Origin of the sequence: Lysinibacter sp. HNR (genome assembly GCF_029760935.1) — a bacterium.
Classification (GTDB): Bacteria; Actinomycetota; Actinomycetes; order Actinomycetales; family Microbacteriaceae; genus HNR.
Map to the genome: position 1 here is coordinate 172,555 of NZ_CP121684.1, position 57,067 is coordinate 229,621.

Genomic DNA, 57,067 nt, shown 5'->3' on the forward strand with positions numbered 1-57,067 from the left:
TCGGGGGTGCCTCCCGTGACCACGAGGGAACCGTTTTCGGCAACCGAGAGGTCGAGGTTATTAAAGAGGACGGGTGCCCCGATTGAGGTGGTGCCGGTGTCTCCCTGAGCATTGAGGCTGAGGTGGCTGGCGGTGATTGCCGCGGTGGAGTTTGCCGACGGCCAAGCCGCAAGTGCTAGCTCGTGCTGTACGCCCTCGCCCTCAATATCGAAGGAGGGCAGGAGCCGGTCGAGCCAGCGGGGAATCCACCAGGCGCGATCACCGAGCAGCGCCAGGACGGCGGGAACCAGGGTCATTCGCACGATAAACGCGTCAACAAAGACACCCACCGCGAGGCCCAGCGCGATCGGTTTGAGCGAGGAGTCACCCTCGGGAACAAACGCGGCAAAAATCGCAAACATGATGACGGCCGCGGCCGTTACCACCCGGGCCGACCCCAGGAAACCCTTGTGGATCGCCTTTTGTGCGTCGCCGCCGTGGACGTATTCTTCGCGGATGCGGGACACCAGGAAAACTTCGTAGTCCATGGCCAGTCCAAAGAGAACTCCCATCAGGATGATGGGCATAAAGCTGATGACGGGCCCGGTGCTTGTCAGGTGCAGCGGTTCCGCAAACCAGCCCCACCCGAACACGGCGGAGACCACCCCGAAGGAGGCTCCCACCGAGAGGAGGTAGCCGAGCGTAGCCTTAATGGGCACCCAGATTGATCGGAACACCATGGTGAGCAGCACGAGGGATAGCCCAACAACCAGGATGCCAAAGGGAAGCAGTGCCCCACCGAGGCGGTCGGAGATGTCGATGCCCACGGCGGTGAATCCCGTGACCGAAAGGTCGACCCCGTATTCGTCGAGGAAGTGGTCGTGCAGCGAGCGGATCTCCTGTACCAGGGCTTTTGTCTCCTCGGACTCGGGAGATCCCTCGGGCACCACCTGAACAATGCCGGTATCGGCGGTTTGGTTGGGTGTGGCCAGGGGAACCGCGGCAACACCGTCGAGTTCGCGGAGCTCGTTGCCGATGTCTTGCATGAGGCCAACCGGGTCGGTGCTCGACACGATCGAGCCCGTCACGATGAGGGGGCCGTTAAATCCGGGGCCAAAGTTTTCGGAGAGGAGGTCGTAGGTGACGCGGGCCTGGTTGTCCTCGGGAAGGGTTCCGGCGTCGGGCAGCGCCAGTCGCAGGTCGAGAGCCGGAATGGTTGCCACCCCGAGGGCGGCGACCACGGCGAGGATTGTGACGAGCGGGAACCGGGTGACCGCGCGAACCCAGCCGCTAAAGAAGCCGCGCTTGGCGGGTTGCTCATGTGAGGGTGTGGTAGGGGTCGGGCTCTGAGTCGGATTGGTATGGGTAACTGCGGCGTCCTCGATTGATGAGGATGCTGTTGTGTGCTCGGATGCTGTGCGCGCGGTTGCTGCGGATGTTGCTCCGAATGCTTCTGTGCGTGCGGATGCCGTTGCGCTCGCGGTTGTTACGGTGTCGGTTTGGATGCGGTTCCGTGTTCCGCCCGTGTCCGTGCCCGCACTCGCGGTTGCGATGTCGGGCGAGACCTCGGAACTGAGGGCGGCGGCCTCGTCCTCGATTGATCCCGCAGCGGCCGCGGCGCGGGCGGCGAGCGCCTTACGTTTCCTGCGGGGCAGGATCTTGAGCCCGGCAAAGCCGAGTAGGGCGGGAGTGAGGGTGATGGAGATGAGCACCGCGATGGCGACCGCCCCGGCGGCCGCCACACCCATCACGGTGAGGAAAGGGATGTTGGCGACCGCGAGTCCGAGCAGCGAAATGATCACGGTGAGCCCGGCAAAGATAACGGCGGAACCCGCGGTGGCCACGGCCTTTGCGGCGGACTCCTCCGGGGTAAGCCCGTCGATCAGTTGTTCTTGGTGCCGGGAGAGCACAAAGAGTGCATAGTCGATTCCCACCGCAAGACCCAGCATAAGCGCGAGCATCGGAGTGGTGGAGGAGACGGGACCAAATACTGTGGCGAGGAAGATGAGAGCCACCGAGACTGCTACCCCCAGAAGCGCGTTGAGCAGGGGCATTCCCGCCGCAACAAACGCCCCGAGCGTGAGCAGGAGCACAACCAGGGCAATGAGCACGCCCAGGAGTTCAACAATGCTGAGTGAGGGGAACGACTGCGAGAATATCTCGCCCCCCACGGAAACCTCAAAGCTGCTGGGTAGGTCGGCGCGGAGATCATCTCCGGCCTGGTTGAGGGCGTCCTTGGTGTCTTGGGTGATGTCGGGGAGGGATCCATCGAGCTGAACCGTGATCACGGCCGCTCGCTGGTCGTCCGAGATGGTACCGCTGATGTTTTCATTAAATGGCGAGACGGCGGCGCTTACCTGGGTGATGTTGTCGATGCGCTCGATGGCATCTTTAACGCTACCTTCGACTGCGCCGTTATCAACTGTGCTGCCTTCGGGGGCAACAATCACAATCTGGGCGGAGGTGCCCGATACCTCGGGGAAGGTGTTTCGTAGCGAGGTGAGAGCTTCCTGTGACTCTGTGCCGGGGATGGAGAAGGTGTTGTCGGTTCCCTGGTTGAAGAAGAAGGCACCGCCACCAACCGCGGCAAGAACCGCTATCCAGAGAGCAACAACGAGGCGTCGGCTACGAAATGACCAACGGCCGAGGGAGTAAAGCAGCGATGACACGCGGTCTCCTTGTAACTGGTGGGGGTGCGATGCGGAGATGGCTCCGCGCCGGATAATTTGGATACACTACTGAATCCGATACACAAGTGTATCCATATGCGCTAGGCTGTTACAACACAGAACTTAAATTGACGGGAAGGTTTCAGGTATGGAAGGGGTAAACCCTAGGGATACCACCCCCACCGCTGATCTTAGGGCTCGTACGGAGAGCGCGCGCCGCCAAAAAACACGCGATCGTCTTATCGATGCTGCCTTTGAAGAATTCGCAGAGAGGGGCATCTCCGCGGCGTCTGTCGAGAGTATTTCCGAGCGCGCTGGTTTCACTCGTGGTGCGTTTTACTCAAACTTCTCCAGCAAAGAAGAGCTTTTTTTCGCGCTGATGGAGAGAGAAAACACCAAAAAGATTGAGGCTCTCGACGCCGATATCGCGGCGGTTCTTCCCCAGCTGGCGGCAGACCCTCTTTCGCTCACCGAAGAGCTTGTGGCGCGTGTGGCGCAGCAGGCGCTTCAGGGACAGGTGTTTGATCGTCGCTGGTGCCTTGTGCAGGAAGAGTTTGCGCTACTCGCCCTGCGTAGCGAAGAGGTTGCGGCGGAGTACCGGGTGTTTCGCGAGAAACTCTACGAGGGAATGGCTGAGGTCGTGCAGTATGCCCTCGCCACCGCGGGCCTCACCTTTAAGGGCGACCCGATCGACGTGATCAAACTTTTGAGCGGAATGCACGAGTTTGCCATCAGGGGGGTGCTTCTCGACCCGGAGTCCGAGGAATCCATCGACCGTATGCTCAGCCTCCTACCGCAGATCATTCTGGGCTTGGTGAAACCCGTGGACGCGGGGTCGACGATTTCGGCGGGGTTGGCCGAGGGCGGTTTGGGGTCCAATCCGTAAAGCGACTGTTGGTTCACGGCGTGAACCGCTAAAATTATCGCCGCTATAGCCGTGGCAAGGTCGTGTGTTCGCGGCTTTTTGGAAGCTTGCCATACTTCATGAGGATAGCGTCAATCGATTTAAAAATAGTAAGGACGATGACAAGAGCTCCCTATTCGGCATCGCTAACAAATCTGCTCATTCGCCTCCGAGCGCCAATAATCTCGAGAAGCTATGATGCAAACTATTTGTCCTTCTATCTTAGCCTCGGGTGGCCTCGCAACCATCCTGATGGGCGCGACTGAAGTTGTCGGGTTCTGCCGGCATTCCTATTGCCGCTACTCCGGCTTGTCTCTATCGCAGGCGCACCTCGTCTGGCCCCGGAACGTACCAGAAGGCTCCGTAGAGGACTTCCCCAGCGCCTGTCGCCCGGGTTGACGGCCTACATATCTTCCCGGATTTTTCCGATGAAGCAGCAAGTTTCCACTCCCGGGGGTCACGACACAATAATCTATTTCTAAAAATACTATTTGCTAAATTGAGGCTTATATACTAATACTCAAAATTAAGGCTTATACACCATTTACATATTTAATATTACTCTTGTAAATTAACCAATAACGCTTTGAGCTCCGAATAAAGCACAGGGCTCCATAACTGTAAGGATGCAATTATGCTGGCAAAAATAATGAACTACGACACACGCAAATTCATGGTTTTGGGAACGCCCTCTCAATAATTTTCGATACTTCTCACAAATAACACCCTCTGTAAAACAGCAATAATTCTGCACGCTGTGTGCCGCCACAAGACACAACATGTCTAGATTCTTCATCCGCAACCGATGTCTATACCCCTTATGTATTCACGACCCCCTCCCAACCCATGTCACATTAATCACGAAAGGATAATGGCATGACCTCCATATCCAGCACCATTAACGCACGCGCTCACGCACCCCTGCGTGCCGACACTCTAGAGATCAATCGCGCCGCACCAGTCACGGCATCCCCCGTAATCGCCATCGCCGTAGCCTATGTCGGAGGAGCCTTGGCCGCCGGCCTAACTGTCGGCATGAACTATGGCTAAAACCCTTATCGCCACAATCAAATATCACAACAATCAAAGGACGTATAATGCAAACTGTTTATCTTTCCCCGTCAACTTCGGGTAGTTTCGCGGCTACGCCGATCCGTTCGACTGAGTTGCGCGTCTCGGTTAGTAGCCCTGTGACTGCTACTCCGGCGGTTGTCGCAGCGGCTGCTGCGGTTGCCACGGTCTTCGCGACGTGTGTTTGGGCAGGAAAAGCTCTTGTCGGTTAAATTCTTGAAGGGTGTCTTTGCGCCGGTCAACATCGGTCGTGAAGATACCCTTCGCGCTATGGAACGTCTCAGTGCTAGTACTCATCTGGTCTCTAGCGCGGAACATCTCGTTCGGCCCCAGAACCTCCAAGAAGGCTCTTTAGGCGACTGGAAAATCATTCGTGATCGTTATCAATTCATGCCTGCTTGGCGCCGGAAAATTCTTGATCTAGTATCACAGCCTCTTATGACACGGGCGCTTCACGCGGGAAGAATCTTTGCCTCTGCCTCTCTTCTGCTTCCTACAGGCGCACGGACCCGTACGGTCGCTAACGCATACCTGGCAACGTCATCCGCGTTACTTTACCCACGACATAATTTCGGTAGTGATGGTTCCGATCAAGTATCCTTTCAAACCTCTGCGGTTGCTTTTGTCGCGAGAGCGACTAAGAACGAACGTGTCCAAGACAACGCGATCTGGTACCTCGCACTACAGGACGCGTTGTCCTACGCTGTTTCTGGTTGGGTCAAACTCTTTGGCGCTTCCTGGCGCAGCGGCACAGCAGTTCCCGGGGTGATGCGCACGATCGGTTATGGGAACAAGTACCTGTGGAAACTCTTCAAAGACCGCCCTAAGTTTGCGCAGTTTGCAGCACACGGTATGCTCGCTTTCGAAGGACTTTTCCCCCTTGTGCTTTTCGCTCGAGGCCGCCTCACCCGCCCTTTCATCGCGGCATCTATCGGGTTCCATACCTTTATCGCGGGTTCCATGGGGCTGGGTCGCTTCTTCACCGCGTTTGGTTCCATGCTCCCCGCCATCGCCTACGTCACAAACCGCCGTGCAAAGTCACACCTGGTCCCCACTGTAACCGCGGCAAGCGTCGGCGCTACCCTTTTCGGGGGTGTCCTCTCTGGGATCTTACGTAGTGCACGCATCCGAAAGCTCCGTACCGAGAACCATTGCGTCACTACCCAAAATGGCAACACCCTCTACTACGACTGGAGGCGTGGTACCGCCGGTGCTCCCGTGCTTATCCTGGACCACGGCCTGTTCTCCACCCCACAACATTTTGCGTGGATCATCAAGCATCTAACCGCAGACATCGACATCATTACGTATTGGCGTGCCGGTTACGGTCCGAGCATCAACACCACTGGTGATTACAGTGTTGAAGAAGTCGCACACGACCTAACCGACCTCATTGCTGATCTCCCACCAGACATCGGACCGGTCTTCCTCGGCGGTCACTCTCTCGGCGGGCTGGTCGCACGCCGCGCCTCTGAGCTCACCACACGACCAATCACCGGTGTGATCTATCTGGATTCCTCCCACCCCGGACAGCTTGCGATCTCCGCTCATCAACGACGTGGCGCTGAGGGATTTGCTCAGGCTCTTACCGGGGTTTCCTCTAGCCTTGTCCTGGGGTTGGGGTGGATACTTCAACGCCCCGAATGGCTCTCTAAACTACCTCGGGCAGTTCAACCGTCAATACTCGACCAGTACAGAAACTCTCGAATGTGGGCCGCGGGAGTGCGGGAGTGGAAATGGGCGAACAGGATGTTCCGGCGTAGCAGTAACACTCGTCTTGCCCTTCTTGACACACCCACCCTGGTGATCACTGCTGAGGCCACGCTTCGTGTCGATGACGCGCAGGATCGCCTTCACCAAGAACTTGCTGATAGTCATACCGGTGGGAGTCAACGAGTAGTGATTCGTGAGGCCGATCACGACTCAATACTCACGAACCAAAATCATGCCGCAGCCACAGCCGACGCGGTCAACAACTTTATCAAGCAGGTGGTGCACTCGTGAAACAACCATTCAACGCCGCAAACCTCACCGCTATCGCCGCGGCTACCGTATTGGGTATCACCTTTTTCTCGCAGCATCCTAACCGTTCCTTTGACCGGTTTAGAGCAGCTGACAAGCTAGGATTTTGGCTCCCTAACTGGAGATTCTTCGCTCCCGAACCCGCGCAAAATGATTACCATCTCCTCCACCGTACCCTGGACAGGGAAGAGAAAGAATCTCCCTGGCAAGACACCTACAGTGTCACTCCCCGTAAGGTCCGTCATATTGCCTGGTTTCCTGATCGTAGAACGGATAAAGGACTCTTTGACGTTATCTCGGAAATCATCCCCACGCTGCAAAAAAGCCAAGACTTCATCACCACACGCCCCGCGTACCGAATACTTGAAAACTTCATCCGTCATCGCCTGAACGCAACAACAGGAGCAGCACTTGTCGGATTCCAATTCATGATTGTGTCTTCGACCGGGTATGAGTACTTACTTGCTGCTGAGTCTGCTGACCTTGCTGATGTGCCCGCGCCTGAAGAAATCCTTATCTCGCCTTTTATTTCTCTCGAAGAATCGGAAGTCTCATGACACACACCACTCCCTACACCGACTATGGAACTCAGTTTGCGGAAATCTATGATGATCTCTTTCCCCGTGAGCACATCACTGACGCTGATACCTCCTGGCTTGCGGAGCATATCCCGCCCGGGTCACCACACATTCTTGAACTCGGTGTTGGTACCGGGCGGGTTGCTCTTCCTCTCTGGGAAACACTCACCAGGCGAGGGGATACACCTATGTTTGTGGGTATTGATATCTCTCGCGAGATGCTGAATCAACTTGCTACTAAGGATCCTCATGCCCACATCGACAGACGTCAGGGCGATATCGCGCACGAGGACCTCGGCTCAAACGGCTACGACACCATTCTCTGCCTGTGCGCTACTATCTCAATGCTCACCGATCACACTGCACAGCAAGATACCTTTCGGGCGGCGGCAAAAGCTCTCAAGCCCGGAGGACACCTCATTGTTGAAACGCATAACAGTGCACTTATTCAAGCATTGAATCCCTCAGGAGCCGGAGCCTATGCTGTCCCCTACCCCGGTGGACAGAGAATGCTCGTTACCTTCTCCGAGCTCAATGGAAACCAATGGACCGTGAACCACTGCTGGATTAACAACGGAGTTGCCACTTTTGGTAACGAGTCCAGCAGCGTGACCACACTTGCTGAGCTTGATACCTACGCTACAGAAGCAGGTCTCACACCCGTCACGCATACCTCAGGTCTGAGTGGTAATCCGCTGCAAGACCACGACGCGACAGTCTGCGCAACCTACATAAAACCACACAACAGTTAGTAACATTCACGACTCCAAGATCAAGACGCGATATCGGGTATTTGTCCACCGGACTTGTCGACTCTGTCGCTTCGCGGACGACCTATTCACTTGGATTACGTATTGTCCTTGCGACGTTTCCTAAACTCCGTTGCGTATGAGGGAACGGAGAGCATCGGAGAGACTCAGCCCGCGAGCCGAGGCCAGTTCGGAAAGGCGTAACATCTCGACATCGTTCAACTCGATAGTGAGGTGATACACCTCCTGTGGCCTGTCATCTTCGAAGGAGAATAGAGAGGGCTGCTCACTGTGGGATGCGGGGCCGAATAATGCCCTGTCGGCGGCTGTGTCGTGCGTTGCGTCATGTGTGGGGTCGTCGAATACCGTGTTGTGTTCCGTGCCACCTGGAGGCTCGGGTGCCGTGTTGTACGCCGAACCCTGCGTGAACTCTGTTACCGGGACGCATGAACCGTTGCGGTTCCAGCCCGGACCGCTCGGGACGGCTTGGCCGCGCTGATACGCCTCCGCGACCGCGCGGGCGCGGGTATCTGCCGCCTCATTGAGAGGGTGATTGGCGTGGCCCTTGACCCACTCAAAACGGTAGTTGCGGCCCTGGAGTTCCGCGTCGAGTTCCTGAAGGATGCCAACGTTGAGCACCGGTTTGCCATCGGCCTTGCGCCATCCTTTACGTTTCCAGCCCGGCATCCACTGGGTGAGGCAGTTAATAACGTATTGACTGTCGCAGAGGATGAGAAGCTCGTCATCCACGTGTTTTGTTGCGCGCAAAAGCTCCAGTACCGCCGTGAGTTCTGCCTGATTGTTGGTGGCGTGTTTCCATCCACCAGCGCCCCAACGCTCGTCGTTAACGTACCAGGCCCAGCCCGCGGGCCCCGGGTTTCCAAGCGCAGATCCGTCTGCCGCAACACGAATTGTCATGCACATAGTTTATGGGGACGTAGTTGTGAGGCAGATTTCTGCAGTGAGTCAGTCAGCTTGCTGCACCTCATGAAAGGTGTATTGAGACAGCTTGGTGCATGCTCTTATCACAGGTATATGCTGCTTGAGTTTGTTGATGGACTATTAGGACTCCGAACCGTTTCTCATCCTTAGTCTCAACGGTTTCCTTACTAATACGTATCGATCATAGTCCTCGTTTTTGGAGCCACATTCACTGTCAGCAGGTTCACATGAGGGGTTGTGGTGGCTGTGTCGAATGTTTTTCCGGTACCGATCGAGGTGTTTCGCGCTGGAGGTCAGGTGAGTGCTAACTCTGTGAGAAGTTCCATTGTGTGAAGGGGGCCTTCGCGACGGATGTTGATCGGCGCGAAGGCCCCCTTCAGGAACTTAGCCGCCAATAAGGTTTCCTATCTGGACGCCGGCTACGAAGACTGCGGCGACTGCTGCCACAGCGGTAAAAACTGCCGGAGTGGCGGTAACCGGGGTTCCGGCGTTTGAGGCGCGTAGCTTAGTCGAGCGGATTGGTGTGGCCGCGAGGCTACCCGAGGTAGATGCGGAAAGGTAAATAGTTTGCATTATGTGTCCTTGATTGTGATGATACGGATTTTTAGGAAACGGTCGCGCCAATCGCTATCCCAATGCCCAGTGCGGCGATGACAGCGGTAACGCTAGCAATAACTGTGGGGGTTGCCGTGACTGGTGTGGTGTGGTTGATCTCTAGAGTGCCGGTACGCAGGGGTGGGTGAGTGTGTGTGTTCATAGCGCGGGATATGGACGTCATGTCCTTGTCCTTTCGTGATTAATGTGACATGGGTTGGGAGGGGGTCGTGAATACATAAGGGGGCGTAGACCTCGGTTGCGGATGGAGAATCTAGACATGTTGTGTCTTGTGGCGGTACGCAGCGTGCAGAATCATTGCTGTTTTACAGCGGGTGTTGTTTGTGAGGAGTATTGAAATATTGTTGGGAGGGCCAGGGCCGTTTTTAAAACTGTGAGTTCGCGCGGGGTGATAGATCCGCTGGTGTATGTGTCGTTGGGCGGTTGTTTGTTGTATTTTTCAACATAATTGCATCCTTACAGTTATGAGGCTTTGTGCTTCGTTGAGGCATCAAAGCGTTGCGGATTATTTTACATGAAGAATATTGAACATGTAAACAGTAAATGGGCTTTAAATTTGATGTCTATTATATAAACCTCAATTTTGTAAATAGTGTTTTTAGAAATAGATCATTGATGTTTGTGAGTATTTCTCCGAGTGTCCGGGTGTTGATGAAGCGGGTCGGTCCGGGATGGGGCTCATTGCTTGTTTTGGTGGCGATAAGGAGTTTTGCCCGATGCGGCGCACGTCAGTGGACAGAACACCAGCTTCAATGGGCGGGGACGGAGGATAGGGTTCCACGGGGTGATGCTGGGGCAACCATGCCCGCTCGACCGCGGTTGTTTCTGTCTCCTCATTTTTGTTTGAGTGCAGACTAGCCTGCCGCGGCACGAATTGCTTACAGACAGGCGAGAGGTGGCCTGGAAATCTAACCTTCGGGCCCTGGTGTAAGCATTCCAATTTTGCTAAACTTGAGTCTACTTGGCTCAAGTTTAAATGCGAGCCTTCCCAAGGATTTCAGAAGAAGAGAGGACAACCGTGCAGCCAGGAATGCAGCCACCACAGGAAGAGCAGAAGAGTGCCCTTGAGCAGTTTGGTATAAATCTCACGGAGGTTGCGCGTAGCGGCAAGCTTGACCCGGTGGTTGGGCGAGACGCCGAGATTCGTCGTGTAAGCCAGGTGCTCACTCGGCGCACCAAAAACAATCCCGTGCTAATCGGTGCTCCCGGCGTGGGTAAAACGGCTGTGGTTGAGGGGCTTGCTCAGCGAATCATTGCTGGAGACGTGGCGGAGTCACTGAAAGATAAAGAATTGATCTCGCTCGATATCTCCGCCCTCATTGCGGGGGCTAAGTATCGCGGTGACTTTGAAGAGCGCATGAAGGCCGTGCTACAGGAGATCAAAGAGTCTGATGGTAGGGTCATCACCTTTATTGATGAGCTTCACGTGCTCATGGGAGCGGGTGGCGGCGAAAGCTCGGTTGCGGCCTCCAACATGCTTAAGCCGCTGCTCGCGCGCGGTGAGCTACGCATGATTGGTGCAACAACGCTCGACGAGTATCGCGAGTTCATCGAAAAAGACGCGGCCCTGGAGCGCCGTTTTCAGCAGGTTTATGTGGGTGAACCATCGGTTGAAGACACCGTTGCTATTCTGCGCGGTCTCAAAGAACGCTATGAGGCCCACCACAAGGTGTCCATCGCCGACAGCGCCCTGGTTGCTGCCGCGGCCCTTTCGAATCGATATATTCCGTCGCGTCAGCTTCCTGATAAGGCCATCGACCTGATCGATGAGGCGGCCAGTCGGTTGCGTATGGAGATTGATTCCGCCCCCATGGAGATCGATGAGCTTCGGCGCTCCGTAGATCGTCTCAAGCTTGAAGAACTCGCGCTAAAAAAAGAAAAAGACGATGCCTCAAAGGAGCGTCTGGTTAAGCTTCGCGAAGACCTCAAGGTGCGTGAGGACGATCTGAGGGTGCTTGAGGAACGGTGGGAAAAAGAACGCAGCAGCCTCAACGCGGTTGGTGAACTCAAGGAGAAACTGGATGCCGCCCGCATCAGCGCGGACCGCGCCCAACGTGAGGGCAACCTAGAAAAAGCGTCGCGACTGCTTTATGGCGAGATTCCGGTGATTCAGCGTCAACTACAAGAAGCCGAAAACGCTGAACAGAGTGATGAGCCTCGCATGGTGAGTGACCAGGTTACCGACGAGGACATCGCCGCCGTGATTGCCGTGTGGACGGGCATCCCCGTGGGGCGTCTCCTCCAGGGCGAAACCGAAAAGCTATTGCGGCTCGAAACCGAATTGGGCAAGCGCCTGATCGGACAGAAGGCAGCTGTTGAGGCCGTGTCGGATGCCGTGCGTCGCACCCGTGCCGGCATTTCAGATCCGGACCGACCCACGGGTTCCTTCCTCTTCCTCGGACCAACCGGTGTGGGTAAGACCGAGCTGGCCAAAGCCCTGGCGGAGTTTCTTTTTGACGACGAAAAAGCCATGATTCGCATCGACATGTCGGAGTACGGCGAAAAGCACACCGTGTCCCGGCTGGTAGGTGCCCCTCCCGGATACGTCGGTTACGAATCCGGCGGTCAACTCACCGAGGCTGTGCGCCGCCGCCCCTATTCGGTGGTTCTGCTCGACGAGATCGAGAAAGCTCACCCCGAGGTGTTCGACGTGCTGTTGCAGGTGCTTGACGACGGTCGCCTCACGGATGGCCAGGGCCGCACGGTGGATTTCCGCAACGTTATCCTCATTCTCACCTCCAACTTGGGAAGCCAGTACCTGGTCGACCCCAACCTGGGAGACGAGGACAAAGAGCGTGCGGTGCGCGAGATGGTGCGCCAGGCCTTTAAGCCTGAATTTGTGAACCGTCTTGATGACATCGTGATTTTCCAGTCGCTCACCCGCGGTGATCTTGCACAGATCGTTGAGCTCTACATCGATCGCCTGCAGGAGCGGCTCGCTGAGCGTCGCCTCAATCTCGCGGTAACCCCGGATGCCCGGGCCTGGCTCGCCGAGCGAGGCTACGACCCGATCTATGGCGCCCGCCCGCTGCGCAGGCTCATGCAAACCGAGATTGATGACCGCCTAGCGCGGTCCATCCTTTCGGGTGAGGTGCACGATGGTGATGTGGTTCGTGTGGACGTTGATCGTGACGAAGACGTTCTTACGGTGAACTCTGCAACGTCGTTGTAGGTTCTCTAGTGAGTAGCGAAGCCTGATTATCGTGCTCTATCTTCTACCGTCCGGAACAGGAAAGTAGGTTTTATGAAACGACTACAACGTGCATTTCACGCTTCTTTACCCCACCGGTGCCGTAGCGAAGTGATGCTAAACAGCCTTGTGATGGAGTAAAATACCTGATGATGAAGTAAGCTCCCCGCGTAGCGGGGATGATCCCTCCTGGCCTCCATGCCAGAATTCAAGGACTCGAAGCTCCCCGCGTAGCGGGGATGATCCGTCAGGAAGCCAATACCCCGATGGCGTGTGATTAAGCTCCCCGCGTAGCGGGGATGATCCCGTCCCCGGGGTGCAGACTGGGAGCGTAACGCCAAGCTCCCCGCGTAGCGGGGATGATCCCACAGCCTTTTCAGAAACCTTCATGATCACTCCAAGCTCCCCGCGTAGCGGGGATGATCCCGGGATTAGGTCAAATCATTTTTCTCTTGGGCGAAGCTCCCCGCGTAGCGGGGATGATCCCAACCAGCCCTGGAATTCCATCTATCCGAGCTACAAGCTCCCCGCGTAGCGGGGATGATCCGGTCATGATTGATATTGCCAGCAGCGTCGATAAAAGCTCCCCGCGTAGCGGGGATGATCCTCGTCACGAATAGGGACGGCAGTGTCTCGGATGAAGCTCCCCGCGTAGCGGGGATGATCCCAACGTGGCGGGGCCAGCGGAGGACAAGGGCTGAAGCTCCCCGCGTAGCGGGGGAGCTTAGTGGTTTCTTGCTAGCGTTTGGTGGATGCTTGAGTGTTGTATGTTTCTTACGAAAATTTATTAGAAAAGCTTATGTAATACAAAACAAAAACATTCTTCACTAAATTTAAGTACAAGTATATAATCTGAATGTATTCACAATGGGTAGCGCTTCTAATCAGGGAAATTATTTACAATGAAACGATCGTTCATCACGCTGTTTTCTTTATTGGTACTTATTCTGCAAGTTATTGTTCCTAGTGCGGCTTTAGCAAATACCACTGTGGGTAGTCTCGGGGGCGCGTTAAGAGATAATTCTCACTGTACTGATACCGCTGCTGAGGCTTTGATTAAGTTGCAGCGGCTCGAGGGTAAGCAAGAGTTTATGACGGTTCGTCATCGGGGAGATTTTGATGCTGTGACGCCGGAGAATAGTCTTCAGGCGTTTAGGAATTCATATTCGTATTGTCGTCCTGGTGTGGAGACAGATGTGCGACGCACTGCCGATGGTCAGTTGGTGATGTTTCACGATACGAATATTGGAAAAATGATGGAGCCTACCTATAATCCGGAGGCGGGCACGGGTCCGAATGCGGCGTTGAATAGTTTGACTCTTGGTCAGCTTAAACAGAAGAACCTGGTTACTATTGACCGTCAGCCTACGAACTATAAGATTCTTACTCTTCAGGAATTTCTTCAGGATGCTGTTGATCAGGAGGCTGAGTCTCTTCTTTTTATAGAGATCAAGTCAGATGATGATGTTGCTCAGGCTGTGCGGGAGGTGCTCGCGTTTCATCAGGCTGCTCCACGAGCAAAGATATTTGATCGGGTGGTGTTTAAGTTTAGGCTTAGTGCTTATCCCACCTTTGAGCTGTGGCAAGACTCTCTGAAAGACTTGCCGGAGTTGCCTCGTATCCCGCTGACTCAGGTGGCGGTGAGTCGTGTTATTGCGGATAATGTTGATCGTCGCACTGATATTCCTGTTCCCTCGGGGATGACGCCGAGTTATTATGGTACGAAGACTTGGGCAGAGTCTGATGCGACAGCTGATGGTGTTCTCAGTGTAGAAGTCACCATGAAAGACTCCACCGGATTTTACGAGACTACTGCGCGAAGCGGTTATGGTGATCGTGCGCCGTTCGCAAAAATTGAACAGTATTATGCCCCGCAAGACCTATCTGAAAGAAACACGCGGGAGGGAACGATGGCGCAGTTGACTGCTCTTGTTCGTGCGTCGAATAAGCCGTTGGGGCAGTTTGTTCCTATTCCTGATTGGGTTATGTGGCGGAAGAACTTTACCGAGTGGGATAAGCCGCTTCCCAGTGTGGCTGGTAATGCTACTGCTATTACTCCTAAGGATGCGTATTTTCAGAATGATTCACGGTGTTGTTACGCGCTCCAGTTCCGTATTGCGGATCAGGGTAATGATCCGGAACAGAATGATCTTCGTATACTTTTGCCGTGGATGGAAGATATTGGAGCAACTGTTTTGACTTCGGATGACACCGATAGTATCGATTATTACTTCGAGGGTCGAGACAAGCTGTATAACATAGGTCAGGTTTGGGATGGGGGGCCTCTAGAGCCGGCGCCGGCTGCAATGAACTCCCTGATCAGTTCTAATACTAATCAGCGCTTTACCTCGCCCCTGATGATGGTCTCTATAAGTTCTATCCAGGTGAATGATATTGATGGGGAGAGCCCGGGCGATATTTACGGAAACGTATCTATCCGAGACGAAAGTTCTTATGGAACTGTGCTGTTTGATCAATCCCAGGGAAACAACATACCCATTTACCCCCACGACTATATACCCCTCACAGGGCCTCCAGGAACAGAAAATTCAAATGCCTTTAACGGGCAAGCTTTACTTCACGGTGGAAGCATTTCCGTTGAACTCTGGGATCATGATACTTTTTCTCCCGATGACCTTATCGCTTATGCCCAGATCGAAATACCAGAGAACACCGAAGAGGTGAGTGTAACCTATAAAACGGGTAGTGGTGAACAACATGAGATCCCCGGAAAGGGAACATATACCACCTATGGCTCAGTCACAATTAATTACTCGGTGCAACGCTATTGGACTAACTTCGTAGTGGAGAAGCTGACTGTGAACAATATTGATGGTGAAAGCCCCGGTGATCTCTTTGGGACGGTGCGGTTGTTCCAGGACGGTCGGAATCGCTTAGATTGGCTCGATGCGATCTTCTTCGATCGGCTAAGCCTGAGGCATATCCCTGTGTACCCTGGTGATGATGTTCCGCTAGTGCTTGGGCAAGCCCCTGGGTTTGATAGTGTGCACCTTGAAATATCCCTTCAAGATTACGATGTTATTTCGCCCAATGATTGCGTGGCAATAGGGTCTTTGTTATTGGATAAGACTCAGCCAATTGATCAGATAACGGGGCATGAGCTTGGCTGCTCTTGGGTAGACCGTCAGAATACCACCACCTACACAACGTGGAACGCCTCCATGAATCGTAAGGAGAGACTGCCTTCTCAATTTATCCCCGTGACGGATGGTGACGGTAGCTAGCTCCGAGCAACACTTTATCCAAGGGGAATCTCTCAATAGCGGCAGCACCATATGTTAACATCGTGCCCTTGGGAGATTCCCCGTTTTTAGAATGAATCATTATGTATGAGTATTTAAGCTCCCGATTTCGAGGGACGGCTTACATGGATGAGTGAATAACAAAAGCGCTACGTGTCTGGGAACAGATCGTTTGGAAGCGCTCTGTGTAGTAGCACAAGCGGTGACGCTATGCTGTGTCTATGGCGGTGACCGATGAGGCTATTCTCAAGATTAAAGAGATGATTATCTCCGGCGAGCTTCGCCCCGGTGAGAAACTTCCCCCAGAAAAAGAACTCAGCGAACGGTTGGGTCTCTCACGAAGCTCCATGCGCGAGGCGGTCAAGGCGCTTGAGGTCATTCGCATCCTGGACGTGCGCCGCGGAGATGGCACCTACGTTACGAGCCTCGAGCCTCGCCTGCTGCTGGAGGCGATGACCTTTGTGGCTGATCTGCAACGCGACCACTCTGTGTTTGAACTCTTTCAGGTGCGCCGCATCCTTGAACCGGCCGCCGCCGCGCTCGCAGCAACCAGTACGACAGCGGAGGATATCGCGGAGCTTCGCGCACAGATCACATCCGTCGAAGGCTCTACGGATGTGGAGGAACTGGTCTCGCACGACCTCGCGTTTCACAACGCGATTGCGGAGCTGGCAGGTAACTCCTACCTCTCAACGCTGATCGAGTCGATCTCGGGGCACACTGTGCGGGCGCGAATCTGGCGTGGGCTCACCCAGGCGCACTCGACCCCACAAACCCTGTTGGAGCATCGCGCAATTGTGGATGCCCTAGAGCGGGGCGACGCCCAACTCGCCCAGGCGCTCACCACGGCGCACATTGCGGGTGTGGAACAGTGGCTGCGCGAAGCGGCGGTTGCAGAGTAGTGGAGGCGGCTGCTTCAAAGTAACGCGAGGTGGTGCTTTCAAAGCGAGGTAGAGCAAACCGTCCTGGTAGGAGCTGTCTACTCCGGACGAAGCCTGAGTCCGTGCATTCCCCCGTCGACGGCTATGGAGGTTCCGGTGGTTGATCCTGACCGTGGGCTGGCCAGGTAGACAACTGCGTCGGCAACCTCGGTGGCGGTAACGAGCCGCCCGTGCGGCTGGCGGGCGTTGAGTGCGCGTCGTTCGGCCTCCGGGTCGAGGGCGCTATCGAGGAGACGGCCAACCCAGGGTGTGTCTGCCGTGCCCGGGTTTACGCAGTTCACGCGAATTCCCTCGCGAAGGTGATCCGCTGCCATTGCCCGGGTAAGGGAGAGCACGGCTCCCTTCGAGGCGCTGTAGAGGGCCCGTTCGGGAAGGCCTGCAGTGGCCGCAATCGATGAGGTATTGACGACGCTGGCGGAGGGAGAGGTGCGCAACCAGGGAAGCGCTGCGCGCGTGACTCGTGCGATGCCCGTGACGTTCACGCTGAGGACACGAGCCCATTCGTCGTCGGTGTTATCCGCCACTGTGCCCTGTGCGCCTATCCCGGCGTTGTTCACCACGATATCGACCCGACCAAAACGTTCGGTGATGGCGGTAATAGCGGCGCGCACGGAGGCGTCATCCGCAATGTCGGTGCGCACGGCAAAATGTGCGGGGTTCGCTTCCTCGGGCTTGAGGTCGCAGACCGCAACCGTGGCACCCGCCCGATGCAGGCGCTCGGCGATGGCGGCTCCGATTCCCGAGGCTCCGCCGGTGACGATTGCAACGAGCCCGTCGCACTCTGGATTCATGATTTGGTGTCCTGTCTCTGAGAGGTGGATTCCGTAGGGGAGGTGCCGCCTGAGCGCTGGGGTGCTGCTGTGGGGGGTTTGTTCGAGCGTGTGGACGCCATAGTGGGGACTTCGCCCGAGTGTGAGAATGTTGTTGTCCGCGGGGTATACGCAATGAACTCCTGCCGTTGCCGCCCCAATCCTTCAATCTCGATCTCGCACACGTCTCCGGGTAAAAGATAGGGGAACCTGCCGGAGAGTGCTACCCCCTCCGGTGTGCCCGTGAGCACCAGGTCTCCGGGTTCAAGAACTAGGTACTGGCTCAGGTGCCAGATGATGTAGTTAACGTCAAAGATCATGTCGCTGGTGGAGGAGTCCTGTCGGGGTTTGCCGTTGACCCAGCTGCGCAGCCTCAGATTGTTGTAGTTAACCTCGTCTGGTGTGACCAGCCACGGGCCGGTGGGGTTAAAACCGGCGGCGGCCTTCCCTTTCGACCACTGCCCGCCGGAAACGGCGAGTTGAAAGTCGCGCTCGGAGAGGTCGTTGGCCGTGACAAAACCGGCGATGTGGTGGATGCTTTCGGCGGGGGAATTGAGGTACGAGGTGTGTCTTCCGATCACCACACCCAGCTCAACCTCCCAATCGGTTTTTGTGCTGTCCTTGGGGATGGTGACGGTGTCGTTTGGCCCCACGACGGTGTTGGGGGTTTTGAGGAAAATAATGGGAACTTCGGGCGGTGCCGAACCCGATTCGGCGGCGTGTGCCGCATAGTTCATGCCGATGCACACAACGGCGCTGGGTCTAGCGATGGGCGCACCGACGCGCTGTGAGTGTGCGTTGGGTAGCTCGGGAAGCTCTGCGGACAGGAGGGCTGTTTGTGCGCGTTCGGGCCCGCCCGAGGCAAAAAATGAACCGTCAATATCCGGGGTGATTGCTCGGAGGTCGTAGTGGGTGTCATCCTGGATAACAACGGGTATCTCGTGACCCACGGCTCCTACACGCGCGAACTTCATACTGTTTCCTTCTCATGATACATCTGAACTCTAATGGGTATTTTAGTCATAAATTGGGGAGTAAAAGCGATTAATGCGTTTCTTGACAGATTAGACATCCGATGTTTATGCTCGGGGGATACCCACACAAGGAGAATTTTGTGAGCACCGTTGTTGCACTGGAGACCAGTGACGTTCGTTTTCCCACCTCGCTACTGCTCGACGGATCGGATGCGATGAACCCCGATCCCGACTACTCCGCGGCCTACCTGCGCATCCTCACGGATTCCGATGACGGCCTGGTGGGGCACGGTTTTGTGTTCACGATCGGACGTGGCAACGACGTTCAGGTTGCGGCGATCGAAGCTCTCACCGATCACCTTCTGGGTAAAAATGTGGAGGACCTCCTCGACAATATGGGCGAAACGTGGCGCTCCCTGGTAGGCGACTCGCAGTTACGCTGGCTCGGACCCGAAAAGGGCGTGATGCACATGGCCATCGGGGCCGTCATCAACGCCCTCTGGGATCTGAAAGCCAAGCGCGCCGGGCTGCCCCTCTGGCAGCTACTCGGGCGAATGACCCCCGAAGAGCTGGTGGAGTTGGTGGACTTTCGCTACCTCACCGACGCTATGACGCGAGAGGATGCCCTGGCAATCCTCAAGCGGGCACAATCGGGTCGGGCCGAGCGTGAGGTGAGCCTTCTGCAAACGGGTTACCCCGCCTACACCACAACCCCCGGGTGGCTCGGGTACAGCGACGAAAAGCTGGTCCGCCTGGCTACCGAGGCCGTGAACGATGGTTTTCGGATGATTAAGCTCAAGGTGGGCGGCGACCTCGAAGACGATATCAGGCGGATGCGCATAGCGAGGGAGACGGTGGGGCCGGATATTCGCATTGGGACGGATGCCAATCAGCGCTGGGGTGTTGCCGAGGCGATCGAGTGGATGAGTCACCTCACCGAGTTTGATGTGGCCTGGATTGAGGAACCCACGAGCCCCGACGACATCCTGGGGCACGCCGCAATCGCCCGCGGTGTGGCGCCGATTCCGGTTGCGACGGGTGAACACATGCAGAATCGCATCATGTTTAAGCAGTTCTTGCAGGCGGATGCGCTTCAGGTTTTGCAGATTGACGCCACCCGGGTTGCGGGTGTGAATGAAAATATTGCTATCCTGCTGCTGGCGGCACACTTTGGTGTTCCGGTGTGTCCGCACGCGGGAGGTGTGGGCCTGTGCGAGGCGGTGCAGCACCTCTCGATGTTTGACTTTGTGGCGGTTTCAGGGAGTATGGAGGGTCGTGTGATCGAGTACGTTGATCACCTGCACGAACACTTCGTGACCCCAACCGATGTTCGTCAGGGCGCGTATTGGCCTCCGTTGGTTCCCGGGGCCGGCACCGAGATGCTGGAGCAGAGCCGGATCCAGTATGGTCGTGAGGCACGGCAAGTCCGAGAATCCGGTTCGGGCTCTCGCGAATCTGACTCGGTATCTCAGGGGTCCCGAGAACCCGGTTCAGTGTTTCGCGAGCCTGCTCGGGTGCCCCGTGGCTAGCCTCACTCTCCCCGTCCTGGGTTACGGAGCGGCTAACCTGGGCAACATGTATCGGGAACTGAGCGACGAGCGTGCCCGAGAGGTGCTGGACGCGGCCTGGGATTCGGGGATCCGCTATTTTGATACGGCACCCCACTATGGCCTGGGGCTCTCGGAGCGCAGGCTCGGCGACTTTTTGCGAACTAAGCCGCGCGGTGAGTACACGGTGTCAACCAAGGTGGGGCGTCTGCTGCGCCCCAATCCTGCGGGGGCGGGCGGGTACGATCTGGAGAATAATTTTGTGGTTCCCAGCGATCTGAAGCGTGTGTGGGATTTCTCGGCTGACGGGATCCGGCGTTCTGTCGCGGAGTCGAAGAAGCGCATGTGCATCGATCACTTTGATATTCTTTACCTGCACGACCCCGAGAGAGCCAACGTTGCAGAACCTCTTGACCAGCGCCTGAAAACAGCTCTTACCGGTCTTGCAGCGCTCAAAGAAGAGGGTGTGGTTAAAGCTATTGGCGTGGGGTCAATGGTGTCGGACGCCCTGGTGAGTTCCGCCCGGAGCGGGCTTGTTGATCTCCTCATGATTGCCGGACGCTACACCCTGGCGGAACAGCCTGCCCTGGCCGAGGTGGTTCCCGCCTGCCGCGAGAACGGTGTGGGAATCGTGAACGCCTCGGTGTTTAATTCGGGCCTTCTTGCGAGTGACAGTCCCGACAGCACCGCACGCTACGAGTACGGCTCGGTGCCCGGGGAACTTCTGACTAAGGTTCAGAGAATCGCGGCTGTGTGTCATCGGCACGGGGTTGCTCTGCCCACGGCGGCGCTGCACTACCCGCTGCGCGATACGAGCGTTCGCAGTATTGTGGTGGGGTCGAGTAGGCCCGAGCAGGTGAGCGAAAATGTTACCCGTCTGCGAGCAGCGGTTCCGGGTGAGCTTTGGGACGAGTTGGTCGCGGAGGGGTTGATACCCGCATGAGTGTGATGACCGGCAGGATCGATTCGCACCTGCACCTGTGGGATCTTGACGTGAGTGAGTACGCATGGCTCACGCCGTCTATGGGTCGTCTGTACTCCACGTTTACCCCGTCAGAGGCGGGTGAAACTCTCCGTGTCCACGAGATGGAGGGGGCCGTGCTGGTACAGGCCGAAGACAGCGTGGTTGATACCCAATTTATGCTGGATGTTGCCGCCGCCAACCCCTGGGTTGTGGGGGTTGTGGGGTGGGTTGCCCTGGATAACCCCGCCGTGGTTCATTCCCAATTGGATCGGTGGCGGGAGTATCCCGTTTTTTGCGGGGTACGCCATCTGATCAATGATGATCCCCGTGGAGACCTGTTGGATCGAACCGAGGTGCGTGAGTCGCTCCGTGAGCTTACCCGGCACTCACTTCCTTTTGATGTGCACGATGCGTGGCCGCGCCACCTTGACCAAGCCACGCGCCTGGCCACGGAATTGCCTGAACTTCTGTTGGTGCTGGATCACCTGGGCAAGCCGCCGCGTCACCGTGAGGGTGATAATTTTGCTCGCTGGTCGGATGCCATCGGCGAGTTTGCGCGACGCCCCAACACGGTTACTAAGCTTTCGGGACTCGCCCGGGAGGGGTATCCTCTCGCTCGTGAAGAGCTCATGAGAACCTTTGACCGCGTTTTAGATCTGTTTGGGCCCGGGCGAATCATGTATGGTGGGGATTGGCCGGTGGCACCGGATGAATATGGTGTAACCCTCGGAGTCGCGGAGGAATTAATTTCGCAACTCTCGCCGAGTGAGCAGCGACAAATAATGCGGGAAACCGCTGTTGAGGTTTATCGGTTGGGTCGGTGAGAGGGCAGGAAACCTGATTTCTCACGGAAGCTGGCCGGGCTCAGGCAGCTCTACGCTCATTTGCATGGTGTTGTTAATGCTCAAAACTCTATACGTCTGATGTTTTGTTGACAAAAGGGTTTTCTTTGCGGATCAAAAGACATAAAATTAGGGCTGAGATTACATCGCTCAGAGAAGGAGTTTGTTGTGTTAATGGGAATACATCCGATCTTAAGCGGTGAGATTCTTTTGCATCTTGATCGCATGGGCCACTCCGACTCGGTGGTCATTGCCGATGCTCACTTTCCCGCACATCGCCTAGGAAAACGGGTCATTGAGCTTCCCACGCTGACAACTCCCGAGGTTGTTGCGGCAATTCGCACCGTGCTCCCGCTGGACGATGCCCCGGCCATCGACCTCATGCGCAGCCCAGACGAGAGAGTCCTCGAGGTGCAGTGGGAACTGATCGACGCGGCCAGAACCGATGTGGATACGGTGCGTTTTGTCGACCGCTTTGAATATTACGATGTTGCCGAGCGAGCCTATCTCATTATCCGCACGGGAGAGACCCGCACCTACGCCAATGCTCTCTTGCGTAAGGGTTTGGTCAACGACTTCACCACCTACGGTACCTCCCCCGACGATGCTGTGTTCTCCGCCTCGGGATTTGAGACGGAGTTTGAAGAGAATGGGTGAGCTCCTCCTCGGGCGGCTTGCCTCTGGTCGCGATATTGTGCGTTGGGAACGGCGTGGTTTCCCTGATGACAGTGCCGTTTCCGGAATAACGGTATAGCTTGTGGGTGACAAGATGGTTTTCTGAAGGGTGCTGCGGTTTCCTTGATGACGTCATTCTCCCGATGAAAACGTGGTTTTGAGGAGGGCCTTTTCTAGCGTGCAGCAAACGGGTGGGACACATCAAACGCCTCAAGGAGCGGGGCGGTTTTGAGGATCGTCTCGGATAGTTCGTCTGCCGCCTCGCTGAGAACCGTGATGGCTCCGCCCGTCCCCACGGTGACTCGTCCGCCGTCGATTGTTGCCGTGCGAATCACAATCGACAGGTCAACCTGACCCGATAGAGAAAAATACCCGATCGCACCGGAATAGACCCCCCGAGGTTCCTTTTCGAGCTGATCCAGCAGCTGTACCGTACGGATTTTGGGGGCGCCAGTCATGGAGCCCCCGGGGAAGAGGGTGGTGAGGATTGTCGAGGGAGGCTGGGGGGCGAGCTGTCCCCTGATGGTGGAGACGAGTTGATGAACGGTTTCGTAGGTCTCCACCCCCATCAGGGTTGTAACCTCAATGGATCCGACCTCGCAGATGCGGCCCAGGTCGTTCCGCAGCAGGTCTACAATCATGAGATTTTCGGCCCGATTTTTGGGGTCGGTGCGCAGTCTCTCCGATACGGCATCGTCATCAACTTCTGAACGGGCAGCGGTTCCCTTGATGGGCTTGCTCTCGATCACTCCGGTGGGGGTTATTGAGACGAAGCGCTCGGGGCTACACGAGAGAACTGACCGTTCTCCAAAGCGTAGGAAGGCTCCATAGGGGGCGGGGTTTGTGTTTCTTAGACGCTGATAGGTGTGCCACGAATCTTCGGTGCTGTGGGGAAAAGAGAGCTGGTAGGTGTAGCAGGCTTCGTAGCTTTCTCCCCGCCTCAGCCAGGACTGCACCTCCTCAACAGCGGCAAGATACTCCTCTTGCGAGACGGATGAGTGTGCCACGAGTGGTGTCTTGGTGCTGCCGGGGGAGAAGCTGGTGTTGTCAGCGGGGTTGTGGGTGTTGCTGTTGTTTGTGGCGCTGCCGGGGTGCTGGGTGCCACCCTTTTCTGCGAGAGTTTCGACCCGGTGTGCGGCCTCCCGAATCCAGCGGTGAGCAGTTGCCTGTGATGCGTGGTCGTCTCCCGACAGGGCGGCGAGATACACTCGGCCTCCCGCCGCATGGTCGACAATTGCAAAGCGCGAGACAAAAACTAACTGAGCGTCCTTCCCCGTGGGGTCGGTTCGTGTTGTGTCGCCGACTCCCTTGCACCCGTATCCCAGGTACCCCACATAACCACCGACGAAGGGGAAGGGTAGGTTCGTTGCTGTGTCATCCGGTTGAGGTAGGGCCGTGTCGAGATAGTCCTCAATGGTGTTGTTGAAATATGAGATTTTCCCATCGTGTTCCACTCCAACCCGCTGGAGGTCTGCGTTGTAGGTGACAAGCGGGTCAACACGGGGGTCGCGAGGCGCAATTATGGAGTAGTTTCCCATTTGGTATGCTCGCCGGGCCGAGTCCAGCCAGACCGCATCGCGGTTGTCGTTCACCAGGGCCCTAAAAAGTTCGGGGGTACTGATCTCTTGGTCTAGCTCGCGGTAGTTGAGAGTCCGGGATGAGGATATCTTTATGCTCTCTATGACGACCTCCGGGTCTCGTGTGGATGCTTGTGCGCCCCATGCCTCGGCTTCCTCGTTTTGTATTGTGGTCACCGAGTCCTCACTGCAGCATAAGAAAGTTTGTCAACATGCGTTGGCCGTCTGAGGTCAGAATCGATTCGGGATGAAACTGTACTCCGTATCGTCTTTTCGCAGCATCGCTAATTCCCATGATCTCGTCCCCGTCGACGGTGTGGGCATCGGGTGAGAGGCCTGAGCGTCCCAGGTCTGACACAGTGATCGAGTGGTATCGCACAACGGATGTGTGTGGCGGCAGGTTCTGGAACAGGCCGGTGCCATTGTGTCGTATCGTGCTCACGCGGCCGTGTGCGGGTTGTTCCAGATGTTGTAGCGTGGCGCCATAGTGCACCGCGAGCATCTGGTGCCCCAGGCAAACGCCGAGGAGCGGTACGCGAGCTTTTTCAAGGAGCGCGTATCCCGCCCCCACATCGGTGGGTGTCCTGGGGTCTCCCGGTCCGGGACCCAGAATGATGTGGGTGTACCGTTCTAGGTTATTAAGCGCCCCTGTCAGTGAGTTGTTGAGCAGAACCTCGGGTAGGACCTGTGTGAGCTGTGCCACCCCCTGAAAGATATTCCACGTGTAGGAGTCGAAGTTGTCAACGATCAGAACGCGCGCGGAAATCTTGTTGCTCATAGTCACCTCCATCCTTTCTACAGTACTTAATGGTTGGTGGGAAAGGAATCAAGGCGAGGGGGAAAGGTTCTGTGGAACATCCTATTTGTGATGAATGATGGATGTGTCGCTGGAGCGGTCTCGGGCTTCTTGAAAGGTTTACGAATGGGGGCATTCGTGCCTCGTTGTTAGGTTGGGGAGGTGCGGTTCTGGTATCCGTTGATAAGCGCCCGAACCACGGACTCGATGGCCTCGTGCTGAGGGGGAGCAGGGTTGCCAAAGATCTGTGCGCCGAGGTTGTGTAGCACAGACCAGGAGTTGGCGAGGGTGAGTATGGTGAGCAAGAGGTTGGCCGATTCGGTGCGGGTGAGGTGTGGAAAGACCGTCATGAACTGATCCATCTTTTGAGATGCCTGTTGCTCACAGCGGATCAGAGCGGCGGAGGGGTCGAGTTCGAGTCCCTCCCAGTGGAGGAGCCGGGAGAACACGGGGTTATTGCTGTGGTAGGTGTAGAGCGCGCGGGCGTAGTGAACGATGTCTTCTGGTTCGGAGCCATCGAGGGGAACCTCGTCAATAATGCTGGAGAGCTGATGATCGAGAACGGCGGAGAAGAGTCCTTCTTTATTGGAGAAATATTGGTAGATCCGTTCTTTGTTCACACCCGCGTTTTTTGCGATGCGGTCAACCCGCCCCCCAGCAAGCCCGTGTGCGCTGAACTCTGCGGTCGCGGCTTCGAGAAGTCGAGCTTGGGTACGTTCGGGATTGCGCTCCATAAACTACAGTCTAGTCCACTCCCAACTATCTAGTTGGATTTTGCGCCGCGAATAAGTTACGGTTATAGCAACCGTTCAGTTGGAAAAGGAGTCCCCCTATGAACCGCCCCGCGCCCTCCCTCTGGCAACGCATGTTTGCCACCTGGCTTGTGATCTTTCCCCTGGTGGCTTTTGGTCAGTGGTTCCTGTCGGTTATTGCCCCCGAGTGGCCCCCCGTGCTACTCGCAGCCGTTCTGACCGCCACCGTTGTACCCCTCTCCGTTGCCTTTGGAGTGCCCCTGGTTCTTCGGGCGTTTGCCAGAGTAAAGAGTACAGCAGGGCAGGGGGTCCGCTCGTGAGTGGCGCCGCTTCTTCCCGGGAAATCGGTTTTAATCTTAGTCCTTTCATTCCGGGCCTTTCCGAAACCGTTGTTGTCCCTCCGGGTGCGAGTCTCATCCACACCTCGGGGCACACTGCGGGCCTTGCCGCTGAGGTGCAAACATTTGAGACTCAGCTTGACATTACCTTTGCCACCCTCGACCGCGCGCTACGCAACGCGGGAGCCTCGATGAAGGATGTGATCCGCCTTACCTACTACGTCACCGACCTGAGCTCGCGCAGCATCGACACCCTGCGCACGGTGCGCGACCGCTGGGTAGACACGGCTCGCCCTCCAGCCAGCGCCCTCCTCGGTATCGAGCAGCTCTACCATCCCGATATTTATGTTGAAATTGATGCGATTGCCGCGGTGGTTCCTCGCGAAGAATAATGCGATGGTGAGGTTTGGGGCACGAGATGCTTCACTGGCTGATCTGTACGCTAACTCGCTCGACAGAGACTCGATTGACTTTTGTTGCGTTAGCGGAGTCGGGGTTGAATAGGGCGAGGTTGATCCCGTTGTCGTTACTGACGGAGCTGCGGTAGAGCACTCCGTCAAACCCGCAGGTTTTCATGAACTCACAAAGATATTGGGTCGGGATATATTCGTACGGAGCGCCGCTGGGTTGCACGGGGCGCGTAAGCTCTTCGCCTAATCGCTCAAGAAAAGACAGGTCGGCTCTCAGTCGGATCACATCACTCTCGTCGCCGATCAGTGGTGAAGTCAAACCTCGTGGATCTCTAAGATCTGCAAACTTCAAGCCTGAGCCGGACAGTGTGAACTCAGCGACGCACGCGTGTTCTCCAGTGTGTGGTCGCAGTTCTGCAACAGCCGTTGCTGGTGTGGAGCCCAAGTAGAGATAAGGGATGCCAGCAGGGTTTGCGCGCCCGTGTCTGGCAAGATGCCGAGGAGGTGCCCCCATTTCGGCAAGAGGGTATACAACGTCGCTGTTCATGAGACGGGCTCGGTACCAGCGTTGGTTTTCAATTAAGTATTGCTGAGCTATCAGATAGTTGAGTAGGTTTTTAATGCGATCCATGTCCATTGGGTCGGCGAGGAACCATCGGTTCACATGCATCATTTCATCGCGGAGTTCTTCCCAGCGCTTTAGGTTTCCACCACCCGGGTAGGCAATTGGAAGGAAGCGTCTGCGAACGATTTCGCCGTCGTTGAGGACATCAGCGAGAAGGTCTTTTGCTCCTGCATGATCCAGGTTTGATCCGGAGAACATTTTCCACTCATCCATCAGAAGCTGCGTAATTGAAGCACCATCATGGACTTCTTCGTAGGTTGCCAGGAGTGTCCAGAACCATTCACCGAGACGATGAGGTTCAACGCACGCAGTATCGGGTGTATGACAATAATTGCACGTCTGGATTATTGGATCAGATTGTTTAATGTACTGTTCGGCGACTTGTCGATCACCAAAACATTTCGCACAGCATCGTTGACTAGACATAGGTATGGTAGCTTGCAAGCGTCTCAAGGTGATGCTTGATAGATAGCTTTTTCACATAGCCGAGGCCGGGAAAATGGCCTTTTTCGTGAAGGTCACGAAACTCTTGAATCGCGGAGGTGTTCAGAATGTTGGCGTCATCACGGTCAAGCTCAGCAAGTAGCTTGGAGAGTGCCTGAGAGAATTTTCCTGCGGGATCTACCGGCGTGTCGTTTGTGTCGGATTTGAAATGATAGACAAACATTGCGTCGTCTTGTTGGGGATCGATAAAGGTGAGGTGAATCGCGACTGCGTAAGCTGGTCCCCCGCCTTCGGTATAGTAATCGCCAATAGTAAGGAAATCGCCGTAACCATCCCCACCTAACTCACTGTACGTTACATGCAGATCCGAGAAACGGTCAATAAGGTCGTACTCAGCGTTCTTTTTTCGTTCAAAGCCGTCTTCTATGAGAATTCGTTGGACACCCTTCTGAGTGTTCTTAAAGTGTCGTCTATAGAGAATGTTCCGAGTGTCCAAAAACACATGCGTATATTTTTCGTTCGGTAGCGCAGTGGAGAGCCCTTTACCATCGGTGAAGCCTGCATGGATAATGGTCACGGTTCGATCTTTGTAGCGTGACACTAGGGCGATTGCGTCTTCGGTAGTTAAGCTGTTTGTGAGGAGCAGTGCAGGCGAGATCGCATCGTTATCGCTGTAGCTTTCCTCCAGGTAGGCAGTAAGGTTTTCAGTATCCTCTTTATGGTCTCCGTGACGGGGGTTGACGATCACAGCCGCTGTCGCGCCTTTTGTAACAAGTTCTTGTAACGCCCGGTGTAAACCTGTAAAGGTCTCCCGGACTGGCTCAATAATTGGAACAAAGCCAGCGTTAGCGATAGTGCTAGCTGATTCTCGGATTGCTAAAAGCTCAAATTGCTTACCACGAAAGAACGGATAGTACACAGAGTTTCCTAACTCCACGCTAGCGCAGAGGAGAGCGGTTGCCACGTTACGGCGCTCAAATTTTGCTGGGCGGGGGGTGGTAGATTTGCGGAGAGGATTGCTGAACTCAGAGGTTTTGGAAGACGCTTCACAAAGGATTCAAGGTGGGCGTACGATCGAGTTGTTTTTAGCGTTTCGATTGCTTTCGCGTGAACATCAACAGGTTTAAGGTCTGCGAAAATTTCTCGGAGCAGTCTCCACCGTTGAGTGTTGGGTACCTCGGGAAATGCGATGCCGAGCTTGGTAAGCACGGTTGTCGCTTCTTCAAATCGAAGAGTGTTAACAATTGCCAACGGTGAGGTTCGTTCGGGCAAGTTGATTGGTTCCCTCACGGTTTGAAGCCGGAATCGTGCGGAAAGCGCTAGTACTCCAACATCCTCGGGTGCTATGCGCAGCACGGTATCCGTTTGTGAGGGGCTCGTTACCACATTCACGCTTGCGAATACGGAGCGGTAGTCCGCAAGTTGGTTTGCTAGCCTGCGAGTAGTATCGCGCTCAGATTTTATCTCGTAGGCGGTAGCCGTCCCGTTGAGTACGACAAGATCGGCTTTTGATTTGCCGGTGCGCACCTCATTCAACGGTGTTGCGGTTCGGAGGTTGTGTCTACCGAGGACGATCTTTTGTGTGATTGCGGTTCGGTAGACGTAGTCATCACGGTTGCCGACCTTGCACAGTAGCGAGAATGCCAACTCAAAAGCGTCTGCCAGGGTTGCTTCGTGGTCAAGCCTTTCTGGAATCTTAGCTTCAACAAGAAGTCTGGCCAAGAGAGGAGAACGTCCTGCCTTGCCAATCTCCCGCAATATGACAGGGGAAAAAACACGAGAGAGAGCCGCTATTTCTTGCGTCGTGGAGGACATAGAAGACGACCTCCTCTTATGTCGTGTGTGGTTCCTCTCATGATAGCTGGGTGGGCTGGTGTACTCAACGCAAACAGGTCATCTGTGGAAAGAAGCCTGCTGTGTAGATCGTGGCGGTGGTGAGTGTTGTCCTCCCCGTGATTCAGCCCTTCACGCCGTGGGGTTGGGTGGGGTTCACCTACCCCGGGTCGGCCCTGCCGGGTTATGTCTCCGTGGGAATTGCGCCTCTGGGGATTACGCTTTTGACGGTTTCGCTTATGTGGATGCTTCCTTCGCTCATGAACGCACTCAGCCTTATCCGGCTGACCACACAGGCTGCTCGCTGGGAATCGGCGGTCATTCACATAAGCGGGATGGAGTTCTCTGCCGCGGCCGCCACCTACGGGGGCAGGCCGCACGCGGGTCGACAGCTACGTGCGATCCGGCCGATGCGCCAAAAATGGGCAACCTTCATTATTCGTGGTGCCTGTGGGGCGATTCGAGCCCCGGGCCGACTTGCTGTCTCCGTCCTGGCTATCGTGCTGGCCGGGGTGTTGGTGACGCTTGCGTTTCTGCCAGCCTCGCCGAGCCTGTTGCTCGGAGCAGTTGCGGGGCTGGTCCTTTTTGCGGCTCTGGGGCCGCTCACCGAGGGGGTTCGTCACGCCGTCAGTGCCGCATCTGGTTCTCCTCTCTATGGGGTGAGCGATCAGTGTCTTCTGTCTTACCATTCGCTTTTTCCGTTGGCCGTCATTGTGCTTGTGGTGGCTGTTGTGGCCATCGTCTGCTCGATTGTGAGCGGAGTAGCGACCGGTATAGCGCTCGCTGGCTCGGTGGCCCTTGGGTTTCTGAGCCTGGTCGCCCGCATTAATAGCGCGATTAAGGGTGTCCTCCCGATTATTTTGCTCACCCCGATTCCCACGCCCGCGGGTGATGTGGGCATTATTGTGCGAATGATTTGGGCCCTGGACGGTGTGCTGTTTGCCGCGCTGGCTGGGGTGGCTGCTGTGTTTGTTTATGATGTGCCGTTTTTTATCGTGGCGGTGGCCGTTTTCTTGATTGTGATAGCGATGAAGCGCTGGCGTCATCGGAGGGAGCGTCTGTGAGATAGGGGTCGAGGAGGGCGTTCAGCCAGCTCGGCCCGGCGGTGAAGGTGCCCGGCGGTAGTCGTTTGCGGAGCCCTCGATCCGCGGTGACCACAAGGCAGCACAACGGTACTGGATGACCTGGGGGCTCGTGTGCCGGCTCTCCGGGTGCTCCGTGTGTTGGTTTTTCTGCGGTTGTGGGTGTCGGGTCTTCGGTGATTGTGTGCATTACGTTTTCTGTCATCTCAACAATGCTGCTGTCACCGTCTTGAGGAGCTTTGATAATCTCCACCCCTTCACTGGGTTTTGCGGCCTTTGCGGCTCCCTCAATCACCGCAATGATACGAACCAGCGTGACAAAACCGACGGGGGCAAAGAACACGGTGCTCCCGGCCAGTGATGAGAGCTGGGCGAGGATGGTGGTTGCGGCACCGGCCCGATCGCGCCACCATCCATTTGGCCGGGAACCCATGAGGTTGGCCACGTCCACGACGAGCACCGCCGAGTGAGTATCCGGTGTGCTCGTGGGAGGGTTTTCGCTTGGGGGATGCGTCTTACGCAGTTGCATCCTGCAGTAGCTTGACGATCTGTTTCTGATCGTCAGCAGTGAGTTTGGTGACCGCGTAGGAGGTTGGCCAGAAGTTTCCTTCGTCGAGGTTTGCGGCTTCCTGAAAGCCGATGGTGGCGTACCGAACCTTAAACTTGGAGGCGCTCTGGAAGAACACCACCACTTTTCCCGCCTCATTCATATATGCGGGCATTCCGTACCAGGTCTTGGGTTTGAGGGAGGTGTGCTCGCCCACCAGGCGGTGTAGGGTTTCGGCCAGCTCTTTGTCTGTGCCTTCCATCTCGCTGATTGCGGCCAGGCAGGCCGCTTCCAGGTCGGCACCCAGCTTGGCGGCCTTTGCTTCGGCTGCGGCTGCCCGCATTGCGGCTTTTTCTTCCTTGCTGAACGCAGTGCTCATGAGCTACTCCATCTCGTGGTTTTCCCTGTCATCGATCATAATCGTTTTGAGTCGTTCGGGTAAGTCGGCCGCCAATCACCTCGGCCGCCAATCACCTCGGCCGCCAATCACCTCGGCCGCTGACTCCGGACCGGGTCTGGTGACGTCACACTCGGTGCTGCCGACAAGATCACAGACCGGCGTTTGACCGTTCCGGGTTATTAAACCGGAGTGCCCTTGGCTAAACGGTACCCACACCCTCCCCCGCGAAGAGGGTCAACATTTCTCCACGAGCACGGTTGTGATGTTGTCGGCGGAAATATTTCTGAAGCGTATCTTGGGCGGGGTCGATTGTATACAAATCCCCTGTTTGTCTACGAAGGCGCTATACACAAAAAGCTAGTATTCGCAGGAACTATAGCTGCAAAAATAATAAGTATTATGGTCGGCTCTCGCCAATTTAGCTCTATTATCGAGAGTGTCGGATATTCCAATGCTTGCTACCTTTGTCAGAACCGTGCTCTGCCGTGCTGCCGCGCTGCCGTGCGCGAACGATCGTGATGACACTGTCGATAGCTAGCTGTTCCGGTGGCGATAAGAAGTGCCAGGGAAAACAGCACCGGTTCTTACCCACCAACCTCAACCCGCGGCAATAACCACTGCGCTCTTCGCACCACCAGGTCTGGCCGAATCAGGTGGTGGTTTGGTGCAACACTGTTCCCCGAGGTCAGTAGGTCGAGTGCCCGGGCGGCAACCTCTCCGAGGGGTTGCGCGACGCTTGTGAACCCTAGGGCGGCAGCCGTGGGGGTGTTGTCGTAGCCGCTGACGGGTATTGAGCCGGAGGATGCCAGGATAGCGCCGAGAGCCAGGGTGTCGCTGGCACACACCACCGCGTCCACGCCCCCGGGGAACGACATGAGTTCGAGCATCGCCGCCTCGCCCCGGCTGACCTCGTCGGTGGCGGAGGTTTCCAAGAGCGTGATCTCGGGGAGGGCAAGGCCGCTGTTTTCAGTCATGGCTTGGAGCCATCCGCGCCTGCGATCCTCACCCGTTCCCGAGGGGCCGGGCCAGCCAATGTAGCCTACGCGGGTGTGGCCCTGCTGGAGCCGGTGCACGGTGGAGTCGTAGAGGCCCGAGTAGCCGTCAACATCCACCCAGCGGTGCCCGGATGTGGCCATGTCGTCTGCTCCCCAGGGGCGGCCGAAGGTGACAAACGTGTGTTTGTTGTCGAGGAGCCAGGTAATGCGGGGATCATTGTGGAAGGTCGAGGTAAGCACAAATGCGTCAACGTCGGCACCGTCGCTGAGGCGTGCAAACTGGGCGATTTCTTCTTCGGGGTCGCTCGCGGTGAAGAGAAGCACGCGAAGATTTTTGTGTTCGGCCTGTTCGGTGAGGGCGTGTAGGAAACGATCGAGTACGGAGCCGGAGATGCCGTTGGTCTCGGGGTCTAAGCGGATTCCGATGGTGGAGCTCTTGCGGGTGCGCAGGCGACGGGCAGAAGCGTGGGGGCGGTAACCCAGGCTGGTAATGGCCTTTTGTACGCGCTCGCGGGTTTCTGGTCGCACGATATCGGGGGAGTTGATCACGTTTGACACGGTTTGCCTGGATACCCGGGCGGCGAGAGCGACGTCTTCGATGGTGGGAAGTTGGGGCACTCCGCAGCCTTTCGTAATTGATCGTTCAAATGTGATTGCCATGCTATACCATCGCGACTTTTTGGGTTGTGTCTGGGGTGGGCTGGAGAGGTGCCTCTCCGGTCTGGATAAGTTCGTGCTGTCCCGCCGGGGTAATCCCACGCTCCTCTTTTGACAAAGATGAAGAGTTCGAGGTACCTTTAGAGCGCGGGTTTGAACGTTCAAATATAACTCACAATGTTTGGCATTTGAACGTTCAAACTTACGGGCTGATGCGATCACGCACCGGCCTCACACGACGCGTGAACCGGAGTGCTTTAGGGCTTAACGAGCACCACACGCGTGAGTAGCAAGGAGAATAACAATGCAAAGAAGCACATCCCGATGGATTGCGGCAGCCGGAATCATGACGGCGGGGGCACTCGTGCTCACAGCTTGTGGGGGGTCACAGTTTGGTGGGGAGGAATCTACGCCGGGCGGTGACTCGGGGCTTTCTGTGCTCATCGGTTCCTCCGGGGAGGCAGAAACCACTGCGGTGCAGGATGCTGTTGCCGCCTGGTCGAAAGAGTCTGGTACGGGCGCAAACGTGAGCGCAGCATCCGACCTTAACCAGCAATTGAGCCAGGGATTCGCGGCGGGTAAGCCCGCAGACGTCTTCTATGTTTCGCTTGACTCCCTCGCTGGGTTTGCCGCAAACGGTTCGCTCTATGCTTACGGCGATCAGCTTTCCAATAGGGATGATTTCTATCCCTCGCTCGTAGAAGCTTTCACCTATGACGGAAAGTTCTACTGCGCCCCCAAAGACTTCTCCACCCTCGGACTTGTCATCAACGACGCTCTCTGGGCCGAGGCCGGACTCACCGAGACAGATATCCCCACCACCTGGGATGAGCTCACCGCTGTAACGGCAACGCTCGCCAATAATGGGCGTCCGGGGCTCGTTCTCTCGCCCGAATACGCTCGTGTCGGGGCCTTCATGGTTCAGGCCGGTGGAACGCTCCTGAATGCGGATCAGACCGAGGCCACGGTGGATACTCCAGAAAATGCCGCCGGACTTGACTATGTGAAGTCGCTGCTTGATAGCGGTAGCGCTCAGTTCACCACCGACCTTGGTTCGGGTTGGGGAGGAGAGGCCTTTGGTAAGGAACAGGCCGCAATGACAATTGAGGGCAACTGGATCACGGGTGCCCTCTCAGCTGACTACCCCGATATCGAATACACCATCGCGGAGCTTCCCGCCGGACCCGCCGGACCTGGAACGCTGCAGTTCACGAACTGCTGGGGAATTGCAGAAGACAGCCCCAATAAAGAGGCCGCGCTCGACCTGGTGGAGTTCCTCACCAGCACCGACTCTCAGCTGGAGTTCTCCGACGCTTTTGGTGTAATGCCCTCTGTGCAGTCGGCGGCTGAGGACTGGAAGAATGCAAACCCCGCGCTGGTTCCCTTCCTGAACTCCGTTGATTTTGCGGCGAGCATGCCCTCGCTCAGAGGAGCATCCGACGTGATTAGCGACCTCAACTCGCAGCTTGAATCGCTGGCGACGGGTAACCCCGCCGCTATGCTCGCCTCCGCGCAAAGAAACATGGAGGCCGTGGTTTCGGGCCGCTAACCCGATCGTCTCGCGATAACCCATGCACACATCACGCAACACCCCCGTCTCGGAGGGACCGAACGGCGGCGGTGTGACAACGGTTCCCGGGCGACGCCACAAGCCTCGCAGGGACCCGAGTCGTCACACAGCCGCGGGTTGGCTCTTCACCTCCCCCATGCTGATTATTCTGGGACTCTTTCTGGTTGTCCCTGTTCTCATGGCGCTCTGGGTGAGTTTTTCCGATTGGACGGGACGGGGGAGTCCTTTTGCAAGTAGCGTTTCCTTCATTGGCCTCGACAACTATGAACAACTGTTTGTGGGTGGAGGATTGCCCCAGAGGGATTTGGGTATCGCCCTGCGTAACAACGCCTGGTACGTACTGCTGGTTGTCCCCATACAAACAGTAGTTTCGCTGTTTCTTGCCGTCCTGGTGAACCGTCGGATACTTCGTGGACGGGGCTTTTTCCGCACCGCCTTCTACTTTCCCTCGGTCACAAGTTCGGTGGCCATTACCGTGGTGTGGCTTTTCCTCTTTGGGGCTAGCGGGGCTGTGAATAAGGTTCTCTCGTGGCTCGGAATCAACGGACCCAGCTGGTTTCAGGATCCTTCGGGGGTTGTACACAACGCCCTTGGAGCAATCGGGATCACCGAGGGTCCCTCCTTTCTGACCGACACCCCCGTCTTGGGTCTGTCGCTGTGGGAGTGGCTGGGAGGGCCGTCGGTGGCGATGTCCGCTTTTATCCTCATGGCCGTTTTCACCACGAGCGGAACCTTCATGCTCCTGTTCATCGCCGCCCTGCAGAACCTGAGCGGCGAAACCCAAGAGGCCGCGATGATGGATGGCGCAAACGGGTGGCAGCGCTTCTGGCGCATTACTCTTCCCCAGCTTCGCCCCACGCTTTTCACCGTTCTCACCCTGGGTCTGATCGGTGCGTGGCAGGTGTTTGACCAGATCTACACCGGCACGCAGGGCGGCCCGGGCAAGACCACCGTTACCCCGGCATACCTCTCCTACACCGCGGCTTTCGAGAGCCAGGAGTGGGGACGGGGTGCGGCCATCGCGTTTGTGCTCTTTGTGATTATTGTGGCCTTTACCGTGTTGCAGCAGTGGATACTTCGCGATCGTGCTGTTTCGCGCCGTCGCCGCCGTGTCTACGAACCGACCGACCGGCCACAATCGGAGCGGTCAGTTCGGTCAACAGGGCAGCAGGCCGCTCGGTCAACCTCTCAACAAACCGTTCCGCCAACCTCCAAGGAAGGTGACTCATGAGTGACGCGCGCACCCTTCCCACCCTTCCGAGCGGGGGCGGCACGAAGAAGCTCCGGGGTATTTTCCCCTCGGCGGCCACCTCGGTTCTCTACGCAATTCTTGTGGTAATCGCGATTGTCTATGTGGCTCCGTTCCTCATCAGCATCGCAACTTCTTTTAAGAGCGATGCCGAGGCCGCTGCGGATCCGCTCTCGCTGATTCCGCAGACCTGGACAACCGCGGCCTACTCGCGACTGTTTCTGAACTCTGACTTTCCCACGTGGTTTACAAATTCCGCAATCGTGACCGTTCTGGTGACGGCTGGCCGGGTGTTTCTGAACTCGCTTGCCGGATACGCTCTGGCACGGCTTAACTTTCGGGGGAGAAACATTATCTTCGCGGGACTTGTTGCGGTTATGGCCGTGCCCGCCGTGGTTTTGCTTATCCCCAAATTTCTCGTGATTAATCAATTGGGGATGTACGACACCTACGCGGGCATGATAGTTCCCCTCCTGATGGATGCCGCGGGTATCTTTATCATGAAGAACTTCTTCGAATCGATACCGTCCAGTGTGGAGGAACAGGCCCGGCTCGACGGGGCCGGAACGTTTCGTGTGTTCTGGTCGGTGGTGCTCCCGATGGCCAGGCCCGCCCTCATCACCATCGTGATCCTGTCGTTCCAGGGCTCGTGGAACGAGCTCTCACACTTCATCATCTCCACCCAATCGCCCGACCTCACGGTTCTGACAAAGGGCGTGGCCTCGCTCGCCTCGGGTCAGCTCAGTCAGGGAACTCAATACCCGCTGAAGCTGGCGGCCGCGGTGCTCATGACGATTCCGGTTGCGGTGATGTTCTTTATCTTCCAGCGTCGCATCATGAACGCGAGCGATGGAGCGGTTAAAGAATAGTGTCGCCGCGGTATTGGGCTATTACGAGCAGACCCGCCACACCCAGAGACGTAAGCTCGCCGCCCCATATGTCGCCACCGCCGCCCCGTATCTCTCAGGTCAACCCGCCTTTTTAGTAATCGTAAATCTTAAAGAATCTTAAAAAATTGAGGAGTATCCACATGTCTCACCCGGAACAACAACCGCTGCAGCCGCTGCTCCACGACGCCGCGGTGGTGCTCTCCGCACCCACCCAGGTCTGGTCTGACCACTCGGGCAGAATGTCTCAGGGCATTCACGGCGTATATCACTCGGACACCCGAGTGTTTGGTATCCATCGATTGACGATCGGTGGGAAACAGCCCGAACACATTTCTACCGAGGCAATTTCGGCCCGGGCCGCGCGCTTTGTGTCGCTTGCCCGGAACATCGACGATAGCGGGCCCGACCCCCGTGTGAGGGTTGAGGTCCTGCGCGAGGCTGCCGCCGGTGTCGTCAGCGAAACGATCACGGTTCGTTCGGCGCGTGTCGAAGCTGTGGAAACTCGTGTGGAACTGAGCCTCGGCGCAGACTTTGCCGAGTTGCAGGTGGTGAAGGCCGGTCTGGGTGACCCGACGGGAACCGGAACCAAGGCCGGTTCGGACGGTGCTGAATCACACGAAGGCAACACGGTGCGCACGGAGTTGCGGCGTGCTGAGGCGGGGGACACTATCCTCACCCTGTCTCACGCGCCGGTGGAGGCGGTGTTGAGCAGCCCGGATGCGGAGATCGCGTACGATGCGGCAAACGCGATTGTCACCCTCGCCTGGAACATCACCATTCCCGCGCGTTCCGAGGTAACCCTGGGATGGTCGGTGACGCTTCACGACTCCTCGGCGGTGGTTGCCGGTGCTCCCGGCAATCCCGAGTGGGCCGATATCACGATTGAGTCCGACGATTCGCGATTGGGCAATTGGGTTACCCGCGCCCTCGAAGACCTGGACGCGCTCCGGATGACCACCACGGCCCGTCCCAACGACCCGTTCCTCGCAGCCGGGGCACCCTGGTTCTTCACTCTTTTTGGGCGAGACTCGATCTGGGCGGCGCGGATGCTCCTTCCCTTGGGAACCGAGCTTGCGGCCTCCACTCTGCGCGTCCTCGCGTCGCTTCAGGGCACCACAACCGTGAATGAAACCGCCGAGCAGCCCGGAAAAATTATGCACGAGCTGCGTCCGGGAGATCTGGTGATCCCGGTCGCAGACGTTTCTCTGCCCCCGCTGTACTACGGAACGGTGGATGCCACCGCGCTGTGGGTGTGCCTCCTCGTGGATGCGTGGCGCTGGGGCCTTGCGGAGGAGCAGGTGCAGGAGTTGCTTCCCAATATGGTGGCAGCCCTCACCTGGATGCGTGACTTTGGTGACAGCGACGGCGATGGCTTCTTGGAGTACGTTGACCTTACGGGTCACGGCCTGGCGAATCAGGGGTGGAAGGACTCGGGAGACTCGGTGCAGTGGCAGGATGGAAAGCTTGCCGAGGGCCCCATCGCGCTGTGTGAGGTGCAGGCGTACGCATACGAGGCCGCGGCGGGTGCGGCGGAAATTCTTGAACACTTTGGTCGGGGAGACGAGGCTGCGACGTGGCGTGATTGGGCTCAGACGCTGGCGGAGCGATTCCGTGAGTCCTTCTGGATTCCCGCGAGCGACGGCGCGTACCCCGCGATTGCGCTTGATGCTCAAAAACGTCCGGTGGATACCGTGACCAGCAACATTGGTCACATCTTGGGAACCGGGTTGCTGAACCCCGATGAAGAAAAGCTGATTGCGGCACGCCTGGTTTCACCCGAACTTAATTCGGGATTTGGACTGCGCACCATGTCCACCGAGGCGGCGGGCTTTTGGCCTCTCAGCTATCACGGTGGTTCGGTGTGGGCACACGATACGGCGATTGCGATTCAGGGCTTGACCCGCTCCGGGTTCCACGCGGAGGCTGCTGAGCTGAGTCGGGGACTCCTGGCCGTTGCTGAGGCTTTTGACTATCGGATGCCCGAGCTGCACTCGGGTGACTCACGCACCGACGTTCGGGTTCCTGCCCCGTATCCGGCCGCGTGCCGCCCGCAGGCCTGGTCATCGGCGGCCGCCGTTGCGGTGCTTTCCTCGGCGCTTGATCTGACCCCGGCAAACGCGGCAAACACGCTGGCTTCTGCCGCGACCGGTTCCCTTGGCGGGGTGCGGGTGTCGGGCGTTCGTGGGACGGGCTCCCCGATGTAGGGTTTGGCTGTTTGGCTGTTTGGCTGTTTGGCTGTTTGGCTGTTTGGCTGTTTGGCTGTTTGGCTTATGGGTAGTTATTGTCTGAAGCTGTATCGTTTCCGGGGAGGGGGAGGCCGCGACGCTAGTGCACCGCGGCCCCCCCCGGTAATGAGTAGACGATGGTGGTCGGGTAGCTTTAGGGCTGAGCTGGCTCAGGGTCCAGCTTTGGGTAAATCTGAGTCATATTACCTAAGAATCCAAAGTCGGGTGCGGACGTTGAGGCAAAGATGCCAGGGGAGCCCTGAGCTGCACAGGGCTCTGCTCCTCTGGAAACGACTCCGATCTGTATATAGTTGCCATTTTTCAGTTTTTTGACGAGGGGTCCTCCTGAGTCGCCGTTACATGCGCCGGAGCCCTTTTTTCCAGCGCAGATATATTCGTCAGTAAAGTACCCCGGGGCTTCGTTCTCGAATGTCACTTCACATTCCTCGTGAGAAAGGATTGGTATGTTGACGTGCTGGAGGAGTGAAGAAGATGCACCCATGATCCAATCGGTGAGGCCCCATCCGACCGCTGTTGCGAGGCTCCCGGGTGTAAGTAACGCGTCGGTTCCCGGTGTGGGCAGTTGAACTGGCCTGATGTTGTGAACGGGTTCCGTGAGTCGAATCAGGGCAGTGTCGTTTGATTTTTGGATGCTGATGCTTCGTATTTCACGGGCTTGCCCGAGATCTTTATTGGAGACATCTATGCTGCCAACAACGACTCTCCTGTTCTTCACATCCGTAATGTACTCACCGGGAATATATGACTGAAAGCAGTGTGCTGCGCTGAGTATAAGATCTTGACCGATGAGCGACCCTCCGCATCTGTGCTCCTTGTTGTATTGGATGGAGGCCATGAAGGGAAATTGGTCCGCAGCAGCGTTAGTGCCTCCAATGATGTAGGGATCGGCTTCCGAGATGGCCTCTATTTCCTCGACAGAGCTGGGGGGAGATTCCTGTGCCTGTGCGCTCAGAGAACCGGTAGTAATGGTTAACAAGGCAATCGCTATAGAGGCGAGCCCCGCGATTAATGGTTTACGCATTTGTCTTCTCCTTCAAGTGGTTCATTTGTTTAGGATTTAACAAGTTAGCATATCTAAAAATAGTAAACAATTATTGCTTGCATTAAACAACTAAATCTTAATTAACCGCGTGGGGCGCAAAAGACCCGTGGGTATTAGAGGTGTTTACTGGCGTAAAGCATGTTCGTCTTCGTTTTAAAGCTCTGGTTGAAACGTATTTGAATCTCCCGTAGAAGGTGTTTCTGTTTCGGTTTCTTTGGGTGGATTCACACGGGTTTCTCAGAAAAATAACGTTTGGATAACGGGTCTGAGTCTGGTTGTCGGCCACCTCAGGGTGTCCCGTCGCGTTTGCCTGAGTTGAATCCGCTGTTGTGAGAGGTTGCAGATGAGTACCATGGGTTTCAGTAGTGTTTTCCCGATGTGGGGACTAGCCGCGCATCAACGCTAGGTGATTACAGCCCTCAGGAGGCTTCAAATGCTTATTATTGTTTTGGTCGGTTTGGCGCTGGGGGCTCTTATCGCCGGCTGACGCGTTCCTCGAACGCGGTGGATGCAGCTCTTCTCGGTACTGGTTCTGATGCTATTTGTTGTGTGGTCGATGATTCAGGCGGGATATAATTCGCCCCTCGAATCTTTCCTTCTCTTGGTATCAGTGCTGACGTCCTCTTTGCTGTATGCGGGAGTGCTGTGGAAACGCGAGAACATTGATCCGCGAATCACCTAGGGGGGTGGGTGCGTTTAGATTGCTTGAGTTCTCGCTACGTGCACTCCGTGTACGAAGAATCGCGACGAGCCGCCTCTTCGTGCGCCGAACGCTTGACCGTCACCGATCCCGGTCAGTCTGTTTAGCCAGGCTCTCCCTCGTCCGGCTGCAGGCCGCCCATTCGCGGTGGCTGTCGGCCTGAACACTGCCAATTTTTGGCATAGAGGAGCACAGTGCACAGTAACTCTCCATGGAAAAAGATCTCTGGAAAGCTTGAATACGATGGGTTTGTGAGGGTCTCTCGCTCGCAATTTGAAGAACCTGCTGGAACGGTTTCCGCCTGGGACGTTATTGTGTCTTCCGACACGGCCGCCGCCCTCGTGTTCACCGAAGATCTTAGTCTGCTTCTTTTTGAGCAGTTTCGGGTTGGTCCGGAGCGGATCCTTCGCGAACTTCCCGGAGGCTATCTGGAAGATGGAGAAGATCCAGTTGCCGCCGCGGCCCGGGAGTGCCTGGAGGAAACGGGATACGAGCCGGAACTGATCGTCTCCGCCGGTTCTGAATGGTGGGCGGCTAACTCCAACCGACGTAAGCATCTGGCCATCGGAATCAACGCGAAGAAAACGCGGGAGCCACAGTGGGATGCTTCAGAAATGGGAAACGTGCGTCTCCTGCCTCGTGACCGGGGCATTGATTTTTTGACCAGTGGGGAAGCGACCGACTCGGGATTGGCCTGCCGGGGTATGCTTCGGTTTCTTAGTGAACGGCACTCTGATCCCCGATTGATTGATTTTCAGGGTTTGCTTCGCGACGCAGTGTGTCAGACGCCCTCGCCTGAGCCAACCTGGTGAACGTCTGAGTTGGTGTTTGAACGATCCGCTTTAGTGCTGAACCGCCCGGAGGATTTCTTCCTCTTTCTCCGCGGATAGCCCCGTGCCATCCTTAAAGACCGGAAGTTGGCTGGTATCCGTTGCCGCCCCTATGGAGGTCATCCACTCCCAGGTGTCGGCAATCGTGTCGTCAATGTGACGAAAGCGTAGTCCGGCCCGGATTGCCACGGTGGGGTCGGTGTTCCAGATTGCGTCCGCTCCCTGCCCGGAGGGTACCCAGAAGGGAAGCTCTGTCCAGGGTGCCACCCCCAGTTTGAGGAGCAGGTCGTCCGCAACGCGAACGGGCTGTGCGGTGTTGCCCGTCACCCTGCGGCATCGCGCGAGTAGGTCATGCAGGGTGGGTCCACTCGGTGATCCCGACACCACATATCGCGTGTCGTCGACATCCTCCTGATCGATGAGGCTCAGGATGAAGTTGGCGATGTCTCGGGCATCAATCGGCGTGATGCGGGAGGAGCTTTCGGGATGCACAATCTTTCCGCCGCGCGCGTGCCGAGCCAGCCACCAGGGTAGACGTCCGACGTTTTCGTGGGGCCCGATGATGAGGCCCGGATAGACAACGGTGAGGCGATTGCCGAGAGTCGCACGGAGTGTCCGTTCGCACTCAGCCTTGGAAGAGCCATAGCTGCGTTCTCGTTCCGAAAACTCCAGGAGGGGGGATTTTTCGCTGATGGGCTTCGCGGGCCAGTCTCTAAAAGCGCTGATTGAAGAAACAAAAACATACCTTCGAGAGGAGTTGTCGAGTAACTGCGCCGATAGTGTAGTTTGCTCTGGTTCGAATCCAGAGGTATCAACGACCAGATCCCAGGGCCCAGCGGCCGCAGCGGCCCTGAGTATTGTGGGGTTCATGCGGTCACCGGTGAAGGCGGAAGCTTCCGACGGGTTTGGGCCGCTGAACCCACGATTAAGAACCGCAACGGTGTGGCCGAGGGCGAAGCCAGCGTCGGCGATGGCTCGGCCCAGGAAAACGCTTCCGCCGAGGATGAGTACACGCATGCTGCCTCCACAACTAACCGTCTTTGTCTTATCGAGCTTAGCCGTCCTTCCCCAGAAGGCGCCGCGTCAGGTGTGCATCCGCGAAAGCCGAGCTGATCAGGCTCGGCCTCACGATGGCGAGCATGACACAAATTTTAATGTTCGTCTTGGCGAAGTTTTAATTACGCCTTAGCGTATAATAATTATTTATTAGAGGTTCACGGCGAGACCAGAGAGCGCACTCCCGTCTTAATGGATTTCCCCGCACGGTGCCAACATGGAAAGGGGGGAGGGTGAGCCTGATAACCCCCACCCTGGTCTACTTCTCCAGCGTGTCCGAGAACACCCGGCGCTTTGTCGAGCGGCTGGACATTCCCGCCGTGCGCATACCGTTGCGCCCCCGGTTAGAAGGCCAGCTTCAAGTGTCACAACCGTACGTGTTGGTGGTGCCCACCTACGGCGGGGGTGAGCGTGCCGGTGCCGTGCCCAAGCAGGTTATCGGGTTTCTGAATGACCCGGTTAACCGCGGACTGCTGCGCGGTGTGATTACCGCGGGCAACACCAACTTTGGTGAGCACTACTGTCTGGCCGGCCCGGTGATCTCCGCCAAGTGTGGTGTTCCAGAGCTGTACCGTTTTGAGCTTCTGGGCACGGATCGCGACGTCGCCCGAGTTCGCAACGGCCTTCACCGGTTCTGGATGCAGCAGGCCACAGAACACAATCCCCACATCCCAACCAACGAAAGTGTGTACACTCATGACCCCCGCTAGAACAATCACCCCCGTTTCAAGCCTGATCGACTCCTCCGTTACCCCTCCCGCCTATCGTCACGATCCCACGGCCCGCCTGCGTCCGATCAACTGGAACCGTGTTGCGGATGAGAAGGACCTGGAGGTCTGGAACCGGCTTACCGCCAACTTCTGGCTTCCCGAAAAAGTTCCGCTTTCGCAGGATATCCCCGCCTGGCAGGGCCTCGCCGACGTAGAGCAAACCCTCACGATGCGAGTGTTTACCGGCCTCACCATGCTCGATACGGTGCAGGCCACGGTTGGTGAGATCAGCCAGATTCAGGATGCTCGTACCGAGCACGAGGAGGCTGTCTACACCAACATCGCTTTCATGCAGGCCGTTCACGCCCGCTCCTACTCCTCCGTTTTCTCGACGCTCACGAGCACCAAAGAAATCGACGAGGCGTATCGGTGGGCGGTGGGCAACGACCTCCTCCAGGAACGCTCCAAGAGAGTGCTGGAACACTACTTTGGGGATGATCCCCTCAAGCGCAAGGTGGCATCTACCCTGCTGTCTTCCCTGCTGCTCTACGCGGGGTTCTATCTGCCCCTGCACTTTTCGGTTCACGCAACGATGACCAACACGGCAGATCTGATCCGCCTGATCCTGCGGGACAAAGCGGTGCACGGATACTACTCTGGCTATAAGTATCAGCGCGGGCTTGAGAGTGTTACGGCGGCCAGGCGAGAGGAGATGCGCGAGTTTACCCACGACCTCCTTGCTGACCTCTATCGGCTTGAGATTGACTATTCGGGTGCGCTCTACGAACCGCTGGGACTCATGGACAAGGTGGCCGTTTTTGTGCGCTACAACGCTAACAAGGCCCTCATGAACCTGGGGTACCCCGCACGCTTCTCGGCGCAAGAAACCGAGGTGAGTCCCGAGATCCTGGCCGCGCTCTCGCCGGGCGCCGATGAGAACCACGACTTCTTTTCGGGCTCGGGATCGTCCTACGTGATCGGGAGGGGAGAGGACACCACCGATGCCGACTGGGACTTCTAGCCTTTTGATCCGTCCGTGCGGTCTTCCGTTCGCGAAACCACTCCTAGTGGTCTTGGATATTATGAAACGCGACTGCGCAGTTTTATCGTATTTTAATGTATAAAATGATAAAAAAGCCTTAGTGTAATTATGTAGTGTGTACAATGTTTATGTTGATACGTGCTATCTTCACTAAAGTATCATCTCCAAGGGGTCAGGTGTGCACCATCGTTACGATAGGGTGCACACCTGATTTTTGCGCACCCTGAGAAAATTGCAACCCGTGTTGCTTACGCAAGTCCCCAGGCCACGCCGAGCATGACGGGCAGCGCGAGCGCGGTGGTGAGGAGCACGGTGTCACGGGCAACCGTCTCGCCCTTCCGATAGGTGGCGGCGAAGTTGTAGATGTTTTGGGCGGTGGGGAGCGCCGCGAGGATCACGGCGGCGTAGAGGGCGCTGGGGCCGAGTCCGAACACGAGGCTTCCGAGTATCCAGGCGGTTGCGGGCATCAGCAGCGATTTGATGGCGGTTGCCACAAGCACGTCGGTGCGTTCCTTGCCCCGTTGAAGGGGGCGCTGTCCGCTGAGCGAGACCCCAAACGCCAGGAGGATGAGGGGGATGGCCGCGCCTCCCAGTATTTCAAAGGGTATAAATACGGGGTGGGGGAGGTGAATCCCTGTTATCGAGACGAGGATGCCCGCGGCGGAGGCAATAATCACGGGGTTGAGAAACGGTCGTATGATGCGTCTGAGCGGGGAGGGTTTCCTGCTTTTATTCGCTGTAGAACCCGGTTTTCCTCCCGCGCTGAGGTCAAGCACGCTGAGCACGACGGGTGCCATTACGAGCAATTGCACGAGCAGCACGGGGGCCACGTAGCTCGGGTCCCCCAGCACATAGAGGGCCACAGGAAGTCCGATGTTGTTTGTGTTGGCGTAGGAGGCACCCGCTATTCCGATGACGGTTTGCCCGGCGGGTCGGGGGAAAAACAGTCGCGAGAGCAGCAGGTAAAGGCCCCCCGCGATCACCACGCTGAGCAGGTAGACTCCCATGACGGGTGAAACCAGCACGTGCACATCGGCCCGTGAGAGGACGGTAAATAGCAGTGCCGGGGTGGCAATATAAAAGGCCACGCGGTTGAGCACGGGTCGCTGCTCGGGGGTGATGAGGTTGATTTTACCCGCGATAAAACCCACCGCGATAACGGTGAAGATGATTGAAAATCCTACGAGGACTCCAAACACAACAGCCCCTGCCCTTCGTGGAACCGACCACTCTCACGTGTGCTACGGGGTGCTGAGTTCCTGCTCGATGGCGGATGCAAACGCGTCGATGTCGTTTTCGGTGGTGTCGAAGGAACACATCCAGCGAACCTCTCCTCGGGCGACATCCCAGTCGTAGAAGTGGAATCCACGTTCGCGAAGTCGAGTGATAGCTTCCCGCGGAAGTCGTGCAAAAACACCGTTGGATTGGGTTTGGTAGGGAAACTCAAGCCCGTGGATGCGGCCCGCGGTGATGCCGTCGCTGAGGCGTGTGCGGAGCCGGGCGGCCATGGTGTTAGCCTGGGTGGCGTTGCGTTCCCACAGGTTGCCGTCGTAGAGCGCGAGGAGCTGGGCCGAGACAAAACGCATCTTTGAGGCGAGCTGCATATTGAGTTTGCGGAGATATTTCATGCCCGTGACCACGCCCGGGGTGAGCACCACGACGGCCTCGGCTCCGAGGGCACCGTTTTTGGTTCCGCCCAGGCTGAGCACGTCAACCCCGGCATCGGTGGTGAAATCGCGAAGGGATGCCCCCAGTGAGACGGCGGCGTTTGCAATGCGAGAGCCGTCCAGATGCAGGTGCATACCGTGGCGGTGCACGTGCTCGGAGAGCGTACGAATCTCGTCGACGGTGTAGGCGGTTCCGAGTTCGGTGGTCTGTGTGATGGAGACGGCGAGTGGTTGGGCTCTGTGCTCATCACCCCACCCCCAGGCTTCGCGGTCGATGAGTTCGGGGGTGAGTTTACCGTCGGGGGTGGGAGTGGTGAGCAGCTTGAGTCCGCCGACCCGTTCGGGCGCTCCGCCCTCGTCGGTGTTGATGTGCGCTGTTTGGGCGCTGATTACGGCACCCCAGCGGGGGAGGAGCGACTGCAGCGAGAGCACGTTTGCGCCCGTGCCGTTAAACACGGGGAATGCCTCGGCCTCTTCTCCAAAATGTCTGCGAAGCACCGTTTGAAGGTGGTCGGTGTAGGTGTCGGTTCCGTATGCGGGTTGGTGTCCGCCGTTTGCCTCACCGAGCGCGGTGAGCACTTCGGGGTGGACTCCAGAGTAGTTGTCGGACGCAAACCCGCGCGCCTGCGCATCATGCAATTGATTCACGCAACAAGTCTAACGCTGGTTGGGGGTGAGTTCACCCCCAACCAGCGTAGGGAGTTGTTTATTTTCTGCCCGCGCGATTCGCCGCTGCCCTAGAGAATTCGAGTCTCCTCGGGGGCAGCCTATTTCCCGTCCGCGAGTGCCTCCGAGAACTTGACTCTTCCACCGGTGCGGAGCAGCGATCCCCGGTAGATTCGGGAACCGATGATGAGGATCACGTAGGTCGAAGCGAGCAATATTCCCAGTGAGAGCAGCGGCTCCCACCACGCCGCTTCTCCCGCAAAGATCCGGATGGGCATGCCCACCGCAGCGCTGAAGGGTACGTACGACATGATTGCCATGATCTCCGGGTTGCTGTTGGAGGTGATGGAGAGAACGTAGGGGATCATCACCAGCATGGTGATGGGGGTGGTCATGGAGCCAACATCCTCGAGGCGTGAGACCATTGAGGCCGCCGCCGCGTACATGGTGGCAAGAAGAACAAACCCCACCACAAAGAAGATCACAAACCAAATCATGGGGGTGGTGATCGTATCGAGTAGCTGCTCCTGCCCGGTGATGTTCAGGCCGATAACGGCGAGCACCGCAATGACAGCGATTTGCGCAAACGCAAGGATGCTGTTGCCGATGACCTTACCGGCGAGCAGGGTGCGAACGGGGAGGGCCGACATGAGAATTTCTACCACCCGGGTTTGCTTTTCTTCGACAACGCTCTGTGCAATCACGGAGCCGAAAGTGACGGCGGAGGACATAAAAACAACGCCAAAGGCTAGCGCCACCAGATAGAGCAGCAGCGAATTGGTTGACCCCGGGTCCAGGATATCAACGGGTGGCGAAATGCTGAGGGCGCCCATGATCTCGGTGGGAGCCTCTGATTTTGCGAGAATCTCAAACCCCAGGGGGTTTGTGTTGCTGCTGTCTGGAACGAGCGCCGCCTCGACCTTGCCGTCGGTGACAAGAGTGCGGGCCTCGGCTACATCACCCACAATCGTTGCGCGGAAATCTTTGTTACCCGCGACCAGGTGTTCGGTTTGAGAGGTGACGGCAACCGCGGTTGCCTCGGGGGTGGATTTGGAGGTGAATCCTCCAAAGATAATCGCGCCGAGGATGAGCGCAAAGAGAATTCCCGTGGAAATCAGAAATGCTTTGCTGCGCAGGCGAACCGTGATCTCTCGCTCGGCAACAAGCCAGGTGCTCTGGGCAAAGGTGGGAGGCCGGGGGTTCATGCTGCAACTACCTCTCGGAAGATTTGGGCCAGTGACGGGCGTTGAGGGGTGAAGGAGGAGACCGCTCCCTCTTCGATGGCGCGTTTGAGTACCGTCTGGGCGGTGCCGTCCGTGTCAACGTCGAAGAGGACGTGTCCGGCGTCCAGGCTGACCACGGTCACTCCGGGTACGTCGCGAACCCAGGAGGCGTCTGCCGAGTAACTCAGCTCATACCGGTTGGTGCTGTGTGCTTTTTGGAGTTCTTCTCGGGGACCCGATGCCCGGATTTTTCCGTTTGCGATGATTACCAGGTCGTCGCAGAGGCGCTCGACCACGTCGAGTTGGTGTGACGAGAAGAGAACGGGAACGCCGCGGGAGGCGCGTTTCCGAAGGGCGTTCAGTACGGTATCAACCGCCATTGGGTCGAGTCCAGAGAAGGGTTCGTCGAGGATCAGTACCTTGGGTTGGTGGACGAGTGCCGCCGCGACCTGGGCGCGTTGTTGGTTTCCGAGTGAGAGGCTCTCGATCGTGTCGTTGGCGTGTGTGCCCAGATCGAGTTCGTCGATAAGGCCCTTCGCGTTTTTGGTGGCGTCGGTTCTGCTAAATCCGTGGAGCCTGGCTAGGTAGCTGAGTTGTTCCAGCACTTTCATTTTGGGGTAGAGGCCGCGTTCTTCGGGCATGTATCCGAAGGATCTGCGGTCTTTTTCTTCGATGGGGTGGCCGTTCATTGTGACGGTTCCGGAGTGAGCGGCAAGCACTCCCAAGATGATGCGCATCGTGGTGGTTTTTCCCGCTCCGTTGCCCCCGACAAAGCCGGTCATGCGCCCGTTTGCGATCGTGAAGCTCACATCGCTGAGCGCCTGCCGATCCCCAAACGAGCGACTGATGTTGCTCAACGTTAGCACGTGTGTCCTCCCTGACTCCCTGGCGTTTTTGCTACTCTCAACAGAGTAGTGGGCCGGGAGGAGTTGCGCCACTCTTCTTGATTGAGCAAAATTTCATACAACAGAAGAGTTTGTACGCAGTGTCGAGTGAGGAATGAAGAATGAGATATTTTGCGAGGCTTCGTAAGGCTCAGGATTCGGCCATAGCAACCCGGCGTGATTCGATCGGGGTCGTGCTGATAGTGCTGCTGGTGTACTTCTCGTTGGTTGGACTACCCGTCTGGGTTCTCCTGGCGTTTGTGTTGATCCCCGAGGTTGGTCTGCTTGCTTTCCTTCTGGGGAAAAGAATTGGTACCCGAGTCTCGGTCGAAATGCACTCTTATCTTCTCCCCGCCATTGTGACGGTGGGTGCTTTTGCGGTTATTGGAACCGTTTGGCACGCGTGGATACTTGCTTTGGGGTGTGGGTGGCAGTTTCGTGTTGCTATTGAGCGTATTTTCATGAGAAAAGATGGCTTCCTGGCTTTGTTTCGGAGGGGATCGGTTTCTGGTGAGTAGGGGTTACTAGCCGTAGCACACAAAGTGGTGTTGTGGATGCTTAGGAAATAGTTGCCGTTGCCACGCCGATACCGGTTACGCCGATGGTTACAGCGACAAGGGTGGCGGCGGAAACAAGCGCCGGTTTTGCCGTGACCGGTAGGGCGTGCTTGATCTCGAGAGTGTAGTAGCCCATAACTCTCACGTTGCTTTTTGGAGGAGGCCAAAGCTGCGTCTCCTGGCAACCTTGGTGGGTCTCGTGTTGGGGTTGTTGGGTCTGTTGCGGGTTGTGACGATGTCGTAGTGCTTAACAACGGATCCGAGGTGTTTCGTGCGTTGAGATTCGGTGGGATCTGTGTTCGCGAGATGAGCAACAAGACCCTGTAGATCCCCGAAAACCAGGCTCGAACCAATAATAAAATTGGTATCTTAACTGGACTAATTGGTCTTTTCGTGACATTCTGTGAAGAGCCCTGTTGGGGATATCGACTGCGAATCGAGGATGATTGATGAACCCTGTGAAAGCTACTCCCACCGTTCCACAGGAAGGGAGCGTCCGCACGGCCATTATTGGTGCCGGAACCATCTCGCAGTCGGTTCATATTCCGCTGCTCCGCCGAGCGGGTTTCACCCTCACCACGGTGTGTGACCTCTCCCCATCGCGCGTTGCCGAGGTTGCGGCGCTCTTTGGCCTAACGGGCGTCACAGATCCCGACGAGATCTTGAACGACCCAAGCATCGACGCGGTTATCATCGCAACGCCGGGTTCTCACGCCGACCTCACCGCCCGCGCTCTTCGAGCGGGCAAACACGTGCTAGCTGAAAAGCCTCTTGCCCTCACCATTGCAGAGGTCGAAGAATTGGAGCGTATTCACGCGGCAAGCGGTCGGGTCGCGCAGGTGGGCTACATGAAAATGTACGATCCCCTCACGGCGAGAGCGCGCCGCGAGGCCGCGGGCCTCACGGGCAATAAGCTTGTGCGCATCACTGTCGCGCACCCGGATGACAGACCCCAGATCGACCACCTCCGCATGGCCATTCCGCCACGGGATGCCTCCATGGACGTGATCAACGCGGCCAACGCCTACGAAGACGCCCGGGTTGCGGAGGCCCTCGGAGACGCGCCCGCGCCGCTCGCAAACTACTACAAGAACGTGCTGAACGGTTCGGTGGTTCACGAGTTCAGCCTCATCCGCGCCCTCGGCCTGGAACTCCCCACGGAGTGGTCTGCCGAAATCTTCCCCTCCCTCGAGGGTTCGGCACCCGCCTCCCTTCTTGCAACGGCAGCAGCCCGCGACACTCGCTATATCCTGAGCTGGAATTGGGTGCCCGACTACCCGGAGTACGATGAAGAGCTGAGTATCCTCGCGTCGAACGGCCGCCTCTCCTATCGGCTGGCAAAGCCCTACCTGCTCGAGGAGCGCAGCGTGCTTAACGTGCAACTACACGATGGGCTGGAGCGCCGCTCCACCACCTACACCGAGGGTTACGAAACGGGTTTCCTTCGCCAATTGGATGCTTTCAAAAACTCGATCCTCACGGGCGCCCCCGTTGAGGCCGGCTTCGCCGACGTGAAGAAAGATATCGAGTCGCTACAGCGTCTGGCTCAGGCAATCGGTCGGGGCCTGGGTGTTGAGCTGATTACCGAGGCAGATCGGCGGGCAACGGAGGAGGCAGCACGGTGAGCGAAACACACCCCTCCCCACGCAGCGCGGCAGCGTCCGTGCCCGGCACCGCCGCTCCCCGCATCGCAAACGCCCCGGTCTCGTACGGCGTCTTCGGTCACGTTTCCGGTGACGACGCGGGCAGATCACCCGCTGAGGTGCTTCGTACCATGCGCAGTGTCGGCTATGAGGGCAGCGAGCTGGGCCCTCCCGGTTTTTTTGGCTCGCCGGAACAGACCCGTGACCTCTTTGCCGAAACCGGCCTGTCCATCGCCGGCGCCTACGTCCCCCTGCACACGGTGGGACCCGAAGACGTGCTGAACCTCGACCTTAAGCGGATGCGCATCACCCTTGATGAGCTCGTCACCGCCCGCTGCTCCTCGGGACCCGCCATCCTGGCCGACGAGGGCAGTCCTGAACTGCTCAGCAATCCGGTGCACGCCCGGTCGTTGGCGCTCAGCGATGAGCAGTGGCGCACCTCCGCCTGTATTATCCAGGACGCCGCAGATCTGGCCCGCGACCGCGGTCTGGAGGTGTCGTTTCACCCGCACGTCTCAACGTATGTGGAGCAGCCCTGGGAGGTTGAGCGTCTGCTTGAGCTCACCGATGTTCCCCTCACCTTCGACGTGGGGCACGTTGTTTTTGCCGGGGGTGACGCCCTGAAGCACCTCGACGCGTGGTGGGAGCGAATCAACCACATCCATGTCAAAGACGGTGACCTGACCGTGCTGCGGCAGGCACTCGAATCAAAACGAACCGATTTTGACAATTGGTGGGCCAACCTCTGCACCCCGCTGGGTGAAGGCGACCTCGACCTGGAGAATTTCCTCGCGGAGGTGCTGCGGCGTAACTATACCGGCTGGCTTGTGGTGGAGCAGGATCGCGCCCCCGCCCGAAGCGACGAGTTTTCCGGTGTGGCCCGCGACCAGGCCCACAACTTTGACTGGCTCAGCTCCCGCATCCGCGCGTGGGGTACCGGTGCTTCCTCAATCCCCAACGGGGTAGCGCCGGCAACCCCGGTTAGCTCGAATACGGGCAACCCGGTTAGCGCCGAAAAATTCGAGTAACCAATACACAAAACAGATAAGGATCCCCATGAGTTCACACATCAGTGCCGATACGGTTCGGGCTTCATTTGGAATAGGCAAAAAACTAGGAATGGGTGCGCTTGGTCTTGCGCTGGTCACCTCGCTCGCCGCATGTTCGCCTCCCGGCAGATCTGGTGACGCGGCAGGAGGGGTCAGCCACACCACAATCACGGCCCCGGTTACCGCCGAGGAAGTGGCCGAACTCGGCGACATCACCCTCAACGTGTGGGCGGATCAGGGTGAAGAGGACACCCTCACGCTCCTCAAGCCGCTCTACGAGAGCGAGTTCCCCAACGTGGAACTCAAGATTCAGTACAAGAGCTACGAAGACCTTGTGCAAACTGTGGTCAACGCAATGAACAGCGACTCCGCACCCGATGTCACCCAGGGCAATCAGGGGTACTCTACCGACGGAACCCTCGTCAAGGCAGGGCTTATCCGCCCACTCGACGACGTGGCGGAGGTGTACGGTTATGCGGACGCGGTGGGGGACGCTATCTCGCAGCTTCAGTGGTCCGACGACGGCCAGGTGTTTGGCAGCGGCACCACATACGGGATGTCTCCCGATAATCAGATGGTGGGAGTCTTCTACAACAAGACAATCCTCTCAAACCTGGGCATCACCCCTCCGAGCACGCTCAGCGACTTTGAGGCGGCGCTCGCCACGATCAAGGCGTCGGGGGAACAGCCCATCACGTTTGGCAACGCGGATAAGACCACCGCAATGCAGGCTTTCTCAATTGTGCAGGGAGCCCTGACCCCCGCGAGCGACACCGTCGCCTGGATCACGGGACAGGACGGCGCAGACTTTAACGTCAGCACCAATGCCGCCGCACTCGACACCTGGACCACCTGGGTGAACGAGGGGTATCTCAGCCCGGGATACGACGGCACGAGCCCCGACGACGCGGCGGCGGCTTTTGCCGACGGTACGGGAGCGTTCTACATCGGCGGCAACTGGCACGCGGGCACCATCTCGGATAGCGAAGAGTTTGGGTTTATCGCGGCACCCGCCGGAGAGTCGGGAACAACGGCCTCCTCGGCCTCCTTTGGAATGCCCTGGCATATCGGCAGCAAAACCAAGAACGAGCTGGCAGCCATCGCATTTGTGGCGATGATCAACTCCGCCGACTTTGCCCAGAACCTAGCCGATGTAAACCGGGTCCCGGTGCAGACCGAAAATGTCACGGCACCCACCCCCATGTTCAGCGACCTTGTGGCAGCCTCCGACGAGCTGCTGAGCAACAACGGTTCGCTGTACTGGTACGACTGGGCAACCGACACCATGTACGACACGTTCACCTCGGGTCTGCAAGAGGTCATGGCCGGACGCACCACCAGCGCCGATTTCCTCGCAAACGTTCAGGACAACTGGACTACCTTCCAGGACAAGCGCTAGTCACGATCGACCATGAGCGCACTGTCACACGCACCGCGTACGCGGTCCCGCAGGGGCGGCGACGGATCGGTCGGTCCGGTTCGCCGCCGCCCGCGGCGCGATCACGTCGCGTACCTCTACCTGCTCCCGGCATTTGCCTTCTACGGAATCTTTTTGCTGCGACCTCTCGCCGAATCGGTGTGGATCTCGTTCTTCGACTGGGACGGCATCACCGAGGCGGTGTGGGTGGGTGGGGAAAACTACGCGGCGGTCATCAGCGACCCCCTCATCTGGGAAGCGCTGCTGCACTCGTTTGTCTTTATCATCTTCTACGCGCTGCTCCCCAGCGTGCTTGCGCTCAGTTTTGTGGCGATCATCTCGCGCATCCGGGTGTACGGTCTCACGTTCTTTCGAGCGGTGCTTTTTATACCTTATATATTGTCAACCGTGGTGGTGGCGGTTGCGTGGCGCTGGATCTACGACATTAACGGTCCGCTCAACGGCCTCCTTGACGCCATCGGTCTGGGTTTTCTCACCCGCGCGTGGATCGGTGACTTTACCACCGCGCTCCCCTCGGTGGGCCTCATCGGCACCTGGATCATGTTTGGGCTCGGCTTTGTGCTGTTCATGGCGGGCGCGCAAAAAATCCCCTTTGACTTCTACGAAGCCGCCCGACTCGACGGTGCCGGTGCCATTCGCGAGTTCTTTAACGTGACCCTCCCCGGGCTGCGCGGCGAGATCAGCGTCGCCCTTGTTCTCATGATTACCGCGGCGCTTCGCAACTTTGACATCGTGTGGAACACCACCTCGGGTGGACCCGGAACCTCCACCACCGTGCCGTCATATTACGTGTACCAGGGGGCGTTCATGACCCGCGACGTGGGAGGGGCCTCCGCCCTGGCCGTGCTGCTCACCATCATTATCCTCGCGGCCGTAGGACTCACCATGTACCTGCTGCAGGAAAAAGGCCCGCGCCGCCCGCAAGAATCGCGCCGCCGCACACGAAAGGAGGTCTCAGCGTGAAGCAAAAACGTTCCGAACAAATAATCGGCCATGCAGTACTCATAGTGGGCGCTTTCCTCGCCCTGTACCCCTTTGCGTCGATCCTGCTGCTCTCGCTCTCGCCCTCCACCCGAGGCGGAACCTCATCCGCCACGAGCGTGACCTTCGAAAACTACCTCACGGCCTGGACCCGAGGCAGCTTCGACTCGGCCCTCATCTCGTCGGCCATCGTTGCGCTTGCCGTGGTGCTGGGTGCCGGGATATTCTCAACCCTCGGCGGCTACGCGCTTGCCACCATGAAGTTTCGCGGCAAGTGGGCGCTCGCCGCCCTGCTCCTGGTGGGTTTGGTGGTTCCCTACGAGGGTCTCATTATCCCCCTCTACTACCAGCTCGAAGAAATGGGGCTGCTCAACACGTATTGGGCGCTCATCCTTCCCCAGATCGCCACCTCGGTTTCACTCGGGGTGTTTTGGATGCGTACCTTCTTCGTGAGCGTACCCACCTCGCTGCTCGAGGCGGCTCGTGTTGACGGGGCCTCCCGTTTTGGAGCGCTCCTCAAAATCTATCTCCCCATCGCCTGGCCCGCCCTCGGCACGCTCTCGGTGCTCCTCTTTCTCTTTACCTGGAATGAGTTCTTGATGCCTCTTGTGCTCGTATCGCAAAACCCCGACGTGCAAACAGCCCCCCTGTCACTGTCGTTCTTTGCGGGCAGCCAGCGCACAACCGATCCGGCGGTGACGGCCGCCGCCGCCGTGATCGTGGCCCTTCCCATTCTGATTGTTTATGTTTTCCTCCAGCGACGCTTCATCTCGGGCATCGTGTCGGGGGCGGTAAAGGAGTAATAACCAGTGACACAAAATCCGTATATTTTTGCGACAGACGACGATCTGGGCCACCACCTCGCGGGCCAGATCGCCGACCTCATGCACGACGCGGAACGGGAGGGCCGAGGGTTTGTGCTCGGCTGCCCCGGTGGACGCACCCCGCGCAGCACCTACGCTCACCTGGCGGCTGAGGTTCGGGATCGCGGCCTGAGCCTCGACCGGGTGATCATCGCCATGATGGATGACTACGTGATACCCGACGGCGATTCCTGGCAGCACGTCCCCGCCGACGTGCACTACTCGTGCCGCCGATTTGCGCGCGTCGAGATTCAGGAGGTGCTCAACGCGGGGGCGCGGGCCGCCTCTGCCCGCGGTGCGCTGGCTTCTGCGGGTGGTGCGCAGGTTGCCGCGGGTGGGGTTCTGGCCTCTGCGATGAGTGAGGTGCGGGCCTCCGCAATTAGCGATGACCGCGTTTGGTTCCCCAACCCTGCCGCACCCGCCGAATACGACCGGCGGCTCGCGGACGCGGGAGGAATCGACTTTTTTCTGCTCGCGAGCGGGGCCGGAGACGGCCACGTGGCCTTTAATCCCCCGGGATCCGCTCGAGACTCACAGACGCGGGTGGTGGAGCTCGCCGAGCAAACCCGCATCGATAACCTCGCCACCTTCCCCGACTACGGATCGCTCGATGATGTCCCCACACACGGTGTTACGGTGGGTATCGGTACCATTGCGTCGCTCTCCAAGCGCGCGGCGATGATCGCCCAGGGTGAGGGCAAACGGGCGGCTGTCGCTCGGCTCAGCGCGGCCACAGGGTATGACCCCGAGTGGCCCGCTACAGTGTATCGAGAGATAGCACACGCGGGACTGTACGTGGACTCCGCCGCGATCTCCTCCTCGCCCCCACACCCCTAAGCCCCCGCCCCTCAAACGTCCGATACACCCGACACTCCCGACCCGCCCGAGGAACAGTATGCCGACACAGCCTGTGAGTAGAGATGAAGTACCCCGCAGGAGCGCCCCGAGCAAAACGGTTCTTGCCGCTCACAACACGATCTTGGAGTTGATTCAGCGGGGCGTGTTTCCGCCCGGCGCGAAGCTTCCCGGCGAACGTGACCTGGCCGAAACGGTCGGTGTGAGCAGGGGCGTGCTGCGTAAGGCTTTGGCCCTGCTTGAAGAATCGGGATACCTCGACAGTTCCGCCTGGCGCGGCTGGTTTGTGCACACCGATCACGTTTCCGAGCCCAAAGCACTGCGCAGCTTTACCGAGTTGGCGCGGGCAAAGGGTCTCCGGGCAACTGCCCGGGTGGTGGGTCAGGTGCTTCGCCCCAGTACCATGCTGGAGGCCGAGGCGCTGGCGATTTCGCCCGCCGCACCCGTTATCCACCTCACGCGAATCCGCGGCTTTGACTCCACCCCCATCGGTGTTGACGTGTCGATCATCCCCCAATCGAGGGCCCCGGAGCTGGTCGAGGCCAACCTTAACGACACGTCGCTGTATCACACGCTGGAACACCTGAGCCACGTGAGGGTGGTGCGTAGCGACTACGCGGTGCACGCCGAGGCGGTGAGCCCCGAGGTGGCGCAGCAGCTGGACCTGAGGGAGGGTGACCCCGTGCTCGTGGGCGAAGAGACTGCTTTTGACCTCG

51 protein-coding genes, 1 pseudogene and 1 CRISPR repeat array (2 of these 53 running past the window's edge) are annotated in these 57,067 nt (G+C 57.6%); of the genes and pseudogenes, 30 read left to right on the top strand and 22 right to left on the bottom strand.

What is annotated here, in order from left to right; genetic code table 11:
* On the bottom strand, positions 1 to 2,648 hold the 5' portion of the coding sequence (locus FrondiHNR_RS00675; protein ID WP_279353336.1) for an MMPL family transporter. It extends 436 nt beyond the left edge of the window; 2,648 of the gene's 3,084 nt are visible here — the first part of the coding sequence; the start codon lies at positions 2,646 to 2,648; the stop codon falls past the left edge of the window.
* A 148-nt stretch (positions 2,649 to 2,796) separates the two neighbouring features.
* Here FrondiHNR_RS00675 and FrondiHNR_RS00680 point away from each other — a divergent pair, with 148 nt between their 5' ends.
* The 5 genes from FrondiHNR_RS00680 to FrondiHNR_RS00700 all read left to right on the top strand — a co-directional run bounded on the left by FrondiHNR_RS00680 (position 2,797) and on the right by FrondiHNR_RS00700 (position 7,975).
* Positions 2,797 to 3,534 (top strand): TetR family transcriptional regulator, encoded by a 738-nt coding sequence (locus tag FrondiHNR_RS00680; protein ID WP_279353337.1) that lies wholly within the window; start codon positions 2,797 to 2,799, stop codon positions 3,532 to 3,534.
* A gap of 894 nt (positions 3,535 to 4,428) precedes the next feature.
* Entirely contained in the window at positions 4,429 to 4,602 is a 174-nt protein-coding gene (locus FrondiHNR_RS00685; RefSeq protein WP_279353338.1) for a hypothetical protein, read from the top strand.
* Positions 4,603 to 4,824: 222 nt separating this feature from the next.
* Positions 4,825 to 6,627, top strand: a complete 1,803-nt coding sequence (locus tag FrondiHNR_RS00690) for an alpha/beta fold hydrolase (protein WP_279353339.1) — start codon at positions 4,825 to 4,827, stop codon at positions 6,625 to 6,627.
* The gene (locus tag FrondiHNR_RS00695; protein ID WP_279353340.1) at positions 6,624 to 7,202 is read left to right on the top strand and encodes a hypothetical protein; all 579 of its coding nucleotides are present in this window, start codon (positions 6,624 to 6,626) and stop codon (positions 7,200 to 7,202) included. The genes FrondiHNR_RS00690 and FrondiHNR_RS00695 overlap by 4 nt, the downstream gene beginning before the upstream one ends.
* On the top strand, positions 7,199 to 7,975 hold the full coding sequence (locus tag FrondiHNR_RS00700) for a class I SAM-dependent methyltransferase (RefSeq protein ID WP_279353341.1): 777 nt from the start codon (positions 7,199 to 7,201) through the stop codon (positions 7,973 to 7,975). The genes FrondiHNR_RS00695 and FrondiHNR_RS00700 overlap by 4 nt, the downstream gene beginning before the upstream one ends.
* 120 nt (positions 7,976 to 8,095) lie before the next feature.
* On the opposite strand, the gene FrondiHNR_RS00705 is transcribed toward FrondiHNR_RS00700, so the two are convergent.
* The 3 genes from FrondiHNR_RS00705 to FrondiHNR_RS00715 form a co-directional block, all read right to left on the bottom strand.
* Entirely contained in the window at positions 8,096 to 8,890 is a 795-nt protein-coding gene (locus tag FrondiHNR_RS00705; RefSeq protein ID WP_279353342.1) for a ribonuclease H, read from the bottom strand.
* Between the two features lie 408 nt (positions 8,891 to 9,298).
* Entirely contained in the window at positions 9,299 to 9,487 is a 189-nt protein-coding gene (locus FrondiHNR_RS00710) for a hypothetical protein (RefSeq protein WP_279353343.1), read from the bottom strand.
* Positions 9,488 to 9,518: 31 nt separating this feature from the next.
* Positions 9,519 to 9,692: a hypothetical protein gene (locus FrondiHNR_RS00715; RefSeq protein WP_279353344.1), complete on the bottom strand. Its 174-nt coding sequence runs from the start codon at positions 9,690 to 9,692 to the stop codon at positions 9,519 to 9,521.
* Between the two features lie 867 nt (positions 9,693 to 10,559).
* Here FrondiHNR_RS00715 and FrondiHNR_RS00720 point away from each other — a divergent pair.
* The 3 genes from FrondiHNR_RS00720 to FrondiHNR_RS00730 all read left to right on the top strand — a co-directional run bounded on the left by FrondiHNR_RS00720 (position 10,560) and on the right by FrondiHNR_RS00730 (position 16,884).
* On the top strand, positions 10,560 to 12,701 hold the full coding sequence (locus FrondiHNR_RS00720) for an AAA family ATPase (protein WP_279353345.1): 2,142 nt from the start codon (positions 10,560 to 10,562) through the stop codon (positions 12,699 to 12,701).
* Positions 12,702 to 12,878: 177 nt separating this feature from the next.
* Positions 12,879 to 13,446: direct repeats of the CRISPR family, unit length 27 nt; unit sequence AAGCTCCCCGCGTAGCGGGGATGATCC.
* A 175-nt stretch (positions 13,447 to 13,621) separates the two neighbouring features.
* Positions 13,622 to 15,964, top strand: coding sequence for a glycerophosphodiester phosphodiesterase family protein (locus tag FrondiHNR_RS00725; RefSeq protein WP_279353346.1), 2,343 nt, complete (start codon positions 13,622 to 13,624; stop codon positions 15,962 to 15,964).
* Positions 15,965 to 16,203: 239 nt separating this feature from the next.
* A complete protein-coding gene (locus FrondiHNR_RS00730; protein WP_279353347.1) occupies positions 16,204 to 16,884 on the top strand; it encodes a FadR/GntR family transcriptional regulator in 681 nt (226 codons plus the stop codon).
* A gap of 77 nt (positions 16,885 to 16,961) precedes the next feature.
* Here the strand turns inward: FrondiHNR_RS00730 and FrondiHNR_RS00735 are convergent, their stop codons facing one another.
* Both FrondiHNR_RS00735 and FrondiHNR_RS00740 read right to left on the bottom strand, forming a co-directional pair.
* Positions 16,962 to 17,714: an SDR family oxidoreductase gene (locus FrondiHNR_RS00735; protein WP_279353348.1), complete on the bottom strand. Its 753-nt coding sequence runs from the start codon at positions 17,712 to 17,714 to the stop codon at positions 16,962 to 16,964.
* 152 nt (positions 17,715 to 17,866) lie between these two features.
* Positions 17,867 to 18,706 (bottom strand): annotated as a pseudogene (locus FrondiHNR_RS00740) (fumarylacetoacetate hydrolase family protein); the annotation flags it as partial.
* Positions 18,707 to 18,846: 140 nt separating this feature from the next.
* Between FrondiHNR_RS00740 and FrondiHNR_RS00745 the strand changes: the two are divergent.
* From FrondiHNR_RS00745 to FrondiHNR_RS00760, 4 genes are all read left to right on the top strand, one after another.
* Complete coding sequence (locus FrondiHNR_RS00745; protein ID WP_279353349.1) at positions 18,847 to 20,235, top strand: L-fuconate dehydratase; 1,389 nt, start codon at positions 18,847 to 18,849, stop codon at positions 20,233 to 20,235.
* Positions 20,228 to 21,196: an aldo/keto reductase gene (locus tag FrondiHNR_RS00750; protein WP_279353350.1), complete on the top strand. Its 969-nt coding sequence runs from the start codon at positions 20,228 to 20,230 to the stop codon at positions 21,194 to 21,196. Before FrondiHNR_RS00745 ends, FrondiHNR_RS00750 begins: the two co-directional genes overlap by 8 nt.
* Positions 21,193 to 22,041, top strand: coding sequence for an amidohydrolase family protein (locus FrondiHNR_RS00755; protein ID WP_279353351.1), 849 nt, complete (start codon positions 21,193 to 21,195; stop codon positions 22,039 to 22,041). Before FrondiHNR_RS00750 ends, FrondiHNR_RS00755 begins: the two co-directional genes overlap by 4 nt.
* Before the next feature lie 192 nt (positions 22,042 to 22,233).
* On the top strand, positions 22,234 to 22,716 hold the full coding sequence (locus tag FrondiHNR_RS00760) for an RbsD/FucU family protein (RefSeq protein ID WP_279353352.1): 483 nt from the start codon (positions 22,234 to 22,236) through the stop codon (positions 22,714 to 22,716).
* A 191-nt stretch (positions 22,717 to 22,907) separates the two neighbouring features.
* On the opposite strand, the gene FrondiHNR_RS00765 is transcribed toward FrondiHNR_RS00760, so the two are convergent.
* The 3 genes from FrondiHNR_RS00765 to FrondiHNR_RS00775 all read right to left on the bottom strand — a co-directional run bounded on the left by FrondiHNR_RS00765 (position 22,908) and on the right by FrondiHNR_RS00775 (position 25,841).
* On the bottom strand, positions 22,908 to 24,488 hold the full coding sequence (locus tag FrondiHNR_RS00765; RefSeq protein WP_279353353.1) for an anthranilate synthase component I family protein: 1,581 nt from the start codon (positions 24,486 to 24,488) through the stop codon (positions 22,908 to 22,910).
* 7 nt (positions 24,489 to 24,495) lie between these two features.
* On the bottom strand, positions 24,496 to 25,089 hold the full coding sequence (locus FrondiHNR_RS00770; RefSeq protein ID WP_279353354.1) for an aminodeoxychorismate/anthranilate synthase component II: 594 nt from the start codon (positions 25,087 to 25,089) through the stop codon (positions 24,496 to 24,498).
* A 167-nt stretch (positions 25,090 to 25,256) separates the two neighbouring features.
* Positions 25,257 to 25,841, bottom strand: coding sequence for a TetR/AcrR family transcriptional regulator (locus tag FrondiHNR_RS00775; protein WP_279353355.1), 585 nt, complete (start codon positions 25,839 to 25,841; stop codon positions 25,257 to 25,259).
* A gap of 98 nt (positions 25,842 to 25,939) precedes the next feature.
* Here FrondiHNR_RS00775 and FrondiHNR_RS00780 point away from each other — a divergent pair, with 98 nt between their 5' ends.
* Together FrondiHNR_RS00780 and FrondiHNR_RS00785 are read left to right on the top strand one after the other, a co-directional pair.
* A complete protein-coding gene (locus FrondiHNR_RS00780; protein WP_279353356.1) occupies positions 25,940 to 26,179 on the top strand; it encodes a hypothetical protein in 240 nt (79 codons plus the stop codon).
* Positions 26,176 to 26,589: a RidA family protein gene (locus FrondiHNR_RS00785; protein ID WP_279353357.1), complete on the top strand. Its 414-nt coding sequence runs from the start codon at positions 26,176 to 26,178 to the stop codon at positions 26,587 to 26,589. Before FrondiHNR_RS00780 ends, FrondiHNR_RS00785 begins: the two co-directional genes overlap by 4 nt.
* Positions 26,590 to 26,620: 31 nt before the next feature.
* Here FrondiHNR_RS00785 and FrondiHNR_RS00790 read toward each other — a convergent pair whose 3' ends face one another.
* The 3 genes from FrondiHNR_RS00790 to FrondiHNR_RS00800 form a co-directional block, all read right to left on the bottom strand.
* Positions 26,621 to 27,430, bottom strand: a complete 810-nt coding sequence (locus FrondiHNR_RS00790) for an RES family NAD+ phosphorylase (protein WP_279353358.1) — start codon at positions 27,428 to 27,430, stop codon at positions 26,621 to 26,623.
* 220 nt (positions 27,431 to 27,650) lie between these two features.
* Positions 27,651 to 28,595 (bottom strand): sce7725 family protein, encoded by a 945-nt coding sequence (locus FrondiHNR_RS00795; RefSeq protein ID WP_279353359.1) that lies wholly within the window; start codon positions 28,593 to 28,595, stop codon positions 27,651 to 27,653.
* Between the two features lie 8 nt (positions 28,596 to 28,603).
* The gene (locus FrondiHNR_RS00800) at positions 28,604 to 29,491 is read right to left on the bottom strand and encodes a sce7726 family protein (protein WP_279353360.1); all 888 of its coding nucleotides are present in this window, start codon (positions 29,489 to 29,491) and stop codon (positions 28,604 to 28,606) included.
* Positions 29,492 to 29,601: 110 nt separating this feature from the next.
* Between FrondiHNR_RS00800 and FrondiHNR_RS00805 the strand changes: the two genes are divergently transcribed.
* Entirely contained in the window at positions 29,602 to 30,573 is a 972-nt protein-coding gene (locus FrondiHNR_RS00805) for a hypothetical protein (RefSeq protein ID WP_279353361.1), read from the top strand.
* Here FrondiHNR_RS00805 and FrondiHNR_RS00810 read toward each other — a convergent pair.
* The 3 genes from FrondiHNR_RS00810 to FrondiHNR_RS00820 all read right to left on the bottom strand — a co-directional run bounded on the left by FrondiHNR_RS00810 (position 30,500) and on the right by FrondiHNR_RS00820 (position 33,193).
* Positions 30,500 to 31,120 (bottom strand): hypothetical protein, encoded by a 621-nt coding sequence (locus FrondiHNR_RS00810; protein WP_279353362.1) that lies wholly within the window; start codon positions 31,118 to 31,120, stop codon positions 30,500 to 30,502. The genes FrondiHNR_RS00805 and FrondiHNR_RS00810 overlap by 74 nt on opposite strands.
* A complete protein-coding gene (locus FrondiHNR_RS00815) occupies positions 31,107 to 31,517 on the bottom strand; it encodes a hypothetical protein (protein WP_279353363.1) in 411 nt (136 codons plus the stop codon). The genes FrondiHNR_RS00810 and FrondiHNR_RS00815 overlap by 14 nt, the downstream gene beginning before the upstream one ends.
* A 605-nt stretch (positions 31,518 to 32,122) precedes the next feature.
* Complete coding sequence (locus tag FrondiHNR_RS00820; protein WP_279353364.1) at positions 32,123 to 33,193, bottom strand: LacI family DNA-binding transcriptional regulator; 1,071 nt, start codon at positions 33,191 to 33,193, stop codon at positions 32,123 to 32,125.
* Between the two features lie 301 nt (positions 33,194 to 33,494).
* Between FrondiHNR_RS00820 and FrondiHNR_RS00825 the strand changes: the two genes are divergently transcribed.
* From FrondiHNR_RS00825 to FrondiHNR_RS00840, 4 genes are all read left to right on the top strand, one after another.
* A complete protein-coding gene (locus FrondiHNR_RS00825; protein WP_279353365.1) occupies positions 33,495 to 34,739 on the top strand; it encodes an extracellular solute-binding protein in 1,245 nt (414 codons plus the stop codon).
* Positions 34,740 to 34,896: 157 nt separating this feature from the next.
* On the top strand, positions 34,897 to 35,991 hold the full coding sequence (locus tag FrondiHNR_RS00830; protein WP_279354437.1) for a sugar ABC transporter permease: 1,095 nt from the start codon (positions 34,897 to 34,899) through the stop codon (positions 35,989 to 35,991).
* Complete coding sequence (locus FrondiHNR_RS00835) at positions 35,988 to 36,878, top strand: carbohydrate ABC transporter permease (protein ID WP_279353366.1); 891 nt, start codon at positions 35,988 to 35,990, stop codon at positions 36,876 to 36,878. Before FrondiHNR_RS00830 ends, FrondiHNR_RS00835 begins: the two co-directional genes overlap by 4 nt.
* 161 nt (positions 36,879 to 37,039) lie before the next feature.
* Positions 37,040 to 39,103 (top strand): glycogen debranching N-terminal domain-containing protein, encoded by a 2,064-nt coding sequence (locus FrondiHNR_RS00840; RefSeq protein WP_279353367.1) that lies wholly within the window; start codon positions 37,040 to 37,042, stop codon positions 39,101 to 39,103.
* Positions 39,104 to 39,278: 175 nt separating this feature from the next.
* On the opposite strand, the gene FrondiHNR_RS00845 is transcribed toward FrondiHNR_RS00840, so the two are convergent.
* The gene (locus tag FrondiHNR_RS00845; protein WP_279353368.1) at positions 39,279 to 40,166 is read right to left on the bottom strand and encodes a serine protease; all 888 of its coding nucleotides are present in this window, start codon (positions 40,164 to 40,166) and stop codon (positions 39,279 to 39,281) included.
* Positions 40,167 to 41,081: 915 nt separating this feature from the next.
* Here FrondiHNR_RS00845 and FrondiHNR_RS00850 point away from each other — a divergent pair.
* Positions 41,082 to 41,699 (top strand): NUDIX hydrolase, encoded by a 618-nt coding sequence (locus FrondiHNR_RS00850; RefSeq protein ID WP_279353369.1) that lies wholly within the window; start codon positions 41,082 to 41,084, stop codon positions 41,697 to 41,699.
* 30 nt (positions 41,700 to 41,729) lie between these two features.
* Here the strand turns inward: FrondiHNR_RS00850 and FrondiHNR_RS00855 are convergent, their stop codons facing one another.
* Positions 41,730 to 42,734 carry an NAD-dependent epimerase/dehydratase family protein gene (locus FrondiHNR_RS00855; RefSeq protein WP_279353370.1) on the bottom strand — a complete coding sequence of 335 codons (1,005 nt, stop codon included), beginning with the start codon at positions 42,732 to 42,734 and terminating at the stop codon, positions 41,730 to 41,732.
* Positions 42,735 to 43,006: 272 nt separating this feature from the next.
* On the opposite strand from FrondiHNR_RS00855, the gene nrdI reads away from it, so the two are divergent.
* Together nrdI and nrdF are read left to right on the top strand one after the other, a co-directional pair.
* Positions 43,007 to 43,483, top strand: a complete 477-nt coding sequence (gene nrdI / locus FrondiHNR_RS00860) for a class Ib ribonucleoside-diphosphate reductase assembly flavoprotein NrdI (RefSeq protein ID WP_279353371.1) — start codon at positions 43,007 to 43,009, stop codon at positions 43,481 to 43,483.
* The gene (nrdF, locus tag FrondiHNR_RS00865; RefSeq protein ID WP_279353372.1) at positions 43,470 to 44,504 is read left to right on the top strand and encodes a class 1b ribonucleoside-diphosphate reductase subunit beta; all 1,035 of its coding nucleotides are present in this window, start codon (positions 43,470 to 43,472) and stop codon (positions 44,502 to 44,504) included. The genes nrdI and nrdF overlap by 14 nt, the downstream gene beginning before the upstream one ends.
* Before the next feature lie 269 nt (positions 44,505 to 44,773).
* On the opposite strand, the gene FrondiHNR_RS00870 is transcribed toward nrdF, so the two are convergent.
* From FrondiHNR_RS00870 to FrondiHNR_RS00885, 4 genes are all read right to left on the bottom strand, one after another.
* Positions 44,774 to 45,724, bottom strand: coding sequence for an AEC family transporter (locus FrondiHNR_RS00870; RefSeq protein WP_279353373.1), 951 nt, complete (start codon positions 45,722 to 45,724; stop codon positions 44,774 to 44,776).
* Positions 45,725 to 45,766: 42 nt separating this feature from the next.
* Complete coding sequence (locus FrondiHNR_RS00875; RefSeq protein WP_279353374.1) at positions 45,767 to 46,840, bottom strand: low specificity L-threonine aldolase; 1,074 nt, start codon at positions 46,838 to 46,840, stop codon at positions 45,767 to 45,769.
* Between the two features lie 119 nt (positions 46,841 to 46,959).
* On the bottom strand, positions 46,960 to 48,063 hold the full coding sequence (locus tag FrondiHNR_RS00880) for an ABC transporter permease (RefSeq protein ID WP_279353375.1): 1,104 nt from the start codon (positions 48,061 to 48,063) through the stop codon (positions 46,960 to 46,962).
* On the bottom strand, positions 48,060 to 48,947 hold the full coding sequence (locus FrondiHNR_RS00885; RefSeq protein ID WP_279353376.1) for an ATP-binding cassette domain-containing protein: 888 nt from the start codon (positions 48,945 to 48,947) through the stop codon (positions 48,060 to 48,062). Before FrondiHNR_RS00885 ends, FrondiHNR_RS00880 begins: the two co-directional genes overlap by 4 nt.
* A 140-nt stretch (positions 48,948 to 49,087) precedes the next feature.
* On the opposite strand from FrondiHNR_RS00885, the gene FrondiHNR_RS00890 reads away from it, so the two are divergent.
* Complete coding sequence (locus FrondiHNR_RS00890; protein WP_279353377.1) at positions 49,088 to 49,483, top strand: DUF4260 family protein; 396 nt, start codon at positions 49,088 to 49,090, stop codon at positions 49,481 to 49,483.
* Between the two features lie 40 nt (positions 49,484 to 49,523).
* Here the strand turns inward: FrondiHNR_RS00890 and FrondiHNR_RS00895 are convergent, their stop codons facing one another.
* Positions 49,524 to 49,658 (bottom strand): hypothetical protein, encoded by a 135-nt coding sequence (locus FrondiHNR_RS00895; protein WP_279353378.1) that lies wholly within the window; start codon positions 49,656 to 49,658, stop codon positions 49,524 to 49,526.
* A gap of 313 nt (positions 49,659 to 49,971) precedes the next feature.
* Between FrondiHNR_RS00895 and FrondiHNR_RS00900 the strand changes: the two genes are divergently transcribed.
* The 7 genes in view from FrondiHNR_RS00900 to FrondiHNR_RS00930 are tightly spaced (at most 58 nt apart) and all read left to right on the top strand, a layout consistent with a single transcriptional unit that may run on beyond the window.
* Positions 49,972 to 51,147, top strand: a complete 1,176-nt coding sequence (locus FrondiHNR_RS00900) for a Gfo/Idh/MocA family oxidoreductase (RefSeq protein ID WP_279353379.1) — start codon at positions 49,972 to 49,974, stop codon at positions 51,145 to 51,147.
* The gene (locus FrondiHNR_RS00905; protein ID WP_279353380.1) at positions 51,144 to 52,193 is read left to right on the top strand and encodes a sugar phosphate isomerase/epimerase; all 1,050 of its coding nucleotides are present in this window, start codon (positions 51,144 to 51,146) and stop codon (positions 52,191 to 52,193) included. The genes FrondiHNR_RS00900 and FrondiHNR_RS00905 overlap by 4 nt, the downstream gene beginning before the upstream one ends.
* 28 nt (positions 52,194 to 52,221) lie before the next feature.
* Positions 52,222 to 53,613, top strand: a complete 1,392-nt coding sequence (locus tag FrondiHNR_RS00910; RefSeq protein ID WP_279353381.1) for an extracellular solute-binding protein — start codon at positions 52,222 to 52,224, stop codon at positions 53,611 to 53,613.
* A 12-nt stretch (positions 53,614 to 53,625) separates the two neighbouring features.
* Positions 53,626 to 54,615, top strand: coding sequence for a sugar ABC transporter permease (locus tag FrondiHNR_RS00915; protein ID WP_279353382.1), 990 nt, complete (start codon positions 53,626 to 53,628; stop codon positions 54,613 to 54,615).
* Positions 54,612 to 55,436: a carbohydrate ABC transporter permease gene (locus FrondiHNR_RS00920; RefSeq protein ID WP_279353383.1), complete on the top strand. Its 825-nt coding sequence runs from the start codon at positions 54,612 to 54,614 to the stop codon at positions 55,434 to 55,436. The genes FrondiHNR_RS00915 and FrondiHNR_RS00920 overlap by 4 nt, the downstream gene beginning before the upstream one ends.
* Positions 55,437 to 55,442: 6 nt before the next feature.
* Positions 55,443 to 56,333, top strand: a complete 891-nt coding sequence (locus FrondiHNR_RS00925; RefSeq protein ID WP_279353384.1) for a 6-phosphogluconolactonase — start codon at positions 55,443 to 55,445, stop codon at positions 56,331 to 56,333.
* Positions 56,334 to 56,391: 58 nt separating this feature from the next.
* Positions 56,392 to 57,067, top strand: partial view of a GntR family transcriptional regulator gene (locus tag FrondiHNR_RS00930; RefSeq protein ID WP_279353385.1) — the 5' portion only. It continues 83 nt past the right edge of the window; 676 of the gene's 759 nt are visible here — the first part of the coding sequence; it begins with the start codon at positions 56,392 to 56,394; the stop codon falls past the right edge of the window.

Excerpts from the sequence above, each read along its gene's own strand:
- FrondiHNR_RS00680 (WP_279353337.1), top strand. The coding sequence starts at position 2,797 with ATGGAAGGGGTAAACCCTAGGGATACCACCCCCACCGCTGATCTTAGG.
- FrondiHNR_RS00685 (WP_279353338.1), top strand. The coding sequence starts at position 4,429 with ATGACCTCCATATCCAGCACCATTAACGCACGCGCTCACGCACCCCTG.
- FrondiHNR_RS00700 (WP_279353341.1), top strand. The coding sequence starts at position 7,199 with ATGACACACACCACTCCCTACACCGACTATGGAACTCAGTTTGCGGAA.
- FrondiHNR_RS00705 (WP_279353342.1), bottom strand. The coding sequence starts at position 8,890 with ATGACAATTCGTGTTGCGGCAGACGGATCTGCGCTTGGAAACCCGGGG.
- FrondiHNR_RS00710 (WP_279353343.1), bottom strand. The coding sequence starts at position 9,487 with ATGCAAACTATTTACCTTTCCGCATCTACCTCGGGTAGCCTCGCGGCC.
- FrondiHNR_RS00715 (WP_279353344.1), bottom strand. The coding sequence starts at position 9,692 with ATGACGTCCATATCCCGCGCTATGAACACACACACTCACCCACCCCTG.
- FrondiHNR_RS00720 (WP_279353345.1), top strand. The coding sequence starts at position 10,560 with ATGCAGCCACCACAGGAAGAGCAGAAGAGTGCCCTTGAGCAGTTTGGT.
- FrondiHNR_RS00725 (WP_279353346.1), top strand. The coding sequence starts at position 13,622 with ATGAAACGATCGTTCATCACGCTGTTTTCTTTATTGGTACTTATTCTG.
- FrondiHNR_RS00730 (WP_279353347.1), top strand. The coding sequence starts at position 16,204 with ATGGCGGTGACCGATGAGGCTATTCTCAAGATTAAAGAGATGATTATC.
- FrondiHNR_RS00735 (WP_279353348.1), bottom strand. The coding sequence starts at position 17,714 with ATGAATCCAGAGTGCGACGGGCTCGTTGCAATCGTCACCGGCGGAGCC.
- FrondiHNR_RS00755 (WP_279353351.1), top strand. The coding sequence starts at position 21,193 with ATGAGTGTGATGACCGGCAGGATCGATTCGCACCTGCACCTGTGGGAT.
- FrondiHNR_RS00760 (WP_279353352.1), top strand. The coding sequence starts at position 22,234 with ATGGGAATACATCCGATCTTAAGCGGTGAGATTCTTTTGCATCTTGAT.
- FrondiHNR_RS00770 (WP_279353354.1), bottom strand. The coding sequence starts at position 25,089 with ATGAGCAACAAGATTTCCGCGCGCGTTCTGATCGTTGACAACTTCGAC.
- FrondiHNR_RS00775 (WP_279353355.1), bottom strand. The coding sequence starts at position 25,841 with ATGGAGCGCAATCCCGAACGTACCCAAGCTCGACTTCTCGAAGCCGCG.
- FrondiHNR_RS00780 (WP_279353356.1), top strand. The coding sequence starts at position 25,940 with ATGAACCGCCCCGCGCCCTCCCTCTGGCAACGCATGTTTGCCACCTGG.
- FrondiHNR_RS00790 (WP_279353358.1), bottom strand. The coding sequence starts at position 27,430 with ATGTTCTCCGGATCAAACCTGGATCATGCAGGAGCAAAAGACCTTCTC.
- FrondiHNR_RS00800 (WP_279353360.1), bottom strand. The coding sequence starts at position 29,491 with ATGTCCTCCACGACGCAAGAAATAGCGGCTCTCTCTCGTGTTTTTTCC.
- FrondiHNR_RS00810 (WP_279353362.1), bottom strand. The coding sequence starts at position 31,120 with ATGCAACTGCGTAAGACGCATCCCCCAAGCGAAAACCCTCCCACGAGC.
- FrondiHNR_RS00815 (WP_279353363.1), bottom strand. The coding sequence starts at position 31,517 with ATGAGCACTGCGTTCAGCAAGGAAGAAAAAGCCGCAATGCGGGCAGCC.
- FrondiHNR_RS00820 (WP_279353364.1), bottom strand. The coding sequence starts at position 33,193 with ATGGCAATCACATTTGAACGATCAATTACGAAAGGCTGCGGAGTGCCC.
- FrondiHNR_RS00825 (WP_279353365.1), top strand. The coding sequence starts at position 33,495 with ATGCAAAGAAGCACATCCCGATGGATTGCGGCAGCCGGAATCATGACG.
- FrondiHNR_RS00830 (WP_279354437.1), top strand. The coding sequence starts at position 34,897 with ATGCTGATTATTCTGGGACTCTTTCTGGTTGTCCCTGTTCTCATGGCG.
- FrondiHNR_RS00835 (WP_279353366.1), top strand. The coding sequence starts at position 35,988 with ATGAGTGACGCGCGCACCCTTCCCACCCTTCCGAGCGGGGGCGGCACG.
- FrondiHNR_RS00840 (WP_279353367.1), top strand. The coding sequence starts at position 37,040 with ATGTCTCACCCGGAACAACAACCGCTGCAGCCGCTGCTCCACGACGCC.
- FrondiHNR_RS00845 (WP_279353368.1), bottom strand. The coding sequence starts at position 40,166 with ATGCGTAAACCATTAATCGCGGGGCTCGCCTCTATAGCGATTGCCTTG.
- FrondiHNR_RS00855 (WP_279353370.1), bottom strand. The coding sequence starts at position 42,734 with ATGCGTGTACTCATCCTCGGCGGAAGCGTTTTCCTGGGCCGAGCCATC.
- nrdF (WP_279353372.1), top strand. The coding sequence starts at position 43,470 with ATGACCCCCGCTAGAACAATCACCCCCGTTTCAAGCCTGATCGACTCC.
- FrondiHNR_RS00880 (WP_279353375.1), bottom strand. The coding sequence starts at position 48,063 with ATGAACCCCCGGCCTCCCACCTTTGCCCAGAGCACCTGGCTTGTTGCC.
- FrondiHNR_RS00890 (WP_279353377.1), top strand. The coding sequence starts at position 49,088 with ATGAGATATTTTGCGAGGCTTCGTAAGGCTCAGGATTCGGCCATAGCA.
- FrondiHNR_RS00895 (WP_279353378.1), bottom strand. The coding sequence starts at position 49,658 with ATGGGCTACTACACTCTCGAGATCAAGCACGCCCTACCGGTCACGGCA.
- FrondiHNR_RS00900 (WP_279353379.1), top strand. The coding sequence starts at position 49,972 with ATGAACCCTGTGAAAGCTACTCCCACCGTTCCACAGGAAGGGAGCGTC.
- FrondiHNR_RS00910 (WP_279353381.1), top strand. The coding sequence starts at position 52,222 with ATGAGTTCACACATCAGTGCCGATACGGTTCGGGCTTCATTTGGAATA.
- FrondiHNR_RS00915 (WP_279353382.1), top strand. The coding sequence starts at position 53,626 with ATGAGCGCACTGTCACACGCACCGCGTACGCGGTCCCGCAGGGGCGGC.